39 protein-coding genes (2 of these 39 only partly in view) are annotated in these 57,671 nt (G+C 71.1%); 19 read left to right on the top strand and 20 right to left on the bottom strand.

Going from position 1 to position 57,671, the window contains the following annotated elements; all coding sequences use genetic code 11:
• The 5 genes from FB563_RS08660 to FB563_RS08680 form a co-directional block, all read right to left on the bottom strand.
• Nucleotides 1-52, bottom strand: partial view of an ABC transporter permease gene (locus FB563_RS08660; protein ID WP_055706758.1) — the 5' end (the start) only. Its footprint begins 929 nt before the window's first position; only the first 52 of its 981 coding nucleotides appear in the window; the start codon lies at nt 50-52; the stop codon falls past the left edge of the window.
• An 86-nt stretch (nt 53-138) separates the two neighbouring features.
• Nucleotides 139-1,947 carry an ABC transporter substrate-binding protein gene (locus FB563_RS08665; RefSeq protein ID WP_055706757.1) on the bottom strand — a complete coding sequence of 603 codons (1,809 nt, stop codon included), beginning with the start codon at nt 1,945-1,947 and terminating at the stop codon, nt 139-141.
• A 58-nt stretch (nt 1,948-2,005) separates the two neighbouring features.
• Nucleotides 2,006-3,040 (bottom strand): ABC transporter permease, encoded by a 1,035-nt coding sequence (locus tag FB563_RS08670; protein ID WP_055706756.1) that lies wholly within the window; start codon nt 3,038-3,040, stop codon nt 2,006-2,008.
• Nucleotides 3,041-3,589: 549 nt separating this feature from the next.
• Nucleotides 3,590-5,497: a translational GTPase TypA gene (typA, locus tag FB563_RS08675; protein WP_055706755.1), complete on the bottom strand. Its 1,908-nt coding sequence runs from the start codon at nt 5,495-5,497 to the stop codon at nt 3,590-3,592.
• A 153-nt stretch (nt 5,498-5,650) separates the two neighbouring features.
• Nucleotides 5,651-7,840, bottom strand: a complete 2,190-nt coding sequence (locus FB563_RS08680) for an ABC transporter family substrate-binding protein (RefSeq protein WP_055706754.1) — start codon at nt 7,838-7,840, stop codon at nt 5,651-5,653.
• 314 nt (nt 7,841-8,154) lie between these two features.
• On the opposite strand from FB563_RS08680, the gene FB563_RS08685 reads away from it, so the two are divergent.
• The 4 genes from FB563_RS08685 (at nt 8,155) to FB563_RS08700 (ending at nt 12,061) form a co-directional block, all read left to right on the top strand.
• A complete protein-coding gene (locus FB563_RS08685; protein WP_055706753.1) occupies nt 8,155-8,445 on the top strand; it encodes a hypothetical protein in 291 nt (96 codons plus the stop codon).
• Nucleotides 8,446-8,512: 67 nt separating this feature from the next.
• A complete protein-coding gene (locus FB563_RS08690; RefSeq protein ID WP_055706752.1) occupies nt 8,513-9,334 on the top strand; it encodes a hypothetical protein in 822 nt (273 codons plus the stop codon).
• 22 nt (nt 9,335-9,356) lie between these two features.
• Nucleotides 9,357-11,294 (top strand): fumarate reductase/succinate dehydrogenase flavoprotein subunit, encoded by a 1,938-nt coding sequence (locus FB563_RS08695; RefSeq protein WP_055706751.1) that lies wholly within the window; start codon nt 9,357-9,359, stop codon nt 11,292-11,294.
• Nucleotides 11,291-12,061: a succinate dehydrogenase/fumarate reductase iron-sulfur subunit gene (locus tag FB563_RS08700; RefSeq protein WP_055706750.1), complete on the top strand. Its 771-nt coding sequence runs from the start codon at nt 11,291-11,293 to the stop codon at nt 12,059-12,061. The genes FB563_RS08695 and FB563_RS08700 overlap by 4 nt, the downstream gene beginning before the upstream one ends.
• Here FB563_RS08700 and FB563_RS08705 read toward each other — a convergent pair.
• Together FB563_RS08705 and FB563_RS08710 are read right to left on the bottom strand one after the other, a co-directional pair.
• The gene (locus FB563_RS08705; protein ID WP_055706749.1) at nt 12,042-12,350 is read right to left on the bottom strand and encodes a hypothetical protein; all 309 of its coding nucleotides are present in this window, start codon (nt 12,348-12,350) and stop codon (nt 12,042-12,044) included. The genes FB563_RS08700 and FB563_RS08705 overlap by 20 nt on opposite strands.
• Nucleotides 12,351-12,435: 85 nt before the next feature.
• A complete protein-coding gene (locus FB563_RS08710; protein WP_107100647.1) occupies nt 12,436-13,608 on the bottom strand; it encodes a glycoside hydrolase family 18 protein in 1,173 nt (390 codons plus the stop codon).
• 81 nt (nt 13,609-13,689) lie between these two features.
• Here FB563_RS08710 and FB563_RS08715 point away from each other — a divergent pair, with 81 nt between their 5' ends.
• Nucleotides 13,690-15,264, top strand: coding sequence for a hypothetical protein (locus FB563_RS08715; protein WP_055706748.1), 1,575 nt, complete (start codon nt 13,690-13,692; stop codon nt 15,262-15,264).
• Nucleotides 15,265-15,314: 50 nt separating this feature from the next.
• On the opposite strand, the gene FB563_RS08720 is transcribed toward FB563_RS08715, so the two are convergent.
• The 5 genes from FB563_RS08720 to FB563_RS08740 form a co-directional block, all read right to left on the bottom strand.
• The gene (locus FB563_RS08720) at nt 15,315-17,900 is read right to left on the bottom strand and encodes a SpoIIE family protein phosphatase (protein WP_055706747.1); all 2,586 of its coding nucleotides are present in this window, start codon (nt 17,898-17,900) and stop codon (nt 15,315-15,317) included.
• A 270-nt stretch (nt 17,901-18,170) separates the two neighbouring features.
• Nucleotides 18,171-18,599, bottom strand: coding sequence for an ATP-binding protein (locus FB563_RS08725; protein ID WP_055709735.1), 429 nt, complete (start codon nt 18,597-18,599; stop codon nt 18,171-18,173).
• Nucleotides 18,600-18,698: 99 nt separating this feature from the next.
• Nucleotides 18,699-19,109: a (deoxy)nucleoside triphosphate pyrophosphohydrolase gene (locus tag FB563_RS08730; protein ID WP_107100774.1), complete on the bottom strand. Its 411-nt coding sequence runs from the start codon at nt 19,107-19,109 to the stop codon at nt 18,699-18,701.
• A gap of 57 nt (nt 19,110-19,166) precedes the next feature.
• The gene (locus FB563_RS08735) at nt 19,167-19,358 is read right to left on the bottom strand and encodes an SPOR domain-containing protein (protein ID WP_055709733.1); all 192 of its coding nucleotides are present in this window, start codon (nt 19,356-19,358) and stop codon (nt 19,167-19,169) included.
• 474 nt (nt 19,359-19,832) lie between these two features.
• Nucleotides 19,833-20,585 carry a GntR family transcriptional regulator gene (locus FB563_RS08740; protein WP_142218571.1) on the bottom strand — a complete coding sequence of 251 codons (753 nt, stop codon included), beginning with the start codon at nt 20,583-20,585 and terminating at the stop codon, nt 19,833-19,835.
• A 230-nt stretch (nt 20,586-20,815) separates the two neighbouring features.
• Between FB563_RS08740 and FB563_RS08745 the strand changes: the two genes are divergently transcribed.
• On the top strand, nt 20,816-22,069 hold the full coding sequence (locus tag FB563_RS08745; RefSeq protein ID WP_142218572.1) for a serpin family protein: 1,254 nt from the start codon (nt 20,816-20,818) through the stop codon (nt 22,067-22,069).
• The gene (locus FB563_RS08750; protein WP_055707984.1) at nt 22,066-23,286 is read left to right on the top strand and encodes a serpin family protein; all 1,221 of its coding nucleotides are present in this window, start codon (nt 22,066-22,068) and stop codon (nt 23,284-23,286) included. Before FB563_RS08745 ends, FB563_RS08750 begins: the two co-directional genes overlap by 4 nt.
• Here the strand turns inward: FB563_RS08750 and FB563_RS08755 are convergent.
• The gene (locus FB563_RS08755) at nt 23,252-23,689 is read right to left on the bottom strand and encodes a MarR family winged helix-turn-helix transcriptional regulator (protein ID WP_055707983.1); all 438 of its coding nucleotides are present in this window, start codon (nt 23,687-23,689) and stop codon (nt 23,252-23,254) included. The genes FB563_RS08750 and FB563_RS08755 overlap by 35 nt on opposite strands.
• A 136-nt stretch (nt 23,690-23,825) precedes the next feature.
• Here FB563_RS08755 and FB563_RS08760 point away from each other — a divergent pair, with 136 nt between their 5' ends.
• Both FB563_RS08760 and FB563_RS08770 read left to right on the top strand, forming a co-directional pair.
• A complete protein-coding gene (locus tag FB563_RS08760; RefSeq protein WP_142218573.1) occupies nt 23,826-24,803 on the top strand; it encodes an SMP-30/gluconolactonase/LRE family protein in 978 nt (325 codons plus the stop codon).
• A gap of 788 nt (nt 24,804-25,591) precedes the next feature.
• Nucleotides 25,592-26,299 (top strand): response regulator transcription factor, encoded by a 708-nt coding sequence (locus FB563_RS08770; protein WP_159045479.1) that lies wholly within the window; start codon nt 25,592-25,594, stop codon nt 26,297-26,299.
• Here FB563_RS08770 and FB563_RS08775 read toward each other — a convergent pair.
• Nucleotides 26,226-27,260, bottom strand: a complete 1,035-nt coding sequence (locus tag FB563_RS08775; RefSeq protein WP_055705520.1) for a threonine aldolase family protein — start codon at nt 27,258-27,260, stop codon at nt 26,226-26,228. The two genes, FB563_RS08770 and FB563_RS08775, sit on opposite strands and share 74 nt — an antisense overlap.
• A gap of 311 nt (nt 27,261-27,571) precedes the next feature.
• Here FB563_RS08775 and FB563_RS08780 point away from each other — a divergent pair, with 311 nt between their 5' ends.
• From FB563_RS08780 to FB563_RS08815, 8 genes are all read left to right on the top strand, one after another.
• Nucleotides 27,572-28,300 (top strand): AfsR/SARP family transcriptional regulator, encoded by a 729-nt coding sequence (locus tag FB563_RS08780; RefSeq protein WP_267888639.1) that lies wholly within the window; start codon nt 27,572-27,574, stop codon nt 28,298-28,300.
• A gap of 39 nt (nt 28,301-28,339) precedes the next feature.
• A complete protein-coding gene (locus FB563_RS08785; protein WP_055705522.1) occupies nt 28,340-30,100 on the top strand; it encodes a non-ribosomal peptide synthetase in 1,761 nt (586 codons plus the stop codon).
• On the top strand, nt 30,097-30,837 hold the full coding sequence (locus FB563_RS08790) for a thioesterase II family protein (protein ID WP_055705523.1): 741 nt from the start codon (nt 30,097-30,099) through the stop codon (nt 30,835-30,837). Before FB563_RS08785 ends, FB563_RS08790 begins: the two co-directional genes overlap by 4 nt.
• On the top strand, nt 30,834-32,030 hold the full coding sequence (locus FB563_RS08795) for a cytochrome P450 (RefSeq protein ID WP_199832778.1): 1,197 nt from the start codon (nt 30,834-30,836) through the stop codon (nt 32,028-32,030). Before FB563_RS08790 ends, FB563_RS08795 begins: the two co-directional genes overlap by 4 nt.
• Before the next feature lie 60 nt (nt 32,031-32,090).
• On the top strand, nt 32,091-33,704 hold the full coding sequence (locus FB563_RS08800) for a tryptophan halogenase family protein (protein ID WP_055705539.1): 1,614 nt from the start codon (nt 32,091-32,093) through the stop codon (nt 33,702-33,704).
• Nucleotides 33,701-34,255: a flavin reductase family protein gene (locus tag FB563_RS08805; protein WP_055705524.1), complete on the top strand. Its 555-nt coding sequence runs from the start codon at nt 33,701-33,703 to the stop codon at nt 34,253-34,255. The genes FB563_RS08800 and FB563_RS08805 overlap by 4 nt, the downstream gene beginning before the upstream one ends.
• Complete coding sequence (locus FB563_RS08810) at nt 34,255-38,745, top strand: non-ribosomal peptide synthetase (RefSeq protein WP_167528475.1); 4,491 nt, start codon at nt 34,255-34,257, stop codon at nt 38,743-38,745. The genes FB563_RS08805 and FB563_RS08810 overlap by 1 nt, the downstream gene beginning before the upstream one ends.
• 80 nt (nt 38,746-38,825) lie before the next feature.
• The gene (locus FB563_RS08815; RefSeq protein WP_055705526.1) at nt 38,826-39,461 is read left to right on the top strand and encodes a DUF2461 domain-containing protein; all 636 of its coding nucleotides are present in this window, start codon (nt 38,826-38,828) and stop codon (nt 39,459-39,461) included.
• Nucleotides 39,462-39,500: 39 nt separating this feature from the next.
• On the opposite strand, the gene FB563_RS08820 is transcribed toward FB563_RS08815, so the two are convergent.
• Together FB563_RS08820 and FB563_RS08825 are read right to left on the bottom strand one after the other, a co-directional pair.
• Nucleotides 39,501-40,772, bottom strand: a complete 1,272-nt coding sequence (locus tag FB563_RS08820; protein WP_055705527.1) for a cation:proton antiporter — start codon at nt 40,770-40,772, stop codon at nt 39,501-39,503.
• Nucleotides 40,773-40,801: 29 nt separating this feature from the next.
• Entirely contained in the window at nt 40,802-45,436 is a 4,635-nt protein-coding gene (locus tag FB563_RS08825) for a non-ribosomal peptide synthetase (RefSeq protein ID WP_055705528.1), read from the bottom strand.
• Between the two features lie 107 nt (nt 45,437-45,543).
• Here FB563_RS08825 and FB563_RS08830 point away from each other — a divergent pair, with 107 nt between their 5' ends.
• Entirely contained in the window at nt 45,544-47,046 is a 1,503-nt protein-coding gene (locus FB563_RS08830; protein ID WP_055705529.1) for an aldehyde dehydrogenase family protein, read from the top strand.
• 19 nt (nt 47,047-47,065) lie between these two features.
• Here the strand turns inward: FB563_RS08830 and FB563_RS08835 are convergent, their stop codons facing one another.
• Nucleotides 47,066-47,806, bottom strand: a complete 741-nt coding sequence (locus FB563_RS08835) for an alpha/beta fold hydrolase (protein ID WP_055705530.1) — start codon at nt 47,804-47,806, stop codon at nt 47,066-47,068.
• A 99-nt stretch (nt 47,807-47,905) separates the two neighbouring features.
• Here FB563_RS08835 and FB563_RS08840 point away from each other — a divergent pair, with 99 nt between their 5' ends.
• Complete coding sequence (locus FB563_RS08840; RefSeq protein WP_234357691.1) at nt 47,906-48,892, top strand: helix-turn-helix transcriptional regulator; 987 nt, start codon at nt 47,906-47,908, stop codon at nt 48,890-48,892.
• Here the strand turns inward: FB563_RS08840 and FB563_RS08845 are convergent.
• The 3 genes from FB563_RS08845 to FB563_RS08855 all read right to left on the bottom strand — a co-directional run.
• On the bottom strand, nt 48,882-53,291 hold the full coding sequence (locus FB563_RS08845) for a non-ribosomal peptide synthetase (RefSeq protein WP_055705532.1): 4,410 nt from the start codon (nt 53,289-53,291) through the stop codon (nt 48,882-48,884). The two genes, FB563_RS08840 and FB563_RS08845, sit on opposite strands and share 11 nt — an antisense overlap.
• A gap of 44 nt (nt 53,292-53,335) precedes the next feature.
• Nucleotides 53,336-54,799, bottom strand: coding sequence for an MFS transporter (locus FB563_RS08850; protein WP_055705533.1), 1,464 nt, complete (start codon nt 54,797-54,799; stop codon nt 53,336-53,338).
• An 85-nt stretch (nt 54,800-54,884) separates the two neighbouring features.
• Nucleotides 54,885-57,671, bottom strand: partial view of a non-ribosomal peptide synthetase gene (locus tag FB563_RS08855; RefSeq protein ID WP_055705534.1) — the 3' portion only. The gene runs 2,649 nt beyond the window's last position; only the last 2,787 of its 5,436 coding nucleotides appear in the window; the start codon falls outside the window, past its right edge — the gene reads right to left on this strand; its stop codon occupies nt 54,885-54,887.

Consider the following 57,671-nt stretch of genomic DNA (forward strand, 5'->3'; position numbering starts at 1 on the left):
GGAACAGAATGACGACGGCACCGATGATCCGGCGGACGAGGAAGCGCAGCATGACAGGGCAGCTCTCAGACGTCGGCGGCCTTGCGGCGCCCGGCGCGCCCCTGGTGCGGGGGCGCGCCGGGTACCGGGAGGGGACGGTTACTTGATGAAGAGGCGGCGCGGGTCGACTCCGCCGATCACGTCGTCGTAGACGAGGCCGCCGACCTTGGAACCGGCGATCTGGGTCTGCTTGTAGTACGCGGTCGGGACGACGGCGACGGCGTCCTTGACGATGTACTGGTCGAGCTTCTCCCACTCGGCCGCGGCCTTGACCGGGTCGGTGATCGTGCTGATCCGGTCGATCTCGCTGTTGACCTTCGGGTCGTTGATCTGCGGGTAGTTCTGCGCGCCGTCGGCGATTCCACGGCCGTCGAACAGCGGCGGGATCACGGTGGAGGCGGACGGCCAGTCGGCGCCCCACGCGGTGTGGAAGATGTCGTAGTTGTTGTTCAGCTTGGAGACCTGGTCGTAGTAGGTCTCGGACGGGATCTCCTGGCGCTGGACGTTGAAGCCGGCCTTCTTCAGGCCCGCCGCCATGGCGGTGGAGTACTGCTGGCCCTCGGGGGTGTTGGTGTAGCCGAAGGTCAGCTTCATGTTGAGCTTGCCGGCCTGCTTCAGCAGCGCCTTGGCCTTCTCCGGGTCACCGGCCGGGTTCTTCTTCTTGCCCCACGGGTCGAAGGAGGCGTCGTAGCCGCTGACGGTCGGGCTGATGACGCCGCCGGCGACCTCCATCGCGTCGGTGCCGCCGTAGGCACGCACGAACGGCGTGATCGGCAGGGCGTACGCGATGGCCTGGCGCACGCGGACGTCCTTCATCTCCGGCTTGCTCATGTTGATGTTCATCTGGCCGACGTACGGCTGGTAGCCGGAGATCGTGCGGGACTTGAGCTTGGGGTCCCGCAGCACCTGGGAGAGGTTGCCCGCGTCCACCTGGTTGCTGAAGCTGACGCCGGTCTGGTCGGGGCCGCTGTCCGCCAGCAGGGCCTTGGTGGAGGTCTCGAACTGCTGGTTGAACGTGAAGTTGAACTGGTCGACGTACTGGTGGCGGATCGGGTCCGTCTTGGGGTCCCAGTTGGGGTTCTTGACCAGCACCATCGACTTGCCGGACTTGAACGACTGGACCTCGTACGGGCCGGTCGCCAGCGGCGCCTTGTCGTACTTCTCCTTGGTGTCGCCCTTGGCGGACACGACGGCGTAGCCCGCCATGGCGAGCGTGTACGGCAGGTCCGGGTGCGGCTTGGCGAAGTGGAAGACGACCGTCTTCGCGTCGGGCGTCTCCAGGACGCTGTCCGGCAGGTGCTTGCCCTTGTAGGGGCCGTCCGGGAGCAGCTTGCGGTAGGTGGCGCCCGAGGAGTTGGCCAGCCACTGCTGCAGGTAGGTCGGGCCCTGGGTGATGAAGGGCGCGAAGAGCCGCTCGACGGACTGGCGGACGTCCTTGGACGTGATCGGGGTGCCGTCCTGGAACTTGATGCCGTCCTTGAGCGTGTACTTCCAGGTCTTTCCGCCGTCCGTGGTGGTGCCGGAGTCGGTGGCGAGGTCGCCGACGACCTCGTGCTGCTTGCCGTCGTTGCCGGTGGCCTTGTAGCCGGTGAGGCCTCTGTGCATCAGCTGGGCGAGCGCCATCTGGTCGGACACGTAGATCTGCCCCGGGTCGAGGTGCGCGAAGCTGTCCCGCTGCAGCACCTCCATGGTGCCGCCGGACTTGGCGCCGGGCACGGCGGCGGCCGGGCCGGTGGAGTCCGCCGTGCCGCCGAACTTGATCGACGCCTGCTGCCGCTTGGCGTCCTGCTGGTCCTTCTTGTCACTGGTGCCGCTGTCGCTGCCGCCCTTGCTGCAACCGGTGAGCACGAGAGCTCCGGCCGCGAGCACGGAGAGCGCGCCGTAGACGTGGCGTCCGCCCCTACTCATCACGAAATTTCCCACCCATCTGTGAAAATTGACGTTCCGTGTGATTGACGTGCTGCGGTCAGCGCGCGGTCTTGGGATCGAAGGCGTCTCTGACCGAGTCCCCGAGCAGGTTGAACGCGACGACGAAGATGATCATCGATACGCCGGGGAAGAACATGTAGGTGATGTCGTTCTGCATCACCAGTTCGGTGGACGCCTTGGAGAACATCTGCCCCCAGTCCGGCGTCGGTTCGACGATGCCGACGCCCAGGTACGACAGACCGGCCTCGGCGGTCACGAAGTTGGGCAGCAGATACGTCGACTGCACCAGCAGCGGGGTGACGAGGTTCGGCAGGATCTCCTTGCGGATGATCCGCCACGGCGAGGCCCCGCTGACCTTGGCCGCCTCGATGAACTCCCGTTCCCGCAGGGCGAGTGCGGTGCCGCGCAGGATGCGCCCGAGCCCCATCCAGCCCAGGAACCACTGGACGATGATCAGGGCCAGCACCCGGACGTAGGTGGGGGTCTCGTCGCGGGGACTGACGAACAGGGACACCACGACCGGCATGCTCGCGATGAAGAACAGCTGTGCCGGGAAGGCGAGGAGGAAGTCGATGACCCGGCCGATGAAGTAGTCGGTCCTGCCGCCGAGATAGCCGGCCGCGACACCGAGCAGGATGCCGGTGATGACGACGGCGATGGTGACGGCGACCGAGATCATCAACGAGGTGCGGATGCCGTAGATCAGCTTGGTGAAGACGTCGTAGCCGTTGCCGGGTTCGAGGCCGAACCAGAACTCGCTGCTGATACCGCCGTTGGGGTGCACCGGCACGCCGGCGCTGTCGAAGAGTTCGGGGCGCTCGTCCGCGTACACCGTGTACGGATTCTTGCCGTACACCTTGGCGATCAGCGGGGCGAGCAGGCCGATCAGGAAGAAGAAGCCCACGACGTAGGCCGAGATCACGCCCGTGCGGTCGCGCCTGAAGCGCAGCCACATCAGCTGGCCGGGGGACCGGCCTTCGAGCTTGACGGTGTCGCTCTTCGCCTCCGGCCCTGGTTCGCCGTCGACGACGACCGAAGTACCGCCGCCCTCAATGTCGATAGGACTTGTCACGGTTCGTCCGTTTCACAGGTATGAGTGTGGGAGGTGCCCGGGTACTCCGAGGACGCGCGGAACCGCCAGGCGGACGCGCGTAGTTCTACCGCCGAATCACACCGCTGGAATTGACGAACCGACCCACCTGGTGTTTGCGACACCGCGCATGGGTGCACCTCCTCATGACTCCACGTGTTCACCAACAGGAGAGGGTTTCCGTCTTCCCTCCGACACCCCTGACGGAGGGCCAGACACCCCCTGGTGCTCGTGAGTCGGCACACTGTCCCCACAGTGCGCTGGACCCATTGACCCGAGCGCTACGCGGCTAACTATCTGCCATGGGTCGAGCACCGACCACCGCCCGTAGATCTCAATTCAGTCACAGCTCACCGCTACACCTTCCAAAATCTGGACAAACTGTTCGACCGAAGAAGGCGCGAAACGGACTTGTTACATGGCTATCGGGCAGCGATCTCCGCATGTCGGACATGGGGCCACCAAAAAACGGGTTGCAAAAAGCCCGGGCGTCCCCATCCTTGGGGACGCCCGGGCTCAACTGCTGAGGAATCAGCCGTGCTTGGCGCGGCTCGCGGCGCGCGCCCGCTCCCGCTGGTCGAGCACGACCTTGCGGATGCGAACGGCCTCCGGGGTCACCTCGACACACTCGTCGTCACGGCAGAACTCCAGCGACTGCTCCAGCGACAGCTTGCGCGGCGGCACGATCGACTCGGCCACGTCGGCCGTCGAGGACCGCATGTTGGTGAGCTTCTTCTCCTTGGTGATGTTGACGTCCATGTCGTCGGAGCGGGAGTTCTCACCGACGATCATGCCCTCGTACACCTCGGTGCCCGGCTCCACGAAGAGCACGCCGCGCTCCTGGAGGTTCGTCATCGCGAACGCGGTGACGGAGCCGGAGCGGTCGGCGACCAGCGAGCCGTTGTTGCGGGTCTGCAGCGGACCGAACCAGGGCTCGTGGCCCTCGTGGATGGAGTGCCCGATACCGGTACCGCGGGTCTGGGTCAGGAACTCGGTCCGGAAGCCGATCAGACCGCGGGACGGCACGACGAACTCCATGCGGACCCAGCCGGAACCGTGGTTGGACATGTTGTCCATACGGCCCTTGCGGACGCCCATGAGCTGGGTGACCGCGCCCATGTGCTCCTCGGGCACGTCGATCGTCATGCGCTCGACCGGCTCGTAGACCTTGCCGTCCACCTCCTTGGTGACGACCTGCGGCTTGCCGACGGTGAGCTCGTAGCCCTCCCGGCGCATGGTCTCGACCAGGATGGCGAGCGCCAGCTCACCACGGCCCTGGACCTCCCAGGCGTCCGGACGCTCGGTGTCGAGCACCCGGAGGGAGACGTTACCGATCAGCTCACGGTCCAGGCGGTCCTTCACCTGGCGCGCGGTGACCTTGCGGTCCTTCACGGCCGCCTTCGCGTCGGCGCCCTTGCCGGTGCCGCCCCGGCCGACCAGCGGCGAGGTGTTCGTACCGATGACCATGGAGATCGCCGGCTCGTCCACCGTGATCAGCGGCAGCGGGATGGGGTTCTCGGGGTCGGCCAGGGTCTCGCCGATCATGATGTCGGGGATACCGGCGACCGCGCAGATGTCACCCGGGCCGGCCTTCTCGGCGGGCTTGCGGGTGAGCGCCTCGGTCATCATCAGCTCGCTGATGCGCACATTGCTGATCGAGCCGTCGCGCTTGATCCAGGCGACCGTCTGGCCCTTGCGCAGCTCGCCCTGCTCGACCCGGAGCAGCGCGATACGGCCGAGGAAGTTGTCCGCGTCGAGGTTGGTGACGTGGGCCTGGAGCGGCGCGTCCTCCTCGTACGTCGGAGCCGGGATGTGCTCCAGGATCGTGGAGAAGAACGGCTCCAGGCTGGTGGAGTCCGCCGGGACCGTGCCGTTCTCCGGCTTGGTCAGCGAGGCGATGCCGTCACGGCCGCAGGCGTAGACGATCGGGAACTCGATCTGCTCCTCGTCCGCGTCCAGGTCCAGGAAGAGGTCGTAGGTCTCGTTGACGACCTCGTCGATCCGGGCGTCCGGGCGGTCCGTCTTGTTGATGCACAGGATGACGGGCAGGCGGGCCTGCAGCGCCTTGCGCAGCACGAACCGGGTCTGCGGCAGCGGGCCCTCGGAGGCGTCCACCAGCAGCACGACACCGTCCACCATGGACAGACCGCGCTCGACCTCGCCGCCGAAGTCGGCGTGGCCGGGGGTGTCGATGATGTTGATGGTGATGGGCTCCCCGCCGTCCTTGGGGTGGTACTTCACCGCCGTGTTCTTGGCGAGGATCGTGATGCCCTTCTCACGCTCCAGGTCGTTCGAGTCCATGACCCGGTCGTCGACCTGGTCGAGCTGGTGGGCGGCGAACGCGCCGGCCTGCTTCAGCATGCCGTCGACGATGGTGGTCTTGCCGTGGTCGACGTGAGCGACGATGGCGACGTTGCGGATGTCGTGGCGCGTGGCCATAGTGCGACGAACTCCCGGGGTGTGAGGATTGCCCTGCGCGTACGTCTGTGTCGCGCGGGTCCTGCCGGGCTGGACACGCCACGGCCTCACCCCATGGTACGTGGCCCCGCGAGAGGCGGCCTCCGCAGGGCCGTGTGATGATCTCCGGGGAGGTCAGCCGGTGGGACCGGCGGAGGCGCTCGTGGGACTTGCGGGGAGCTTCGCCCCCTTCTTCAGAAAGCCCATGTCCTCGTAGACCGGCGTCTGGAATCCGAACGCCCCGGCGTTGACCAGGTTCTTCCGCACCGCCACGAGCTGAGGCCGCTGGTACAGCGGAATGGACCCGGCCGCGGCCCAGATCCTGGCGTCCGCCTTGCGGATCAGCGACACCTCCTCGTCCCCGTCCAGCGTGGTCGCGGCCTCGTCGAACAGCTGGTCCACCTGGTCGGTGCCGACCCGCGTGTAGTTCTGCTCGACGTTCAGCGAGCCGTCCGCCGCCGGCACCGGCTTGGCATACACCGGCCGGTCGTCCGTCGCCGGGAACGCGGTGGACGGCCAGGAGTACAGCGCGAGGTCGTAGTCCCCGGCGGCGATGTGGTCCTTGAAGTAGCTGGCGTCCGAGACCTTGCTGATCGTCGTCCGGATGCCGACCCGCTCCAGCATGGCGGAGATCCGGTCGGCGACCGAGGTCAGCGTCTGGGAGCCGGCGCCGGACGGGAGCACGAAGCGGAGCAGGAGCGGCTTGCCGTCCTTGGCGAGCGGCTTCGCCGCGGCCGCCGGCGCGGCGGTGCCCTGGGGGGCGTAGGCACCCTGCGCGCCCCCGTGCCTGCCCTCCTGGGCCAGGTGCCGGTCACCGCCGTCCCCGCGTCCGCCGTTCTTCTCGTCCTCGCCGACGATGTACTCGCCGTCCCTGCCGCCGTCGGACTTGTTCTCCCTGTCCGCCTTCTCGCCCTTGTCCTTCTTCTCGCCGTCCTTCCCGGTCCTCCCGTGCTCGGGCCCGGCCGCCTTCTCGCCCTTCTTCGGCTCCTGGACCGGTCCGCCCGGCACCCACCCGGCGTCGGCGAGCAGCGCCTGGGCCTCCTTGGGGTCCTGGCCGCCGATCGCGCTGCTGTTGTCGGCGTACGCGGCCTGCCCGGACAGGGCGAGATGGCTGCCGACCGGAACGGCGGGCAGGCCCAGCGGGGTGAGCACCAGCCTGGCCAGTTCCCGGCGGTCCAGGGCCCGGGCGACGGCCCGGCGGACGCGTTCGTCGGCGAGGGGGCCCCGGGAGCCGTTCAGGGCGAGCTGGGTGTAGGCGGGCTCCAGCGACCTGCGGACCTCGACACCGCTCAGCGCCTGCTGCTCGTCCAGGTACTCGGAGATGGCCTTGCCCAGCTCCTTCCGGCCGGCCTTGACGTCGTCCGGGTCCAGGTCGTGCGCGCGCGCCCACGCGCGCAGCTTCTTCACCGAGGTCTTCCCGGAGCCCTGCAGCGGGTTCGCGGCGCCGTGGGCGGCGAGCCCGATCCGCTGGGCGTCGGCGGGGTCGACGTCGGCGAGGTCCACGCTGCCGTCGGCGAGCGCTTCGGCCCGCTTGTCGCGGGGTACGGCGTGCAGCACGATCTCGTTCAGCTTGGCGGCCTTGCCCCACCAGCGCGGGCTGCGGGTGAGGACGACGTCCTTCTGGGCGGTGTCGACCTTGGCCACGGTGAACGGGCCGGCGGTGACCTTCAGAGCGCGGCGAGCACCGTCGTTGAAGGCGTCCGGGGTGCCCATGACGTCCTTCGGGTACAGCGGGGAGAACAGCGACCTCCAGTCGGCGTAGGGGCGGGAGAAGGTGACCCGGACCTCGAGGTCGTTCGCGCCGCGCTCGATCTTCTGGATGCGGTCGTAGCCGGCGTTGCGGGCGGTCCAGTACGCGCTGTTCCTGCCGGACAGGGCGCGCCACTGGGCGGCGAAGTCGGCCGCGCCGATCTCCCGGCCGTCGCTCCACACGGCCTGCTGGTTCAGCTTGTACAGCACCACCTGGCGCGGCTCGGTCTCGATGACCTTGGCCGACTCCAGATAGGCGGGGTTGGGCACCGGCCGGCCGGTGGCGTCCAGCCGGAACATCGACGGCAGGACGGCCTGGGCGACGCGGCTGGTGCCGGCGTCGGCATCGGCCTGGAAGGTGTTCAGGGTCGCGGGTAGGGCGTCGACGGCCCACTTCAGAGTCCCGCCGTCGGCGACCAGGCCACGGGCGACCGGGGCGATGTCCTGCGCGGCGAGGGGCTTGGGAACCTCCTCGTCGGAGCCGCACCCGGCGAGGAACGGCACCGCGAGCGCGCCTGCGGCCAGGTAGGCGACCGATCGCATGACGGCGCGCGGTCCGACTCCGTCGTGGGACATCTCTGCTACCTCCGGGAAGCCGCGGGTTTATGCTCACATGTGTCGGAATGTGGAGCTGATCACCTTTGGCGGTATATGGAGCTGATCAGATCTATGCGGCCCACTGAAGAGGAAAGGATCCGGCAACAGCGGGCGACACGTCGCCCACGGGCGGTAACCCCACTCGTGTGGCGCAACACCACCGGAGATGCACCAGTGCGCCTCCGCCAATCGCTGCACACGCCTTCACATCGGCGGGTGTGGCGCGCAACACTCCAAGGCGCGTGAACGTCGCCGCCCATGGCCCGCCGGAACCGCGGAAGTGAGGGCAAGTCATGTCCGTGCACGACGACATCACCTCGGTCCAGCGCTCTCTCGACGATCTGTACCGGTCGCTGGGACGCCTGGAACACCAGCTCGGCAGCGGCGGCCTGGACATGCGCCGGGTCCGGCTGGACGCCGACCATCTGCGGGAGAGCGTGGCGCTGCTGCGTGAGGCGGCCGCCTCGCCCGAGTCGCCCCGCCGACCCGACCTCGTCACCATCTCCGACGCGCCGTACGACACCAGCCTGTGGGTGGGCTCGGACGACGAGGGCCTGGGCGCCCGAGACCGCCACGCCCCCTGATCCACCGAGCCGTCCCCGAGCCACAGGTCCCCGAGCGCAGAACGAGCCATAGAAGCGGAGCCCCGCATTGGCCACTGGTACGGAACCCCAACAGAACAGCGGCGGCGTACGGACCACCGCGCGCGCCGAGATCGCCGCCCCGCATCTGCGGACCGACCGCTGGTGGCTGGCGCCCGCCGTCACCGCGGCCGGTCTGCTGGCCTTCGTCGTCTACTCGACCTGGCGGGCCTTCGCGAACGCGGACTACTACTCGGCGCCGTACGTCTCGCCGTTCTACTCGCCGTGTCTCGCGGAGAACTGCAAGAGCATGCCTGCGGGGCCGAACGCGGACCTCTTCGGCAGCTGGTGGGCGATCTCCCCGGCGATCATCATCCTGATCTTCCCGCTGGGCTTCCGCCTGACCTGCTACTACTACCGCAAGGCGTACTACCGCAGCTTCTGGGCGTCCCCGCCCGCCTGCGCGGTGGCCGAGCCGCACAGGAAGTACTCCGGTGAGACCCGCTTCCCGCTCGTCCTGCAGAACGTCCACCGGTACTTCTTCTACGCGGCGATCCTGGTCGCGGGCGTGCTGACGTACGACACGGTGCTGTCCTTCCGCGACACGCACGAGAACTGGGGCCACATGGGCCTCGGCACCGTGGTGTTCCTGGTCAACATCACGCTGATCTGGGCCTACACGATCTCCTGCCACTCCTGCCGGCACATCGTCGGCGGCAAGCTCAGGCACTTCTCCCGGCATCCCGTGCGCTACAAGGCGTGGCAGTTCGTCGGCAGGCTCAACGCCCGCCACATGCAGCTGGCCTGGGCGTCTCTGCTGAGCGTGGCGCTCGCCGACTTCTACGTCTATCTCGTCGCGTCCGGGGTCTTCGCCGACCCGCGCTTCTTCTAGAGACCAGTGAGGATCTGAGCGAATGTCCGTGGTCGACCGCCAGGAGTGGGACGTCGTCGTGGTCGGTGCCGGCGGCGCCGGGCTGCGGGCCGCGATCGAGGCGCGCGAGCGGGGTGCCCGTACGGCGGTGATCTGCAAGTCCCTGTTCGGCAAGGCGCACACGGTGATGGCCGAGGGCGGCATCGCGGCGGCGATGGCCAACGCCAACGAGCACGACAACTGGCAGGTCCACTTCCGCGACACCATGCGCGGCGGCAAGTTCCTCAACCAGTGGCGGATGGCCGAGCTGCACGCCCAGGAGGCCCCCGACCGGGTCTGGGAGCTGGAGACCTGGGGCGCGCTGTTCGACCGCACGAAGGACGGCCGGATCTCCCAGCGCAACTTCGGCGGCCACGAGTACCCGCGGCTCGCGCACGTGGGCGACCGTACGGGCCTGGAGCTGATCCGCACCCTCCAGCAGAAGATCGTCGCCCTGCAGCAGGAGGACTTCAAGGAGACCGGGGACTACGAGTCCCGGCTGAAGGTCTTCCAGGAGTGCACGGTCACGCGGGTCCTCAAGGACGGTGACCGGGTCTCCGGTGTCTTCGCGTACGAGCGGGAGAGCGGCCGTTTCTTCGTCCTCGGAGCCCCAGCCGTGGTGATCGCGACCGGCGGCATCGGCAAGTCCTTCAAGGTGACGTCGAACTCGTGGGAGTACACGGGCGACGGCCACGCGCTCGCACTGCTGGCGGGCGCGCCGCTGCTGAACATGGAGTTCGTGCAGTTCCATCCGACGGGCATGGTCTGGCCGCCGTCGGTGAAGGGCATCCTCGTCACCGAGTCGGTGCGCGGCGACGGCGGGGTCCTGCGGAACTCCGAGGGCAAGCGGTTCATGTTCGACTACATCCCGGACGTCTTCAAGGAGAAGTACGCCGAGTCGGAGGAGGAGGCCGACCGGTGGTACGAGGACCCGGACAACAACCGGCGCCCACCGGAACTCCTCCCCCGCGACGAGGTGGCCCGCGCCATCAACGCCGAGGTCAAGGCGGGCCGGGGCTCGCCGCACGGCGGGGTCTTCCTGGACGTGTCCACGCGTATGCCGGCGGAGGTGATCCGGCGCCGGCTGCCGTCCATGTACCACCAGTTCAAGGAGCTGGCGGACGTCGACATCACGGCGGAGGCGATGGAGGTCGGGCCGACCTGCCACTACGTGATGGGCGGCATCGCGGTCGACTCCGACACCGCGGCCGCACGCGGGGTGCCGGGCCTGTTCGCGGCCGGTGAGGTGGCCGGCGGTATGCACGGCTCCAACCGGCTCGGCGGCAACTCGCTCTCCGACCTGCTGGTCTTCGGACGCCGCGCGGGCTGGCACGCGGCGGAGTACGCGCAGGGGCTGGCCCACCAGCGCCCGCCGGTGGACGACGCCCAGGTCAACACGGCCGCGGCGGAGGCCCTGCGCCCGTTCTCCGCGGAGGCGGACCGGGAGGGCGAGGCGGGCCCGCCGGAGAACCCCTACACCCTGCACCAGGAACTGCAGCAGACCATGAACGACCTCGTCGGCATCATCCGCCGCGAGGGCGAGATGGAGCAGGCCCTGCACAAGCTCGCCGAGCTGCGGGTACGCGCCCGCCGCGCCGGGGTCGAGGGCCACCGCCAGTTCAACCCCGGCTGGCACCTGGCCCTCGACCTCAGGAACATGCTGCTGGTCAGCGAGTGCGTGGCCCGGGCCGCGCTGGAGCGCACCGAGTCGCGCGGCGGCCACACCCGCGAGGACCACCCCACGATGGACCGCAAGTGGCGCAACGTGAACCTGCTGTGCGCCCTCGCCGACCCCACCGGCGGCCTCGCGGCGACCGATCCCGGCCGCGGCCAGATCCGCCTCAGCCGTGAGACCACGGCCCCCATCCGCCCGGACCTGCTCGCCCTCTTCGAGAAGGAGGAGCTGGTCAAGTACCTCGCCGAAGAGGAGCTGTACGAGTGAGCAGCTACGAGGCCCGCTTCAAGGTGTGGCGGGGTGACGCCGAGGGCGGCGGCCTGGAGGACTTCGAGGTCGAGGTCAACGACGGCGAGGTGGTGCTGGACATCATCCACCGCCTCCAGGCCACCCAGGCCCCCGACCTGGCCGTGCGCTGGAACTGCAAGGCCGGCAAGTGCGGTTCGTGCTCGGCCGAGATCAACGGCCGCCCGCGGCTGATGTGCATGACCCGGATGTCGGTGTTCTCCCGCGAGGAGACGATCACCGTCACACCCCTGCGCGCCTTCCCCGTGATCCGGGACCTGGTGACGGACGTCGGCTTCAACTACCAGAAGGCGCGGGAGGTCCCGGCCTTCGTGCCGCCCGCCGGGCTCGGTCCCGGCGAGTACCGGATGATGCAGGAGGACGTGGACCGCTCGCAGGAGTTCCGCAAGTGCATCGAGTGCTTCCTGTGCCAGGACACCTGCCATGTCGTGCGCGACCACGAGGAGAACAAGACGGCGTTCGCGGGCCCGCGCTTCCTGATGCGGATCGCCGAACTCGACATGCATCCGCTGGACGCGGCCGCCGAGACCGGCCTGGACCGCAAGCGAACCGCGCAGGACGAACACGGCCTCGGCTACTGCAACATCACCAAGTGCTGCACCGAGGTCTGCCCCGAGGGCATCAAGATCACCGACAACGCCCTGATCCCCATGAAGGAGCGCGCGGTCGACCGCAAGTACGACCCGCTGGTGTGGCTCGGGTCGAAGATCAGGAGGCGGTCTTCGTAGGTGCGGGGCGACCGGGGCGCTGGGCGAGGAGCTGGACCACCATTCCGCCCATCCACAGGCACCAGCCGAGGGCCGGAAGGGGTGCCAGCCCCGCGTCGGAGAGGGGCCCGAGGAACATGAACAGGGCCAGCCCGACCGCGTTCACCAGCGCCCCGTACCCCCACAGCCGTGGCCGCAGCACCCGGCGGCGGGCCACCGGCGGTACCCACACCCCCACGACGGCCAGGACGCCGAGCGCCCCCATGAGCGTCACCGCGAGGACGGCCGCCACCACCAAGAACATGTGCATGCCGGTCATGCTCCCACCAGATACAGGGCCTCGGCCAACGGCCGGCAGCCGGCTCCGGTGACGGTTCTGTGCTGTCGTGTTCCGGTCACCGGACCCAGTCCTGCCGATACGCTTTCCAGTCCGCTTCGGTGGCCGCGAAGTCGACGTAGAGGGCGACCCCGAAGCGCGCCCGGTCCTTGTCGGTGCGGGACAGGCCGAGGCGGACACCGCGTACCGCGGCCGGGACGGTCTCGGCACGGGCCCAGTGGCCGAAGCGGTTCTCGTGGTAGAAGGGCAGGCCCATGAGCAGGTCGGTGGACTCGGGTGTGACCTCGAGGGCCAGCGAGGTCTGCTGGGCGACATAGCCGCCGTACAGGCTCTGCAACGGCTGCATGGTGTCGTACGACATCACCGCGATCTGGTCGACACGGCGCGCCACCTGCCCGAAGTACGCCTGCGACCACCACTTGGGATGGCCCGTGGCCGTGCCCCAGAAGGAGTGGAGGGCCGGCAGCGGATCGATCTGGTGGGCGGCGACTGAGAGCACCGCATGGTGGGCCCGGGTGACGCGGCGCAGGGCGTCCAGGAGGGCGAGGTAGTTCCGGTCGCCGGAGTGCAGGGGCTCCAGATCGAAGTGGGCACCCTGGAAGCCGGCGTCCAGGATCCGGCGGGTGGAGGCGACCACGTGGGAGCGGGTCGCGGGGCGCTCCAGGTGCATGGCGTACGGCTTCTCGGGGGCGACCTCGTCGCCGAGCCAGGCCTGGACGCGGAGGTGCGGCGCTTTGCCGTGCAAGGTCTCGACGAGCCAACGCGCCCGTGGGTAGGCCGACCCGGGAAGGGTTCCGTCGTGCTCCAGGGGGCCCGCGTGGACGTACAGGTCGCGGATGCCGGTGTCGCGCAGACGGCCGGCCAGGGCGGTGACGTCGGCGTCGGTCCTGCGGCCGTCGATCCAGGCGTGACCGAGCCAGATGGCATCGCGGTCGCGGGTGTACGTGCCGCGTTCGGGGGTGCCGGTGTAGTTGATGCGGAGCGCGGTCTCCGCGGCGAGGGTGGGGAGGAGCAGCAGGAGGACGAGGGCGAGCGCGGTGCGCCGCAGTGTGCGAGGCCAGGTGCGCTTCCGGCTCCCACCGGCCGGGCGGCTTTCGCAGTCGGGTACGGGTGGCTCCTGCGGTGCGTCCTCGGCGGGGGCGCTCCGAGCCGGCCGCCGCACGAGCTCGCCGGCTCCCCCCTGCGCTCCTGCCCCGTCCGTCACCGGCCGGTCGCTGCCTCTGGCGTCCATTCCTGACCCCCTGCCCATCCCGTCCCCCAGCCGTATCCGTCCCGCTCGCGAAGCCGCCTACCTGCCCATACGCTCCGAAATGTGACGTCCTCCCTGATCCGCGGCCGGCCCCGGCGCGCCAAGGCGCACATACGCGTGCGGGTGGCGCATGCCGTGCTGGGTGTCGTGGTCGGGGCCGGGTGGCTGGTGTTGCCGGTGATGACGGTCGGTGCGCAAGATCCGGTTCCCGTGACGCCCAGCGGGACCGTCGCGAGCGCCGCCGCGCCGCCGCAGGAGGAGACGTCGACCGCCGACCTCGTGCTGCCCCTGATCGCGGTGGTCGCCGCCGTGGGGCTGGCCGGATACGGCTACCTGCGCCGCACCCGCCGTGCCCGGACCCGTACGACCCCCGGGATCGTCTCGGCCGCCCCGCCCGCGCCCACTCCGGCCGACTCCGAGCGCCAGGCGCGCGCCGCGCTGGTCCTGGCCGACGACTGTGTGCGCACGAGCCGGGAGGAACTCTCCTTCGTCCGGGCGCATTTCGCGGAGGCGGACACCGATCCCTTCGACCATGCGCTGCGGGCCGCCGAGACCGAGCTGGCGGCCGCGTGCGCGATCTGGCGGCGGTACGAGCAGGGGGTGCCGGAGGACGACGTGGCCCGGCGGCAGGCCCTGGTCGGCGTGGTCGGCCGGTGCGCGGAGGCGGGACGCCGGCTGGACGCCGAGGCTGCCGCGCTGGACCGGCTGCGGGAGCTGGACGGGCCGGGGCTGGCCGGGGCGCTGGAGGTCGCCGAGTGGCGGTTCCGGGAGCTGACGGGGCGGACGCTGACCGCCGGGGACACCCTGACCTCCCTGCGCGACCGCTGCACGCCGGCGGCCGTCGCGCCCGTCACCGGATACCTCGAACAGGCCAAGGACCGGCTGGTGTTCGCCACCATGCGGCTCAACGAGGCCCGCCAGTCGGCCGACGCGGGCGCCGGTGCGCGGGCCGCCGGGCAGCTGCGGGCCGCCGAGGGCGCGGTGGCCCAGGCCGACGTGCTGGTCACCGGGGTGGAACGGCTCGCCGCCGAGCTGCGGGAGGCGGCGGCGCTGGTGCCGGCCGCGCTGACCGGCGCGGAGGCGGAGATCGCGGCGGCCCGGAAAGGGGGCGTGCCGGGTCCCCTGACCAGCGGTGAGCTGCACGCCCGGCTGGCCCACGCGGACGCCGTGCTGGCCGCCGTACGGCAGGAGCTGACGGCCGGCCCGTACGACCCGCTCGACGCCCTGCGCCGGATCGCGCGGGCGGTGGAGCGGCTGGAGACGGGCCTTGCCGGTGCGCCGTCCGCCGCGGCGCTGCTCGCGGCGAGGAGTTCGGTCGCCGGCGCGGACGACTTCGTCACGGTGCACCGGGGCGCGGTGGGCCCTGAGGCACGGGTCCGCCTGGCGGAGGCGGCACGCGAACTGGGTGCCGGCCACGCCGCCCAGGCCGATGAACTGGCCCGCGAGGCCCGGGACCTCGCCGAACGGAACGTACGGGCCCACGGCAACCCGCACACCGCCGCCGACGGCGATGTTCCGGGCCTGGCGGCCGCGGTCCTCGGCGGAATCCTCCTGTCCGAAACCCCGGACGCCGGTCCCCCGGCAAGCTACGGCGGCCCCCGGACAAGGTCCCGCCACGGCTTCTCAACGCCTGCGTAGCCGAGGAAGCCGTGCCCGGGGGTCTGGGGGCGGAGCCACCGGTGGGCGGCTCAGAAGAGGCTCAGCAGGGCCTCCGCCGGGTCGGTCAGGCCCGCCTCCGCCCCGGGCAACGGCAACTCGAACCACACCGTCTTGCCGCGAGGCGTACGCCGCGAGCCCCACGCCGCACTGAGCAACCCCACCAGCTGCAGCCCCCGGCCCCCCTCGTCCGTGTCCCGGGCGCGCCGCCGACGCGGCTGGACCAACCCGCTGTCCCACACCTCACAGACCAGCGTGCGGTCGAGCAGCAGCCGTAGCCGTATCTCCCCCTCGCCGTACCGCAGCGCGTTGGTGACCAGCTCGCTGACGAGCAGTTCCGTCGTGTCGACCAGCGGCTCCAGATCCCAGCTGAGCAACTGCCCCCGGGCATACTCCCGCGCCCGCCCCACACTCCGCGGCTCGCGCGGCAGCGTCCAGTCGCCGACGCACTCGGCCGGCAGCCCCTGGACCCGGGCCATCAGCAGCGCGATGTCGTCCTCGCCGTGGTGGGTGTCGAGGGTGTTGAGGACGTGGTCGCAGACGTCCTCCAGAGGGCGGGACGGGTCCGTGAGCGCACCGACGAAGGCCTGCAGGCCCTCGTCCAGGGGGTGGTCGCGGGACTCGACCAGGCCGTCCGTGTAGAGCGCCAGCAGCGCGCCCTCCGGCAGCTCGACCTCGACCTCCTCGAAGGGCTCGCCGCCCACCCCGAGCGGCATGCCGGGCGGCACGTCCAGCATCAGGGCCGGCTCACCGGGCTCGACCAGCACCGGCGGCAGATGGCCGGCGTTGGCGAACGTACAGCGTCTGGTGACGGAGTCGTAGACGGCGTACACACAGGTCGCCAGGTAGACCTCGGAGAGGTCGGCGTCCCTCGGCTGGCGGGCGGTACGGGTCGCCTGCTGCACGCCTCCCGGCGTCCCCAGCCCCCGCGCGATCTCGTCCAGCGCCGAGAGCACCTCGGCCGGTTCGAGATCCAGCAGCGCCAAGGTCCGTACGGCGGTGCGGAGTTCCCCCATCGCGACGGCCGCCCGCAGGCCGCGCCCCATCACGTCGCCCACCACCAACGCCGTACGGTGGCCCGGCAGTTCGATCACGTCGAACCAGTCGCCGCCCACCTCGGTCGCCGCGTTGCCCGGCAGATAGCGGCAGGCGATGTCCAGCCCGGAGGCCTCGGGGTCACCGGGCGGGAGGAGCGAGCGTTGCAGTATCAGCGCCCGTTCGTGCTCCCTGCGGTACAGGCGTGCGTTGTCGATGCAGACCGCGGCGCGCGCGGCCAGCTCCACCGCCAGGTCCCGGTCGCGGTCGCCGAACGGCTCGCTGCCCTTGGCGCGGGAGAACTGGGCGAGGCCGACGACCGTGTCGTGGGCCACCATCGGCACGGCCAGCGTGGACTGCACGAGGCCGCCCTCCTCGGGGGGAACGGCTCGCGGCCGGGCGGTGCGCAGGGCGTCCGCGCAGGGCGAGTTGAAGGGGAAGTGGTGGACCGCGCCGACCTCGACGGGCTCGCCGGAGCCGGCGAAGGGGGCGCCGGCGACGGCGCTCGCGAAGGCGACGCGGCGCAGTTCGGCGCTGCCGTCGGTGAGCCCGGGCGGGGTCTCGTCGCCGGTGAGCAGGCCCTGGTAGAGGTCGACGGTGGCGAGGTCGCAGAAGCCGGGGACGACGACGTCGAGGAGTTCCCGGGCCGTGGTCTCCAGGTCGAGGGAGTTCCCTATGCGCGCGCCGGCCTCGTTGAGCAGGGCGAGGTTGCGCCGGGCGGCGGCGGCCTCGCGGGCGGCGGCCCGGCGGGAGGTGATGTCGGTGCCGAGCCAGGCGATGCCGATGGGCCGGCCGCTGCCGCCGTGCACGCGGTAGAGGTTGACGGACCAGTGCCGGCGTTCCTCGGAGCCGGGGAGGTGACCGGTGACATGCATGTCGGTGATGGACTGGCCGGTCTCCAGCACCCGCCGCAGGGTGGCCGAAACCCGCTCGGCCTCACCCCGCGGCAGATAGTCGTGAACTCCCTTGCCCCGGTGGTCGTCCGGGGTTCCGCCGAAGGTGGAGGCGAACCGTTCGTTGGCCCGACGGACTCTCAGATCGGTGTCGATCAGCAGGAATCCGAACGGGGACTGACCGAAAATGGCCTGCGAGGCGGCCAGATCGGTCTCGATGCTGCGCAGGGTGCGGACGTCGACGACGATGCACACGGCGGCCTTGTCGCCCTCGGCGGTCCGGGTGGGCATGACGTAGACCTCGGCCAGGCCCTCCTCGCCCCGCGTGCCGTCCGCCTTGTCCGGCATCCGGAAGGGCACCACCCCGGTCCACTCGCGCCCGTCGAGGATTTCGGCCATCTTGCGCTGGCCGCGCTCGCGCAGGTCGGGGTCGATGAAGGCCTCTATCGGGTCCATGCCGACGGCGCGTGCGGCCGGGACGCCGAAGAGCTGCTCGGCGCGCAGGCTCCACTGGTCGACCAGCCCGCCGGGGCCGATGGAGAAGGACGCGACCTTGATGTAGTCGTAGATGGAACCGGGCGGACTGCTCTGCCACATGGCGTCGCCGGGTGCGGCGGCCTCCGCGGCCTGGTTCATCGCGCCGTCCGACGGGTCCTCGGACTCCGTGGCCTTCGCTGGTATCTCGCTCACGCGAACCGTCCCCTCCAGCTCACCGCGCCCGGCACCGGTCACCGACAGCGGCTGCCCGCAGTATCCAGCACTACGGCGCCGCATGACACGGTGTTCACGATCACAGCTCGGTCCAGATGTTTTTCGGACCGACCGTGAGAACACTTCCACTCTTCTAACCAGGGAAAGCGTCCTCGAATCACGCGCCCCGGAGCCGGCCGCGCGCCCGCGGCGCACGGTGGACGCACCCCCGCCGGCCGTACACCCCCCTGCCCCCCGAGTGCTTCCCGCTCACCCCGGCACCGCCAGTTCGAACCAGACGGTCTTCCCGCTCGCGCCGGGCCGGGTGCCCCAGCGGCGGGAGGAGCCGGCGACCAGCTGCAGACCGCGTCCGCTCTCGTCCTCGTCGTGGGCGACGCGTTCGCGCGGCGGGTCGGGCAGCGGGTCGGACACCTCCACCAGCAGCGCGTCGTCGAGCCCGAGGGGACGTACGAGCCGTACCCCGATGGGGCCGGTGGCGTGCCGCAGCGAGTTGGTGACCAGCTCGCTGACCAGCAACGCGGCCAGGTCGGCGACGCAGTCGAGGTGCCAGCCGTGCAACTGGCGGCGGACGGCGGCGCGTGCGGTGCGCACGGCGCCCGGCTCCGCGGGAAACGTCCACTCGGCGCAGTCGCCATCGGTGTCGATCACGCCGATCACTTCCCAGGCCAGCCAGCCCACCCATGTCCGGTTTCATGGGGTTAATGGGCACATACCCGATATCCCAGCGGGAGTACCGCACAGGAGGGCGCACAGTGGCACGAACGGCGTAGGGAGCGCTCAGCGCGGGCCGGTGGTGAGCCGGGGTGAGACCTCGCGGACGGCCGGCACGTCCTGGTCGAGCCAGTCGACCTCCCAGATGCGGTCCGGGGTCAGCCAGCGCAGCTCGTCATGGTCCTGGAGGGGCCTCGGTGCGGGCGAACCGGGGCGCAGGCGGGCGGTCCACACCTGCAGGACGTACGGCGCGCGCAGCGGCCACTGACCGGGCACCCGCTCGACCGCTTCGGCCTCGATGCCGAGCTCCTCGCGCAGTTCGCGCACCAGGGCGTCCTCGGGCCGCTCGCCCGGCTCGACCTTGCCGCCGGGCAGCTCCCAGCGTCCGGCCAGGTCGGCGGGTGCGCTGCGGCGGGCGGCGAGCAGCCGGCCGGCATCGAGCAGGGCGGCTCCCACCACCACGGTCCGGTCCGTCATCGGTGTGCCGGGGGTCATGGACGTCATGGGGCGGAGCCTACGGGAGGGCGCGTGTGGTCAGTTGCGGGCGCCGTCCCCGTTCTGGCCGATGCGCTCGACCCAGTAGAGCTGTTTGTGTCCCCGGTCGTCGAGGCTGTCGGCGATCTTCTGGGCCTCGGCTCGGGTCGCGTAGCGGCCCACGCGGTAGCGATTGCCGTTGTCGTCCTGCCGTATCACGATCCAGGGCAGGGAGACCGTCCCCTCACTCATGGCCCCCACCGCCCGCGCCGCTCCTTCTCGCACCGCCCCACCCGCTTCCGCTTCCTGTGGGCCCCCGCCGTGCCCCACCTAAGGAAACCGCAATACGCATATGCCCGAGCGTACGCCCAACCTTTACGCAGCGAACACGCCTTTTCACAAAGAGGTATGCAACCGGCCAGTACGCAGGGGGCGCACGGGAGCGAACGCGCCGCTGTGAGCGCCGCCGTCGCGAGTCGGAGGCATATCCGTGTGACCCCTGACCACCTGGGAAAACGGCCGAATTGTGGCCTTGGTTCAACCCGGCCGGAGGTCGCGCGACCAGAGGTCACGCCGGCCGAAGGCGCCAGGGGTGTGCGCTACCTCACTCGGGGGGCGCGCACGGGGACAGCGATACCGCGGCGGGGTTGGGGGACAAGGTGCCGGTGGGGCCCGAGGGCGGGCGCGTCAGCCCTGCGGGTGGCCGGCCACCCCCTCCAACCCACGTCATCTGACAGGCAAGTGATAGGCCACCTGATACCGGTCCGCCGGGATCACCACGTCGGCCGTCTCCACCGGGCGGCCCGAGGCGTAGTACGTGCGGTGGACGACCAGGACCACATGGCCGGGGACGCCGCCGAGGGCGTGGAGCTCCTCGGCGAGGCCGGGGCGGGCGCCGACCTCCTCGGTGACGTTGTCCACGATGACGTCGATGGCGCGCATGCGCTCGACCACGCCCATGCCGCCGAGCGGACCCTCCTCGGGCAGCATCACCGGGGTGCGGCCGGTGACGGCGAGGGGCTCCCAGGAGGTGGAGAGCATCATCGCCTCGCCGGCCTCGCGGAACAGGTACTTGGTGCGCATCACCCGGTCACCGGCCTGGATGCCCAGCCGCTCGGCGATGGCGGCGCCGGCCTCGGTCTGCTCGCTGCTGGACTCCCAGGTGCCGCGTACCGAGGCGTCCGCCTGCTCCTGCCGGAAGGGCGTGGCACCGGTGGCCGGGCGGTATCCGGAGCGGGCCACGCGGCGGGGCACCGGGCGCTCGCGGACATACGTCCCCGAACCGGAGCGGCCCTCGACCAGCCCCTCGGCCATCAGCACCTTGCGCGCCTCCAGCGCGACGGTGTCCGAGACGCCGTACTCCTCGCGGATGCGGGCCTGGGAGGGCAGGCGGGTGTGGGGCGGCAGCGAACCGTCGACGATCTTCTTGCGGAGATCACCCGCGACACGCAGGTACGCCGGCTGCTCACCGAAAGTCACTGGCCGCTCCCATCAGGTTGTACAGACAGCAACAGCCTGGCAACCGTGGGTTGTGCCGTGCAAGCGAAGGCCAGGGAATCACTCGATGTGATTACGCGAGGCGCGCAGGGCCTTTACCCAGGCACTTTCTCCCTATAGCCGCATAGATACGCTCGGACAGCTGTGCTCACACCGGGAGAGGCGGGGGCACGGACACCGATACGGTTGGGCGGGGAACGAACGGGGGCGGAATGAGGGTGGGGACTCCGACCGGGAGCCGGGTGGGCGGCGAGGTCGTCCGGGCGGTGAACGGGCTCACCGCCCGGTGGGCGGAGACGGCGCGGGACGGCACGGTCTTCTCGGCGGCCGGCGTCTGGCCGCTGCTGGCCTTCCTGGCGGACGGCGCGGCGGGCCCGGCACGGGCCGAGCTGAGCGAGGCAATTGGCCTGCCGGCGGATCAGGCGGCGGATGCAGCACGGGAGTTGCTCGGCGCGCTGGGCGCCCTTCCCGGTGTGGACTCCGCCGTCGGCCTGTGGACCAGGCGGACGGTGGAACTCGTCCCCGAGTGGCGGGCCGGGCTGCCCGCCGAGGCGCACGGCGTGCTCACCGGGGACGTGGACGCCGACCAGCGGGCGCTGGACGCCTGGGCGGCCGACCGTACCGGCGGGCTGATCGACGGAATGCCGGCCCCGCTGGACGAGGACACCGAGCTGGTGCTGGCCGGTGCGCTGACGATGCAGACCGGGTGGCTGAGCCCGTTCCACGAGGTGCCGCTGCAGACGTCGTACGAACCCTGGGCCGCCACCGAGCGGTTGGGGCTGCGGCGCAGGAGCACCCTGCTGGACCGGGTCGGCGTCGCCGACACCCGGCACGGCTGGGTCACCGAACTGAAGGTGCTCGGCACGGACGCGCTGGACGTGCATCTGCTGCTGGGCGAGGAGGGGATGACCCCTGGCCGGGTGCTCGGCGCGGGGGTGGATCTGCTGCACCACCCGCGCACGGTCGTACCGGGCTCCCGGCTGCCCTACGGGGAGGTGGGCCCGGGTCTGCGGGTCGCCAAGGAGCGCTGCGCGGCATCCGCGCCGCCGGTCCTCGACGTCCTGACGGCCGCGTACGAGGTGCGGGCGGACCACGATCTGCTGCAGCGGCCCGCGTTGTTCGGGCTGAGCACGGCACGGGACACCCGGCAGGGTCACTTCCCGGGCATCAGCGGCTTCCCGCTCGCCGTCGGATCGGCCGCGCAGAGCGCCCTGGCCCGGTTCGGGGCGCTCGGCTTCCGCGCGGCGGCGGTCACGATGTTCGATCTGGTCGCGGGCGGCGCGATGCCTCGGCTGCGGTACGTGACGCGCAGGGTGGACGCCGTCTTCGACCGCCCCTTCGGCTTCCTCGCGCTGCACCGGCACTCGCGGCTGGTACTGGCGGCGGGCTGGGTGACGGACCCGCTGCCCCTCCCGGAGTACCCGGACGAGCTGGACGCGAGCGACCCGTGGAAGGACGATCAGTGAGCAAGGTGACCGCCGACACGGTCCGCCGGGTGAACGGGCTGACCGCCCGCTGGGCGCAGGCCCTGCCCGAGGGCACGGTCTTCTCCGCGCCGGGCGTCTGGCCGCTGCTGGCCTTCCTGGCCGACGGCGCCGCGGGCCCGGCCCGGGCCGAGCTGGGCGAGGCCCTCGGGCTGCCGGCGGATCAGGCGGCCGGTGCCGCCCGGGAGTTGCTGGCGGCGCTGCAGTCGGTGTCGGGCCTGGACGCGGCGCTCGGCCTGTGGACGCACCAGGCGCTCCCCCTGCGGGAGGAGTGGCGGGCCGGGCTGCCGGCCGGGACGTACGGGGTGTTCGGGGACGACCTCGTCACCGCGCAGGAGCGGCTGGACGCCTGGGCGGCCGAGCGGACCGGCGGGCTGGTGGAGCGCATGCCGGTGACGCTGACCCGGGAGGCGCGGATGGTGCTGGCCAGTGCCCTGGCGCTGCGCACGACCTGGCGGCAGCCGTTCACCGAGCTGCCGCTGCGGCCCGGCTCCGGCCCCTGGCAGGGGCGCACGCTGCGCGGGCTGCACCGGCGCAGCGTACGGCCGGACCGGGTGGGCGTGACGGGCACCCCGGACGGTTTCGTCACCGCGCTGACGGTGCCCGGCGACAACGGCATCGACGTCCATCTGGTCCTCGGCGAGGAGCGCATGACCCCGGGCCAGGTGCTCGCGGCCGGAGTGGGGATCGTGGCGCGGGCCCTGCCGCTGACCGGGGGCGGCGCGCTGCCGCACGGGCATGTGGGGCCGGGCCTGTACGTGGAGCAGCAGCCGGCCGTCGAGCCGGCGCCGCTGACGCTGGATGTGCGGACGGTGGCGTACGAGGTGCGCGCCGATCACGATCTGCTCGCGTCGGCGGGGCTGTTCGGGCTGACGGCGGCCACGGATGCCCGCCACGGCCACTTCCCCGGCATCAGCGACTACCCGCCGGCCATCGGCGCGGCCCGCCAGTCGGCGCTGGCCCAGTTCGGTGCGCTGGGGTTCCGGGCGGCGGCCGTGACGGCGGTGATGGCGGCGCCGGGCAGCGCCCCGCCGCAGTACCGCTACGAGTCCACGGTCGTCCGCGCCGTCCTCGACCGCCCCTTCGGCTTCCTCGCCGTCGACCGCGAGTCCCGGCTGGTGCTGGTGGCGGGCTGGGTGACGGATCCGGCGCCGGAGCCCGTCATCAGCTTCCCGGGCGCTGTTCCTCCAGGACTCTGACACAGCGGGCGAGCAGCCCGGTCAGAGCCTCCCGCTCGGCGTCGGTGAACTCCGCGGCGAGGGCCCGTTCCACGCGTACGGCGGCCGTGTCGGCCTCGGTGAGGACGGCGCGGCCCTCGTCCGTGAGGCGGGTCTCCAGGACGTTCTTGTGCCACTCGTGCGGGCTGCGGGTGATGAGATCGCGGTCCTGGAGGTTCTTCAGGACCGTGTTCATGGTCGGCGGGGTGACCCCGCACAGCCGGGCCAGGGCCGCGGCGGAGATGCCGGGGTTGTCGGAGAGGTGAAGCAGCGCGGCGTACTGGGCGACGGTCAGGCCCGCGGGCTTGAGGACCGAGGTCTTCGTGGCGTTGAGGGCCTGCTCGGCCCGCTTGAGGTGGGAGCCGAGGCGCTCGGACGCGGGCATGGAGGTCACCCGGCCCAGATTAGTGCTTGGTGAAAGGTGAAGACCCTGGCGATGATAAATACACTGGCAATGATTAGAGCTCTAATATAACTTTGCAGTCATCCGAGAGTGAGTAGCCGAACCGAGAGGCACCGCCGTGTCCCGTTCGATCAACCGCCGCACCTTCCTGACCGGCGCCGCCGCCGGGGCCGTGGCCCTCGCCGCGCCCCGGGCGACCGCGGCCACCGGACCCCGTATCTCCACCGCCTTCACCCTCCCGGACGACCGGGCCTACCCCGAGGGCATCGCCCTCGACCCGCGCACGGGCGACGCGTACGTCGGCTCCTTCACCACCGGCGCGATCTACCGGGCCGCCGCCGGCAGCAGTGCCGCGGGCGTCTTCCTGCCGGCCGGCGCGGACGGCCGTACGACGGCCAACGGGCTGAAGGCCGACCGGGCGGGCCGCCTGTGGGTCATCGACCACACCACCGGAATCGACGTCTACGACCTGCGCGACCGCTCCCTGCTGGCCCGCTTCGAGGTGCCGGAGGGCGATCAGCGCTTCGTCAACGACCTCGTCGTCACCGCGGACGGCACGGCGTACGCCACCGACAGCGTGCGTCCGGTGCTGTACCGGATCACGCCCGCCGAGGTGGCCCGGGGCGGCAGCGCGCCGCTTGTCGCACACTTCGACCTGAGCGGGGCCGTACCCCCGCACTCGCCGGACGCCTACACCCTCAACGGCATCGTCGCCGACCCCACCGGACGCCTGCTGTTCGTGGTCGACATGACCGGCGGCGGCCTGTACCGGGTCGACGTCACCGACGGATCGGTCCGCCGAGTCACCCTGCACGGCGGTGACCTGGTGAACGGCGACGGACTGGAGCTGTCCCACCGCACCCTGTGGGCGGCTCACAACAGGACCGACACCCTGACCCGCTGGCACCTCTCCCCCGCCGGCACCGAGGCCCGGCTGACCCGCACCCTGACCACCCCCGCCCTCCAGATCCCCACCACCCTGGCCCACACCGACCACGGCCTGCTCGTCGTCCGCTCCCAGTTCGACAAGGGCGGCCCGATGGGACAGGGGACACCGGCCACGCCGTTCACGGTGGCGCGGGTGACGGGGATGTGAGTCCAACGGTCAGGTGACACCAGAGGACCTGCCCGAGCGGCGCCCGCACCACCGGGTCCGCAGGCCGCCCGACGTCCTCCTCGGGGGCCAGGGTTTCGCTGATGCGCAGGCCGGCGGCGGTCTGGAGGTAAACGGTGAGCCGGTACTGGGGGAGATCGTCGGCTATTTGTCCATGGTGGAAAACGGCAGTGCTCGTTGGTGCCCTTCTTGCGCCTGCGCTGGATGTGAAAGCCGGGAAAGTCCATCGATATGGCAGACACGGGTCTGCGTCTGTTCGTCGCCGACAGCCAGGGCCTCGGCGAGTTCCGTCCGGGCGATCAACCGCCGTTCCAACCACGCCTCCATGTCGGCGAGTTGATCCTGATCCGCCCCATCTCCACGTCACCGAGAACGAACTGATCGCCCGAACCCTCCCGAGGCGACGCCGAAACCATGCCTGAACAGCGGAAACTTAATGCAACACCCGGAAGACAACGGCTTCTGACATCAAACGACATGGAGTGTCCGACCAGAGATCTTGCCGTGCTCGATCCGGGACACACGGTGTGGGTCGCCGGCGAGTGCGTCGGCGAGGGTCGCGCCATGAAGTTTGTCATGTTAACTTCGCGAGCAGGGCTGGATGACATTTGGTAAAGCCCTGCGCCACGGGGGAGGCACTGGTGGGGATTTGTCGCGCCACGGGGGAAGGCACCAGTGCCCTGAGGTTTGCTGCCGACGCCGGGGGGACAGGCAGCGTGATAACCAGGTTAGTTCGCGCCCCGATGTCCGATGCCTGCACCCGGCTTGTCGTGGTGGACGATCACAACCTGTTTCGCACCGGTCTCGTATCCCTCCTCACTTCGGTTCCGACGTTCGTGGTCGAGGAGGGATCGACCGGCGCCGAGGCGGTCGCCCTGTGCCGGCTGCTCCGTCCGGACGTCCTGATCATGGACATCGAGATGCCCGGTTCCGATCCGCACGAACTATTGGTCGACATCCTCACGTACAGCCCGAACACCAAAGTGATCATCCTGAGCATGCACGACGACGGCGCGCGGATCCGCGAACTGATAGCCGACGGAGTGTCCGGCTTCCTGCACAAGTCGGTCGACTACCCGGCGCTCAGAACGGCGATCGACTGCGTGCTGATGAACTCGGATCAGCTCGTCCTCCACCTCCCTCAGAAGTCCTTGCTTGCCAATGACTGGACCGAGGCCAAGCCGTCCGGTCCGATGTCGACCCGCGAGCTCGAAGTGCTCTCCATGCTCGCCGAAGGCATGAGCAACGCCGAGCTCGCCAAGCGGCTGTTCATCAGCGTGAGCACGGTCAAGCGCCACCTCACCAACATCTACCGCAAGCTCGGCGCGGTCTCCCGGGTCGACGCACTGCGGCGGGCCCAGGCAGCGGGCATGTTGCCCGCACGCCCCCCGGACGAGCGATCGTCTACTTCAGGCTCGCCCCCACCTCCGCGACAAGGTCGCTCACGTCCGCCTGACCGGTGGCGTGAGACGTCATAAGACGGGTCACTCCGGCCGGCTGGAGGTGAAAGGTCCAGCGCTCGCGCAAGGAGTTCGTCGCGGCGGGTGGTAGCTCGACGAAGACCGCGTTGGACTGCACAGGCTGGGTCAGCCGCAGTCCGGGCAGTCTGTCCAGGTCGGCCGCGAGGCGGGTGGCCATGCCGTTCGCGTGCCGCGCGTTGTCCAGCCAGAGCTCATCGTCGAGCAGCGCACTGATCTGAGCCGCGAGGAACCGCATCTTGGACGCCAACTGCCCCTGCTGCCTGCGCAGATAGGGCGCCCGCTCGGCGATGTCGGACGACATGAGGAGCAGCGCGTCGGCACCGAGCGCCCCGTTCTTCGTGAACCCGAAGCTCAACGCGTCGGCGAAGCGAGCGATGTCCTCCACTTTGCAGCCCAGATGGGCCACGGCGTTGGCGAGCCGTGCCCCGTCGATGTAGAGGCGGAGCCCCTTCCGGTCGCAGACCTCGCGCATCGCCTCGAGCTCCCGCAGTGCGTAACAGGTTCCCAGTTCGGTGGCCTGTGTGATCGCCACCGTCGAAGGGCGCGGCGTCCGTACGTCCGTGCACCGCTCCAGCACGGCCTCGATCGCCGCCGGGGTGAGCTTGCCGTGCGGTGCGGGCGCGAGCAGGAGCTTCCTGCCCAACACCGCCTCCACCGCCCCGCATTCGTCCACCGCGAAGTGAGCGTTCTCGGCGCAGATGATCGCATCACCCGGACCGAGCAGGACGGAGAGCCCGAGAACATTCGCGGCCGTGCCGTTGAAGAGCAGCAGGGGAACCGCCGTCGGCCCGGCCAGGTCGCGGAGGCTCGCCTCGGCCGCCGCCGTCCAGCGGTCGCCTCCATAGGCCGACGCCGGCCCGCGGGAGACGGCCGTGATCGCGGCCAGGACGGCGGGATGCGCCGACGCGTGATTGTCGCTCGCGAAATCCTCGCGGAGGACACCGGCCGGTCTGTTCATGGCGACCAGTCTTCCGGCACTCCGAAACCACCGACATCCCCTGCGTGGCTCAAACCGCTACGCCTTCCAGCTCATCCTCGATACGACCCGGCGTACCACCTGGCCAGGAAGGTGGGATCTCCACCGCACCGTCTCCTCACTGCCAGAAAGCGAACTTACGCTCGGACCCGGCCAGGGCGATCCGCCGGGCGGCAACGCGAGAGGTTGTGAGAGAGATGAGCGTGACGACCATGCTTGCGAACGTACCGGGCACACCGTCCGCGTACCTGTCGGTGCGTTTCTTTGGCCGGTTCGTGACGTCGGTGGGCGGGATGCCGGTCGAGCGTTGGAGGGCCGGGAAGTCACGCAGCCTCTTTCAGTACCTCATGCTGCACAAGAACCAGGTGATGACGCGTAACCAACTGCGGGACGCGCTCTGGCCGGAGGCCGAGTGGCGCGCCTCCTCCAGTTCACTGAAAGTGGCGTGCTGCGGAGCTCGCAGCACGCTCGGCGCCAGCAAGCAGCCGGACGCCGGGGCGCCCATCCGGCTGCTGCACCGGGACGGCGGCTATCTGCTCGACGCAGACGATGCCTGGTGCGACATCGAGGAATTCCGGGAACTGATCCACGACGGTATGCAGCACCGCTCCCACGGCCGCCCGGATCAAGCCGAGGAGAGCCTGACAAGGGCGATCACCCTGTACCACGGGGACTTCCTGGCAGGTCAGGACGAGGACTGGATCGCCGAGTCGCGGGAGTACTACCGGTCCTTGGCACTGGGCGCGTTCGACGTCCTGCGCTCCACTGCGGTGGAGCGCGGCGACGCGGACGCGGTCTTCGCGCTCGGTCAGCGCACGCTGGAGCTCGACGCGCTGCACGAGCCCACCTACCAGGACCTGATCAGGGTCGCGGGCCTGCGCGGCCAGCCGGAGCAGGCGATGCGCTGGTACCAGCTGTGCGAACGACGGCTGCAACGCCTCATCGGCGTCGAGCCCTCCACCGACACCCGACAGGCCCTGCACCTGGTCCTGAGCGGACGCGGCCGACAGGTCGCCCTCTAGTCCGTGCGGTCCTCACACCGGTTCAGGAAGGACTCGGGCATGACCACGACCCCTTTGACCAACACGCCCCCAGCCGTCATCTCCCGCCTGCTCGGTCATGTGACCGGCCACGCCACCGAGCGTCCCGACGAGCCCGCGGTCATCACGGCCGACGGCAGCCTCACCTGGGCCGGGCTCGCCGGGTCCGTGGGCACGGCGACCCGTGCCCTGCGTGCCCACGGGATCGCACGCGGCACCGTGGTGGCACTCGCCACCGGCCGTGACCGGTACGCGGTCACCGCTCTGCTCTCCGTCTGGGCTCTCGGTGCGACGGCGGTGCTCCTCGACGAGCGGCATCCGGCGGCACACCTCAGCGGTGTCATCGCCAACTCCGATGCCGAGTGGATCATCGCGGCCGAGCTGACGCCGGAGGTGCTCGGCAACGGCGTTCCGGTGCTGACGACCTCGGACCTGCTCGAGGAGCCCGCCGGCGTCGACGGCGTCGTCGAGCCGAGGCCGGACTCCCCCGACGACGTCGCCTACGTGATCCACACGTCCGGCAGCAGCGGCCGGCCGAAGGGGGTCGACGTCTCGTTCGGGAACCTGGAGGCGTTCGTCGACGCGATCGAGACCCTCGGGATGCCACGCGGCGGCCACGGCATCAACGCGGTGTCGCCCGCGTTCGACGGCTGGCTGTGGTGCACCCTCCTGTACCTGGTGTTCGGAAACGCGCTCGGCATCGTGGACCTCGCGCGATCGACGGCCGACGGACCCGCCGCCGCGATTGCCGCCCTCACCCCCCGAGTGGTGTGTCTGACGCCGTCGCTGCTGGCCGCCTGCGAAGGAGGCGTGGACAGCGCGGAGGCGATCGTGGTGGCCGGCGAACCGTGCCCGCCGGATCTCGCGAAGCGGCACGGGACCGGTCGCCGACTGCTCAACGTCTACGGGCCGACCGAGGCCACCATCGCGGCCACCTGGGCGGACAGCGCCCGCGGCGACGACCTGACCACGATCGGCACCTCGATACCCGGCTACGCCGTCCACGTGCTCGACCCCGAGGGCCGCCCGACACCCGACGGTGAGCAGGGTGAGCTGTACATCGGCGGCCCCGGGGTCGCCCTCGGCTACCGGCACGAACCGGAGCTGACGGCACGGCATTTCGTGACCGACCCCCTGCGCGGCCGCATCTACGGCACCGGGGACCTTGTCCGGCGCCGGACCGATGGCCAGCTGGAGTTCTGCGGCCGCGTCGACACCCAGGTCAAGGTGCGCGGGTTCCGCGTGGAGCTCACCGAGATCGAGCGCCGGGCCGTCGGCCCCGGTGTGGCACAGGCCGTCGCCTACCTGCTTCCGGGAGGCCGGACCATCGGCCTCGCCGTGGTGCCCGCCGAGGGCTACCCGGGAGACGGGGAACTGCGGGACCTCCTCGCCGCGAGGCTCCCCGCGCACCAGGTGCCGAGCGGGATCCGGCGTCTGGAATCGCTGCCGCTGACCCCGAACGGCAAGACCGATCGGGCCGCGCTCGCCACGGCGCACGCGGCCGCCGACGGCACCGGGCATCACCCGCCGGAGGCCACGGACACGTTGCTCAGCGCCGTCATGAAGGTCTGGAACACGGCTCTGGAGCAACCGGTGACCGATGTGGACGCCGACTTCTTCGCCTCGGGCGGGCACTCCCTGCTGGCTGCCGAGATGATCACCGCTCTGCGTCAGGCGACCGGGGTGTCCCTGTCGATGCGCGAACTGCTGAGCAACCCCACCATCCGAGCCTGCGCGGATCTCGTCCGCGCCCGGCTGAACGAACCCAGGGCGGCGTCATGACCTATCTACGCAGTTGGCCGAACGGCGCGTCGGCGGCCGTCCCCGTCCTGCTCTGCCTGCCGCAGGCCGGCGCCAGCGCCCTCCAGTTCCGGGACTGGCAGGTCCGGCTCGGCTCGAGCGCCGCGGTGTACGCCGTGCAGCTCCCCGGCCGGGAGGACCGGTGGGACGAGCCGGCACCGTCCAGCATCGCCGAGGTGGTCGGTGCCGTGGTGGCGGAACTGGCGGACGCGGGGCTCCTCGACCGGCCGCTGGTCGTCTTCGGAGACAGCTTCGGCGGACTGATCGCGTACGAGTTGGCCCGTGCGGTCGGCCCGTCCGCACTCGTGGTCTGCGTCAGCCGGGCGCCGGCCCACTGGGCACGGCAGGGCGGACTCCACGACAACGACGTCGAACGGCTGGCCTCCGCGAGTGTCGAAGGTTCGACTCTGCCGTCGGCTCTCGTCGCCGAACTGCGCGACATCGCCGCCGAAGTGCTGCGCCGCGACGCGGAGTTGTCGAAGACCTTCCGAGACGCGCCGGGCACGGAGCCGCTGCGCTGCCCTGTGTACGCCTGGGGCGCCGTTGACGACGAGACCGTCACCCCCGCACAACTGGACGACTGGCGCGAGGTCACCACCGGGCCGCTGCACCGCCACGACTTCGTCGGCGGGCACCGGATCAGCCGCGACGATCCGGTCACGGTGCTCGGACGGCTCTCCCACGTTCTGGCCGGCATCGCCGAGGAGGAACCGTCATGATCCCGCAGGCGCCGCCGGTGATCGACCTGATCGATCCCGGCCCCTTCGAACGCAACGACTTCTGGGACGTCCTGGCCTGGCTGCGCGCCCACGCGCCGGTGTACCGGCATCCCGGCGATCCCGCGCCGTTCTGGGTGCTCACCAGGCACCGTGACATCTCCGCCGTGTACGCGGACTCCACCCATTTCGGTTCCCGTTTCGGGATGCGGATCGGCAGCGACGCGGCCGCCGTGGCGGCGGTCGCCCAGCGGATGCTGATCGTCTCCGATCCGCCGCAGCACACCGCGGTCAAGCGGACGCTGATGGAGTGGTTCGGGCCCTCCCGCATGCCCCGGGTCGACCGGCTGGTGCGGCAGGTGGTGGACGAACTGGTCACCGACGACATCCTCGACCGGCCGCTGGATTTCATCGAGGTGGCCAAGCGGCTGCCGAACCACGTGGTGTGCGCCTTGATGGATCTCCCCCGGGCGGACTGGGACTGGATCGGCGCGGTCACCACCGAGGCGTTCGACGACGCGTCGGGGAAACACGCCAACGGCGAGATCTTCCTGTACTTCGCCGATCTGCTCGCGGCGCGACGTGCGCGGCCGGGTGACGACTTCGTCAGCTGGGTCGCGACCCAGGGCAGGGTGGACGCCGACGGCGAGCGCCCGCTGACCGACGAGGAGATCATCTTCAACTGCAACGGGGTGCTCTCCGGCGCCAACGAAACCACCCGCTATGTCGCGGCCGGAGGACTGCTCGCCTTCGCGCAGTTCCCCGAGCAGTGGCAGCGGCTGCGCGCCCTCGGCGCCGCCGGGGTGCCCGCCGCGGTCGAGGAGGCGCTGCGCTGGACCTCACCGGGCGTGCACGCGATGCGCACCGTCCTGCGCCCGACGGAGATAGCCGGGCAGCGGCTGCGGCCCGGCGAGCGGGTCACGCTCTGGAACGCGTCCGCGAACCGGGACGAGGAAGTCTTCGACGAGCCGGACCGGTTCCTCGTCGACCGGAACCCCAACCGGCACCTGGCGTTCGGTCACGGCAGACACCTCTGCCTGGGCGCGCGCATGGCGCGCTGCGAGCTCAACGCCTTGTTCGGCCGGCTGGCCGAGCGCGTCGGCGGTGTGGAGCTCACCGGTACGCCGTCGTTCACACCGTCCAACTTCACCTGGGGGGTCAGCGCCCTGCCGCTCCGGCTCCACGGGCGTGCGTAACCGGCACTTAATCGCCGCCGCCGACGATGCGGCGAAGACAACCATCTGATGGAGGTCACCATGGGGGAGCCCATTCGCAACATCGTCATCATCGGTGGCGGCACCGCCGGTTGGATGGCCGCGTCCTACCTCGGAAAGGCGCTGTCCGGCCAGGCCGGCATCACCGTCGTCGAGGCACCGGCGATTCCGCGAATCGGCGTCGGTGAGGCGACCGTGCCCAACCTCCAGCGGGTCTTCTTCGACTACCTCGGCCTGCCGGAAGAGGAGTGGATGACCAAGTGCAACGCCAGTTTCAAGATGGCCGTCAAGTTCATCAACTGGCGTACGCCGGGGCAGGGTGAGCCGACCAGCCGGCACGACGGCACCTGGTCGGACCACTTCTACCATCCGTTCGGCCTGCTGCCCTCCCCCGACGGTGTGCCGCTGTCGCACTACTGGACGCGCAAGCATCTGGCCGGCACGGCCGGCGAGCCGTTCGACTACGCGAGCTTCGTCGAACCGCCGGTGATGGACGCGAAGCTGTCACCGCGGTTCCTCGACGGCACCCGCTCCACGAACTACGCCTGGCACTTCGACGCCGCCCTCGTGGCTGGATTCCTCCGCGACTTCGCCACGTCCAAGCAGGGCGTGCGGCACATCGAGGGCACCGTCTCGAACGTCCGGGTCGACCCGCGCGGCCACATCGAGTCCGTCACGCTGGAGTCGGGCCAGGCCGTCGAGGGCGATCTCTTCGTCGACTGCAGCGGCCTGCGCGGTCTGTTGATCAACAAGGCGCTCGGTGAGCCCTTCATCGACATGAACGACCACTTGCTGAACAACAGCGCGGTCGCCACCCAGGTCCCGCACGACGACGAGGCGAACGGGATCGAGCCCTACACCTCGTCGATCGCGATGCCCGCCGGGTGGACGTGGAAGATCCCGATGCTCGGCCGGTTCGGCACGGGCTACGTGTACTGCGACACGTTCGCGAGCAAGGACCAGGCCACCCTCGATTTCTGCCGGCTCTGGGGGCTGGACCCCGAGAAGGTCCCGCTCAACCACATCAAGTTCCGGGTCGGCCGCAACCGCCGTGCCTGGGTGGGCAACTGCGTCAGCATCGGGCTGTCCTCGTGCTTCGTCGAGCCACTGGAGTCGACCGGCATCTACTTCATCACCGCCTCGCTGTACCAGCTGGTCAAGCACTTCCCGGAACGCGATGTCGACCCCGTGCTGCGCGACCGGTTCAACCGCGAGATCGTCGACATGTTCGACGACACCCGGGACTTCCTCCAGGCCCACTACTCGCTGTCCCCGCGTACCGACACGCCGTTCTGGCAGGCCACCAAGGAGCTCACGCTGGCCGACCAGATCAAGGAGAAGATCGAGATGTTCCGCTCCGGCGTCCCGATCAACCCTCCGGCGACCGACGAACGCACCTACTACGGCAACTTCGAGGCGGAGTTCCGCAACTTCTGGACGAACGGGAGCTACTACTCGGTCTTCGCGGGGCTCGGCGTCCGGCCGCGCAACGCGCTGCCGATCCTCTCCTACCGACCCGACTCCGTGGCCTCGGCCGAGCAGACCTTCGCCGACGTGAAGGCGCGCCAGCGCCGGCTGGTGTCCGAACTGCCCTCGACGTACGCGTACCTGCGACAGCTGCACCGCGAGGAATCGTCGCAGGACACCGCCGCATGAGCCCCGCGGCGGACCACATGACCAACACCTCGGCCACTTACGTCACGGCGGAGGAGGCGTTCCGCCTGGTGATGGGTTCGCTCGCGACCGGTGTCACCGTGGTCACCGCGCCGGCGGGCGACGGCCCCCGGGGCATGACCTGTTCCTCGCTGACCAGCGTGTGTCTCGAACCGGCGACGCTGGCGGTGTGTCTGCGCACCGCCAGTTCGACGCGTGACGCCGCCCTCGGGCACGCGAGGTTCGCGGTGAACCTGCTGCACGGCGGGGCCGAACGCACGGCCCGGGTGTTCTCGACCGCCGTCCCCGACCGGTTCGCCCTGGTCGACTGGCGCATGTCCGAGACGGGGCTGCCGCAGCTCACCGAGGACGCCTGCGCGTACGCGGAGTGCGATGTCGTCCACACCGTCGAAATCGGCGACCACACGATGATCTTCGGCGCGGTCACCGACTCATGCGTGCTGCCCGGGACCCCACTCGTCTACGCGCGCCGGTCGTACCGCTCCTGGGACGCCCTCCCCTCCACCCAAGACCGCCCGGAAGGCGAGCAATGATGCCCACCCCTGCCGTAGAACCGCTCCCGGCTCTGCTCGCGGACCGACCGGCCTCCCCCGACGATGTCCGTGAGCCGCACCGCCCCTGGCACGTCGCACCGGCCGGCAGCAGCCTCGGCCGCGACCACCGGTGGTGGTCCGGTGTGTGGGTCGCCCTCCTCGCCCGCTACAGCGGACACGACCGGGTGTGGCTGGCCGGCACGAACGGCTGGTACGAGGTGCCGGTGGCTCAGGAGGTGCCGGCCGGCGACCTGATCTCCGCCACGGTGAAGGTGCTCGACGGGCCGTCGTTCCAGCCGTCCCGTCGGCCGTCCGCCCCGGTGGCGGTGACCGCGGGCGCGCCTGAGGAGCATCGCGGCGCCGGCGACCTCGCGGTCGAGGTGGCGGACGGCGTCGTCAGCGTGGCCGGTGACGCGCGGCTGTGGGAGCCGGCGACGCTGCAACGGCTGGCCAGGCAGCTGCGGCTGCTCGGCGAACAGGCCGCGAACGAACCCAGCACGCCGTTGGCGACGGTCAGCCTGCTGACTGCCGAGGACCGGCGGCTCGTCACCGAGGAATGGAACCGCACCGCCGCCGACTGGCCGTCGACCGGATACCTCGACCTGATCGCGGCGCAGGTGCGCGCCCGCCCGAACGCTCCGGCGGTGGAGCACGGCGACCGCGTCATCTCCTTCGCCGAACTGGACCGGCGCGGCAACCAGATCGCCGCCGAACTGCGACGGGCCGGGGTCGCGGCCGGGGACCGCGTCGGGCTCTTCTGCCCGCGCGGCGCCGACTACGTGCTCGCCGTCCTCGGCATCCTGAAGGCCGGCGCGGCGATCGTCCCGCTCGACCCGGTCAACCCTGACGCGCGGATCGCGTTCATGCTCCGCGACAGCACGGCCACGGCGGTCCTGACCAGCGGTGATCTGGCCGACCGGCTCCCGGACGGCCCGCCGGTCCTCGACATCGCGGCCACCACGGCCGCACCCGCCGATCCGCCGGACGCCCTCGCGGATCCGGACCCCATCAGTCACCTCATCTACACCTCGGGATCGACAGGGGAACCGAAGGCGGTCCTCGAACGCCTGCACGCGATAGAGAACCTGGTGCACTGGACCGGCCGCGCCTACGGGGTACGGCCCGGTGACCGGGCCTCCTGGCTGTCCGCGCCCGGGTTCGGTGTCCAGATCATGGAGTGGATGCCGTACCTCGCGCTCGGCGCCACGGTATGCGTCCCCGCGGCACGGCACGCGCTGTCCCCGGCGCAGCTGCGGGACTGGCTGGTCGCGGAGAAGCTCACCCACACCATGCTGGTGGCCGCCCTCGCGGAACCGGCCTGGGCTCTCGACTGGCCCGCCGACGCCGCGCTGCGCGTCATGGTCACCACCGCGGAGCGGGTGCACAGCTGGCCGCCCGTGGACACCCCGTTCCGTGTCGTCATGACGTACGGCACCACCGAGAGCACCAACGCGCTGACCTGCCTGGACCTGGGTGCCGGCATCGACCTGACCAGTCAGGCGACCCCGTCGCACGTCAAGGCGGCGCATCCGGTGCCCGCAGGACGGCCGATCGCCAACGTCCGCGCCTACGTGCTCGACGAGTTCGACCGTCCGGTGCCACCGGGGCTGACCGGCCGGCTGCTGATCGGCGGGGCCGGGCTGTCCTCCGGATACCACAACCGGCCCGACCTGACGGCGAAGCTGTTCCGCCCGGACCCGGTGACCGGGACGGGGCTCGTCTACGAGACCGGCGATCTCGCCCGGTACCGGGCGGACGGCGCGATCGAGATCCTCGGCAGGGGCGACGCCCAGGTGAAGATCCGGGGCTTCCGGGTCGAGCTCGGCGAGGTGGAGTCCGCGCTGATCGGCTGCCCCGAGGTGGCCGAGGCGGTGGTCACCACCGTCGAGACGGGTGGGGGCGGCCGACAGCTGGCCGCCTACGTCACCGCAGCCGACGGCGCCGAGCTGGAGGGCGCCGCGCTGAAGGCCAGACTCAGTGAACAACTGCCCTACTACATGCTGCCGTCGACGGTGACACCGCTGCCGGAGATCCCCCGGCTGCCGAACGGCAAGACGGACCTGCGTTCGCTGCCCGCGCCTGACCCGGCGGGGCGGAGCGACGACGACTTCGTCCCCGCCCGGACAGAGACCGAGGCCGCCATGGCCCGGCTCTGGACCGAGATCTTCGACGGCCGGACGATCTCGATGACCGACAACTTCTTCCATCTCGGCGGCCACTCACTGCTGGCCTTCCGGCTGATCGACGAACTGCGCGGCCGGTTCGACGTCGAGCTGTCGCTGACGGAGCTGTACGCGAACCCGACCGCGGCCGGGCTGTCCACGGCCGTCGACGCGGGCCGGGCGGGCTCGGCCGCCTTCGCGGATCTGCCGCCGGTCGAGCCGGACCCGGCCACGCGCTTCGATCCGTTCCCGCTGAACGCCGGCCAGCAGGCGATGTGGATCGGCCGCGGCAGCATGGTCGAGCTCGGAAACGTCGGCTGTCACGGGTACTTCGAGTGGGACTCGGACGGCCTCGACGTCGACGCGTTCGAGCAGGCCTGGCGGGCGCTGGTCGAGCGCCACGACGCGTTGCGCACCGTCGTGCTGGCCGACGGCACCCAGCGGGTGCTCGCGGAGGTTCCCGACTTCGTGATCGGGCACCACGACCTGCGGGACGCGGCGGACCCCGAGCGGGAACTGCTGGCCCTGCGCGACCAGTTGTCGCACACCATCCTCGACGCGGCCACGTGGCCGCTGTTCGATCTGAGGCTCAGCCTGCTGCCCGGTGGCAGGACCCGGATCCACCTGGTGCTCGACTTCCTGATCGCCGACGCCTGGAGCTACTTCCAGGTGATCGTTCCCGAGCTGAGCGAGCTGTACGCGGGCCGGGGCTCGACGCTCGAACCCCTGCGGCTGACGTTCCGCGACTACGTGCTCGGCCTCGCGGCGCACCTGGAGGAGAGCGACGTCTACCGGCGCTCCCAGTGGTACTGGCAGGACCGGCTCGAATCGCTGCCCGGCGCGCCGCAGCTGCCCGAACGGCCGGCGACCCAGCCCGTACTGCCGGCCAGGATCGAGCGGCACAGCGGCGTCCTCGGCGCCGAGGACTGGGCGGCGATAGGCGCCCTGGCCAGCGAATACGGCGTGACCGGATCCGGTGTTCTCGCCGCCGCCTACGCCGAGGTGCTGCGGTCCTGGTCCGCCGAACCGTCGTTCTGCCTGAACTTCCCGCTGTTCAGCCGACTGCCCCTGCATCCCCAGATCACCGACGTGATCGGTCACACGACCACGACGCTGCTCCTGGAGGCCGCCGCGTCCGGACGGACGTTCGCGGACCGTGCTCAGACGCTGCAGCAGCGGCTCTGGTCCGATCTCGAGCACCGTCATTTCACCGGCATCCAGGTCCTGCGTGCCTTGACCCGCCTGCGCGGAACGCTGGTGCCCGCGATGCCGGTGGTGATGACCAGCCTGGTCGGCTACCCACCGGACCAGCGGGAGACCTCGTTCGGCTCGGCGGTGTACGGGATCTCCCAGACCCCCCAGGTGAGCCTGGACTTCCAGGTCTTCGAGACCGAGGACGAGGGCCTGCGGTTCAACTGGGACTACATCCAGGCCGTCTACCCCGACGGGTTGATCGGCGAGATGTTCGCCGCCTTCCTCGACCTGCTGGGCCGGCTCACCACGCGCGATGGCTGGCGGACCGACGACTTCGGGTACGGCGTCGCCCGGCACGCGGCCGACGCCGTCGACACCGAGGTGGACGCGGGCGCGAAGCGCACCGGGACGGCCTGGGAGCAGTACTGGGCGTCGGTGAACACCACCGGCCGCGGTGGAGACGTGCTGTGGGACGCCGACGATGCCGAAGAGATGGGCTGGCTCCTCGACGCCGCGGCACGGCACCTGGAGCCGGCCCTGCCGGTCGTCGACCTGGGCTGCGGCAACGGCCGGTACGCCAGGGCGCTCGCCACCCGGTTCCGCACCGTGGCCGGCGTCGACGTGTCACCCACGGCGATCGCCCGAGCCCGTGAAGAGGGCGCCGGGCTCGACAACCTGTCCTTCGACGTCCTCGACCCGGGCGACATGGACGCCGTCAAGGCGCTGGCGACACGGATCGGTCCGGCCAACATCTTCGTCCGCGCGGTCCTGCACGTCCTCGGCGACAAGGAACGTGCCGCGATGGCCGCCGCCATGACGGTGCTCACCGGTGGCCGCGGGGGTGTGCTCATCATCGAACCCGACTACGCGGCGAGCTCGTTCGGCTATCTCGGCCATGTGGGCGGTGCCCGCGGCCGGGCCGCGGACCTCGTCCGGCCGCTCGAAGCGGCGGGAGTACGGCACTCGACCCGCTTCGGCCCGGCGGACCTGGACCGCTACTTCCCCCGTGACCACTGGCGACGGCTGTCCACCGGCCCCGCGGAGATGCACGCCGTCGACCCCGAGTCCGACGCGGCCACGATCCGCGTCCCCGGCTACCTCGCCGCCGTCCGCCCCGTCACCCCCGATCGATGACGGGGCGAGTGGACACGAGCGACCCCGGCCGGTTTGGATTGACGGCAATGACTGCCGGTACGAAAGCAGGATCAACTCCCATGGCCTTCACCGGAATTCCGGACGAGGCGTTCCGCTTCTTCCGAGAGCTCGCCCTGGACAACTCGACCTCGTTCTGGCGACAGCACCGCGACCGTTACGAGCGTGCCGTCCGCGAACCGATGGCGGACCTGGTCGCGGAATTGTCCCCGGAGTTCGGCGAGCTCCGGATGCTGCGGCCCCAGCGAGACACCCGGGCGTCCAACGACAAGTCGCCGTACAAGACCTACCAGGGCGCGCTGGTGGATCTCGAACCAGGCCTCGGCTTCTGGCTCCACCTCGATGCCGAGGGTCTGCACGCCACCGGACGGTACTACTCGCGCGCCCCTCAGGCGACGACCGCGTACCGCTCGGTGGTGGCCGAAGAGCGGGGCGGGGAACTGCAGTTGCTCGTGGACGGCCTGGAGAAGTCCGGATTCACCATGGGCGGGGTCATGCTGCAGACCAGGCCCCGCGGGATCCCGGCCGACCACCCGCGCGTGGGGCTGCTGCGTCACCGAACGCTGGACATCGGCCGCAGCTGCGACCGAGCCGCTGCCGGCCGGCCGTCGGCGGCCCAGTGGGTGGCCCAGACCTGGCGCGAACTCCGCCCGACGCTGGACTGGATCTCCACCCACGTCTGCCCACACGCCCGGTGACGACGAACGTCGCCTGAGCCCCGGCCCTCGGGCCGGGACTCAGGTCTCCTTGCGGCCGGCGGACGGGACTGCTTCGTCGGGGGCGGACACCGGACGGCGAGGCACGGCGAGGAGAGTCAGCAGCGGGCTGGTCGTGGCCGTCGTGATCAGGGCCATCAGGACCAGGACGGCGAAGAGCCGTTCATGGATGATCCCGGCGCTCAGGCCGACGTTGAGCGCGATGAGCTCGGTGAGCCCGCGGGTGTTGAGCAGCGCCGCGACGGTGGCCGACTCGCGCTTGTCCAGGCCGTTCAGCCGGCTCGTCAGATAGCCGGGCACCAGTTTGCCCGCGACCGCGATCATCAGAATCAGGCCGAGCAGGAGCACGCCGGCTCGGTTGATCGCGCCGATGTTCAGGGAGAGCCCGGTCACCACGAAGAACAGCGGCAGCAGCAGCGCGGAAGCTCCCTCCATCGCCCGCAGGACGTCGGCGTCGGGCACGTCGTCGCGGCGCGGCATGAGCAGCCCGGCCAGGATTCCGCCGAAGACCGCGTGCAGGCCCAGTTCGGAGGTGGCCCAGGCGCAGCCCATCGTCAGGACGATCGCCATGGGCAGTTGATGGGTGAACATGCTGCCGGGCCGGTGGATCCACCAGCGCAGCAGCGGACGGACGAGCAAGGCGCCGCCCAGCACGAGACCGGCGGCCAGGAAGGCGGTCAGCCACGCCGACAGGCCGTGCGACCCGCCCGGCATCGCCGCGGCGAGTGCGGTCCAGGCGGCCACGTCCATGACACCGGCGGCGGACAGCGCGATCAGGCTGGCGCGCGTGCCGGCGAACCCGGCCTCCCGGACGATGGCCGCCAGCACGGGCAGCGCGGTGATCGACACCGCGACGGCCATGAACAGCACGAAGGAGCGCGAGCCGATGTCGTGTTCGCCCACCGAGGCGAAGGCGGACGGCATGAGGAGGACCGCGACCGCGCCCAGGCCCATCGGGACGAGCAGGGCCGCGGCCGCCACCGACAGCGTCGTCCTGCTGCTCTTGCGCAGGGCCCGGAGGTTGAGCTCGTAGCCGACCACGAACATGAAGGTGACGATGGCGACCTGGGCGAGCACGCTCAGGTACGGCAGGACCTGGGGCGGGAACAGCCTGCCGGTCAGGTGCCCCGGGAGCCGGCCCAGCAGGGTCGGGCCGAGCACCACCCCGGTCAGGATCTGCCCGATGACCGCGGGCTGGCCGAAACGTCTGGCCAGCCCGCCGAGCAGCGAGGAGATCAGCAGGATGACGGCGATGTCGCCCATCACGTAGGCGGTGACGGCCTCAACGCTCACCTGCGGCCTCCCGGCGTACGTTCACGGTGTCATCGATCGCGGTCATCGGGGTATCCGGGGATGGGGTGCTCGGCGCAGATCCGGCGGACCTCGGCCCGGATCTTGGCGGCCACCGCCGGGTGTACGGCACCGGCGGTGCGCAGTTCCTCGACCACGTCCGCGATCAGGTCCGCGCACAGAGCGGCCGTCTCGGGCGGGACGGCCCGCGCCGCCAGCGTGTTGGTGCCGAGCCTGATCCCTCCGGTCACCCGCGGCGGTGTGTCGTCGCCAGGCACCCGGTTTCGGTTGACCAGAATCCCGCAGGCTTCCAGGGCCTCCTCGACGTCGGCGCCGGTGACCCCGTGGGGTCGCAGGTCGGCGAGGACCATGTGCGTGTCGGTGCCGTCCGTCACTACCCGCAGGCCGCGGCGCTTGAGCTGATCGGCGATGGCGGTGGCGTTGTCGAGCACCAGCTCCATCACGGTACGGAAGGCGGGTTGGGCGGCCGCGTGCAGCGCTCGCGCCTTGGCCGCCACGTTGCCGAGATCGGGCGTGCCCTGCACGAGCGGGAACACCGCGCCGTCGACGAGCTTCCGCAGCGGCACCCGGCCGTCCGGTCCGGGCGCGTCCGCGTCCCGACCGAGCAGGATCAGGCCGCCTCGGGGCCCGTAGAGCTGCTTGTAGGTGCTGGTGGTGGTCAGATGGGCGTGGTCGATCGGGCTCGGGTGCAGCCCGGTGGCCACCAGACCGGAGATGTGTGAGATGTCGGCGATCAGGTACGCGCCCACCGTGTCGGCGATCTCCCGGAACCGGGCGAAGTCGATCTCCCTGGGGTAGGCGCTGGCGCCGGCGATGACGACCTTCGGCCGGTGCTCGCCGGCCAGCGCGGCGATCTGCTCGTAATCCAGCCGTTCGTCATCGCCCGTGCGATAGCAGACGGAGTGGAAGTAGCGTCCGGTGACCGAGGCGGCCGAGCCGTGCGACAGATGCCCGCCGCAGTCCAGGTCGAGTCCGAGAATGGTGTCGCCCGGCTCCAGCAGCCCCATGAGTACCGCGAGGTTGGCCGAGGATCCCGAGTGCGGCTGGACGTTCGCGGCCCGGGCCTGGAAGAGCGCGCAGGCCCGGCTGATGGCGAGGCGCTCGACCTCGTCGGCGATCTCGGCGCCCGCGTGGTAGCGGCGGCCCGGATACCCCTCCGTGGTCAGGTTGGCCAGCGACGAGCCCGCACAGGCCAGTACCGAGGGCGGCGCCACGCTGGAGGAGGCGACCAGCACCAGGGTGTCCTGCTGCCGGATGTCCTCGCGTGCGAGCAGGTCCGCCAGATCCGGGTCGTCCTCGGCCAGCGCGCTCGGGGGCCGCTCCGCCACGGCGGCGGGCTCCTCGTCGGGCTCCTCCAGGGTGTGCAGCAAGTGGGCGACCCGCAGCGCCTGCGGCCCGGCGTCCGGATCGGCGGCGATCAACGACGCGAGGTCGGAGATCACCGGATTGCCGAACACCGTGCGGACCGGTACGGGGGCGCCGAGCAACTCCTGCAGCCGGGCGGCCAGCCGGGTGCCGCTCAGCGAGTCGCCGCCCAGCCGGAAGAAGTTGCCGGTGGTGGGGACATCGTCAAGTCCGAGGATCTCCCCCACGCAGGCGGCGACGAGCTCCGCCAGCAGCCCGGCGTCCGCCGGCGGCTCGGGTTCGGCCGGCTGTTCCGGTTCCGGGGCGGCCGCGAGAGTCGCGAGCGCCAGGCGGTCGACCTTTCCGTTGGCGGTGAGCGGAAGTTCGGGAAGCAGCCTGATCGCGGCGGGCACCATGACGGCGGGCAGTTCCTCGGACAGGTACGCCCGCAGCGCGTCGGCGCTCAGGTTCGCGCTCGTCTCCGGCACCACGAAGGCCTGCAGTCGGACCACGTCGGCGCTGCTGCGCGGCGCCGTCACGACCGCGGTCCGCACCCCGTCGACACGGTTCAGGACCGCCTCGATCTCGCCGAGCTCGATCCGCTGTCCGGCGACCTTGACCTGGAAGTCCTCCCGGCCGAGGATCTCGATGTCACCGCCCGGCAGCAGGCGGCCGAAGTCCCCGGTCAGATAGGCGCGTTCGCCGGTCGTCGGAAGCGTGACGAACTTGGCCTCGGTGCGCTCCGGGTCGCCGAGGTAGCCGATGGCCAGGCCCACCGGGCTCGCCACGGCCATCTCCCCGCGGACCCAGGTCGGGCGCGGCCGCAGGTCCCGGTCCACGATGTAGTACCGCTGATTGGCGATCGGTTTTCCGTAGGGGATGCTCGTCCATTCCGGATCCACCGCGCCGATCGGGTAGAAGAGCGACCAGCAGATGGTCTCGGTGGGACCGCCTGAGCCGACGACCTGCAGCCCGGATGCCTGGGCGCGCGCCCGATCGGGCAGGTTCAGCGGAATCCAGTCACCGGACAGCACCGCCAGCCGGAGTGTGCCGAGCACCCGGTCGCTTCGGGTCTCCGCCTCGCCGACCAGCAGTTCCATCAACACCGGTACGGAGTTCCAGATCGTCACCCGCTCGTCGCGCACCAGATCGACCCAGACGTCCGGTTCGGCGCGCTGGAACGGCGGCGGAAGGACGACCGCGGCTCCGCAGCCCAGCGGGCCGAAGACATCGTAGATCGACGCGTCGAAGTGCAGCCCGGAGATCGCCAGGAGGCGGTCCGCCGAGGTGACGGCGAACCGCCGCTGCACGTCCCGCACCAGGTTCGCCACACCGCGATGGCCGACCACGACGCCCTTCGGATCCCCGGTGGATCCCGACGTGTAGATGACGTAGGCCGGGTCGTCCGGTCCCTGGACAGCGGTGAGCGGCTCGGTGGACGCGGTCTCGAAGTCGGTGTCGGCGCGCAGCACGGTCATCCCGGCCGGCAGGTCGAGCGAGTCTGCCAGGCGGGACTGAGTGAGGACGATGCTCACCTCGGCCGACTCCAGCAGCCGGGCGATCCGCGCCCGTGGTGCCGCCGCGTCGAGCGGCAGGTAGGCGCCGCCGGCGGCCAGGATGCCGTAGACGGCCGCGTACTGCTCCCAGCCCTTCTCCATCACCACGCCGACCAGGTCCCCGGGCCGGACGTCCTGCTCGCGCAGCCCGTTTCCGATGCGGTACGCCTGGTCGGCCAGCTCCGCGTAAGTCAGCCGCCGGTCGGGCGCCACGACGGCCTCCGCGTCGGGCGTCCGCCGTGCCTGGGCGAAGAACCGCTCCTGGAGAAGCACGGCGGGTACGGGCTCGGCGGTGTCGTTGACCTCGTTCCAGACCGCCCGGTCACGCCTGTTGCGCAGGTCGAGGTGCGGGGCGTTCCAGACGCCGTGGCCCGGCTCGTCCGCGAGCATCCGCCCGATCAGGTTCCGGAACGCCTCGAACGCGTCCTCGACGAGGCCGGGCGCGAAAGCCCCGGACCGGTAGTCCCACACCAGCCGGAGCTCCCCGTCCTCCTCACGGATCTGGAAGTCCAGCGAAACCTGCGGGGTCTGCGTGATCGAGTGCACCTCGGCGCCGAACTCGCTGATCGACCGGGCGAGCGGCAGCCCGAGCAGGCTGGTCACCACGACCGGCATGGACGCGGCGGTGAGACCCCGGCGCCGGGCCAGCTCACGCAGCACGTCCACGCCGTTCACGCTCGCGTGCCGGATGTCGTCGCGCAGCTGAGCGGCCAGGCCGACGATCCGCTCGGCCACGGTCTGCCCCGTCGGGCGGACCTCGAGCAGGATCGCGTTGGTGTAGTCCCCGATCACGTCCTCGATGCCGGGCACGTCGAACCGCTGGAAGACCGGCACGTTGAGGGTGAACGCGGGTTCGGAGCTCCATCCCCGGATCACCTCGGCGAAGACGCCGACGAGCAATTCGGTCTCGGTGAGGTGATGATCGCGGGCCCGCTTGCGCAACACCGCGTACTCCTCCGCGGGATAGCGGACCGTGCACCGCTCGAACTGGCCCGGTCCCTCCGCGGTGTACCGCGCCGCCGGCAGGTCGGGCGCGGGCGGCAGCTCGTCGATGCGCTCCTGCCAGTAGCGCCAGTCGGCCTGCCACCGCGCTCCCCCGCGCACCTCCTCGTCCAGCCACAGGGCGAAGTCCCGGAACGCGAGCCGCTGCGGTGCCAGCTCCGCGTCCGGGTCCTCGTACAGCGCGATCAGGTCGGGAAAGAGAGTGAGGAAGAGGCTGCTCGCGTCCATCAACTGGAGATCGATGCCGAGCTGCACGCGGACCCGGTCGGACAGCCGCACCACCCGGAGGTCGAACATCGGCCAGGTTCCGGGGTCGAGTCTCCGATGGCCTCCTTCGGCGCGGCTCTCCTCCAGCCGCCGGGCCGCTTCCGGATCATCGCGCAGATCGTCGACCGTGATCGGCACCGGCCCCGGCTGCTCGAGCACGACCTGGCTGCCGTCCGGTCGTACCACGGTGCGCAGCCCGGGGTGGTGCTCGACCAGCCGCTCCCAGGCACGGCGGTACCGGGACAGGTCCAGTTCGTCGCGCTCCCACTCGAAGTACCCGTAGCAGCCGACATTGCCCAGTTCGACGGCGTCCGCCCGGCCGACCCACAGCGCCTGCTGGGTAGGAGTCAGCGGGAACGGCTCACCGGCGGCGCCCGGATCCGGCACCAGAGGCGGCAGCCCGACCGTCTCGCCGGCGGCCGCGGCGCTGCCGTCGGGCGTGCGGATCGTGCTGTCCCCCGGGACAGTGGTCGTCATCGCGACTCCTCGAACGTGACGGCGGACAACAAGGTCCGACTGTAGGAATCGCAGTTACCCCGGGGTTACGTCACCGGCTGATAACCAGCGCGGTCGATCCTGCGCCCATGGAGAATACGAGCGCCGCGATTCCCGCCGCGGCCCGTCGTTCACGCTCGGTCCAGTGGATCGACGGCGACTGGCGCGCCACGAAGTCCGACCACGCCCTCGCTGTCGTCGATCCTGCGACCGGTCTCACCCTCGCGGAGGTGCCCGCCGGCGGGCAGGCCGATGTGGACGCGGCCGTCACCTCCGCCGCCCGGGCCTTCCCCGCCTGGTCGAGAACACCACTCACGGAACGCCTCCGGTACCTCGACCGGCTCGCCGAACTGCTCGACGAGCACGCCGACACCGTGGCCGGCGTGCTGACCGCGGAGACCGGGATGCCGGTGACCCTGGCCCGGCACGCCCAGGTCTCCTTCGGCCTCGGGGCCCTCCGCTCCTGTGTCGAAGCCGCCCGCGAGCATGCCTGGGAGCAGCGGATCGGCAACTCCCTGGTCCGCTCCGAGGCCGCCGGGGCCACCGGCTGCATCACACCGTGGAACGCGCCGGTGGCGTTGAACCTGCAGAAGATCCCGGCCGCGCTGGCGGCCGGCTGCACCGTGGTGCTGAAACCCAGCGAACTGGCGCCGCTGAGCAGTTACCTGCTGGCCGAGCTGCTCGCGCGGACCGACCTGCCGCCCGGTGTGTTCAACCTGGTGTGCGGGACCGGTCCGGAGGCCGGCGAGGCGCTGGCCGCCCACCCGGAGATCGACGTCGTCTCCCTGACCGGCTCGATCCGCGCCGGACGCCGGGTGTCCGAGCTGGCCGCGTCCCGAGCCGCGCGGGTCAACCTGGAACTGGGCGGCAAGAGCGCCTCGATCGTGCTGCCCGACGCCGACCTTCGCGCCGCGGTGACCGCGACCGTGCAACAGGCGAACTTCAACACCGGCCAGGTGTGCTTCGCCTGGAGCCGTCTCCTGGTGCCGGCCCACCGGTACGACGAGGCCGTGGCGATCGCGGCCGAGACGGCCGGGGCCCTGCGCGTCGGTGACCCCTGGGACCCGGCCACCCAGGTCGGACCGCTGATCCACCACGACGCCGTCGAGCGCGTGCGCGGCATCCTGGACGACGCGATCGCCGGCGGCGCGACCCTGGTCACCGGCGGCGAGGTCCCTCCCGGGGCGGCCGGCGGCAGCTACCTGACCCCCGCGGTGCTCGCCGGCCTGCCGCCACGGGCACGGGCGGTCGTCGAGGAGGTCTTCGGCCCGGTCGTCGTGGTGCTGCCCTACCGGGACGAGGACGAGGCGGTCCGGATCGCCAACGACACCGACTACGGCCTGTCCGGCGCGGTGTGGTCGCAGGACGTCGAGCACGCCACCTCGATCGCCGCGCAGCTGCGCACCGGCCGGGTGGACATCAACGGCGCCCCGTTCAACATGCGCGCACCCTTCGGCGGATACAAGAGCTCGGGCAACGGCCGCGAACTCGGCGCCTGGGGTCTGGCCTCCTTCTGCGAGACCAAGGCGATCCAGCTTCCCCTCACCGAGGAGGGCGAGGCCGGCCTCAAGCTCAGCTCCACAGCGCGCTGAGCGTGCGGCCGGGCGGCCGTCAGAGCCCGGCCAGGAGCTCCGCCAGCTCCTTGGGCCGCGACAGCATCGGCCAGTGCCCGGTCGGCAGCCCGATCATGGTCCAGTCCTGACCGGCCAGCATCGAGAAGGCCGGGACGCCCGCCGCCACCATGGCCTGCACCTGCTCGACCGAGAAGGTGCAGGCGACCAGGGTGCGGGGGGTGTCCGGGATCTCGGCGGGCCTGCGCGCGGGCCGCAGCACCATCGCGGCGGGCTGCGCCGAGGCGTGCTCGCGCATCAGCGCCAGATCCCGCGCCGAGAGTTCGGCCAGGGCGACCGGGTCCCGCAGTTGGTCGTCCTCGTCGAACGGCCGGGCCGGCAGCAGCCACCCCTGCCCCTCCGTCTCGATCTGCCGCCGCTGCTCCTCCTGTACCTCGGGCGGAAGGAACTCGATCTGCGCCATTCCGTCCGGGAACGGGGCCGTGTCGACGTAGACGATCCGGCGCAGCCGCTCCGGTACCCGGTCGGCGGCCGCCGTACCCGCGGTCGTCGCACCGCTGTGCAGGACCAGCACCACGTCGCTCAGGTCGCCGATCGCGTCGACGATGTCGGCGACATGGGTGGTGACGCTCACCTCGGGAGTCGCCTCACCGGCCCGCTCGCCCTGCCCGGTCAGCGACACCACCCTGACCTGGTGCCCGGCGTCCTCCAGCAGCCTGCCCACGTCCTCCCAGACCCAGGGGCCGAAGAAGAACCCGGGAACCAGCACGTATGTCGACATCTACGTTCTCCTTGCTCTGCCACGCTTTCTGACGCACCGAAGGTAGCCTTGTATCCGGGCGGAATCGGTCCGGATAAGCCGGCGAGGGAAGAGAAGGCTGTGCCGAAGGAGCGACCCACGACGCGCGTCCTGGCGATGCTGGAGCTTCTGCAGGACCGGCCGGGCATCAGTGGCCGCGACCTGGCGCAGCGGCTCGGCGTGGACGAGCGGACCGTACGCCGCTACGCCGCTCACCTCGCCGATCTCGGCATTCCGGTCACGGCCGATCGCGGACGCTACGGCGGTTACTGGCTGCCGCCGGCCTTCCGGCTGCCCCCGCTCACGCTCACCGACGGTGAGGCCGGCGCGGTCATCCTGGGGCTGCTGGTCGGCTGTCCCGGTCCGCCCGGAAGCTCGACGGAGAGCGCCCTCGCCAAGATCAACCGGGTGCTGCCCGCCGCTGTCGCGGACCGGGTCGCCGCCCTGCGCGACACACTCGCCTTCAGTCCCCACCCTGAGCCCGTCACCGCGCCCGACTCCCGGATCGCCCTGGATCTCGCCGCCGCGGCACGCGATCGTCGCCGGGTCAGCATCACGTATCGCTCGTGGCGGGGCGAGACCTCCGAACGCGACCTGGACCCCTACGGCCTGGTCTTCCACTCGGGTCGCTGGTACGTGACGGGTCTGGACTCGCGCCGCGCGGCGATCCGGGTGTTCCGCATCGACCGCATCGATTCCCTCCGGCCCGCCGCGGACCCGCAGGCCGCCGCGCCCCCGCCCGGTTTCGACCCGGCCGCGCAGGTCACCGAGTCCCTCGGCGAGGTCGCCGGCAGGCACCAGGTCCGGGTGCTCCTGCACACCACCCTCGAACAGGCCGCCCGTCGCATCCCACCGACCGCGGCGACCCTCATCCAGACCTCCGAGGGAATTCTGCTGGACACGCGCGCGGAGCGGTTGGACACCATGGCCGGCTATCTGGCCGGCCTCGGCTGTCCTTTCACCATCCACCAGCCGGCCGAGCTCCGCGACGCCCTCGCGCGGCTGTCCGACCGGCTCGCCTCCTACGCCGCCCGCACGGGGACGGCAGACACGCCGTTCAGCCCTTGACGGCCGTGATCATGGCATGCTCCATGGGCAGTCCCCCGACGGCGCTGACCTGGTCGAAACCGGCCTTGCGCAGCATCCGCTCGTAGTCGGCGACCGGGTACGCCATGCCCTCACCCGTGGCGATCACGTTCAGGAACAGCGACAGTGAGGTGGCGATGATCCCGCCCGCCTCGTCCGCCGCCGTGTTGCACGAGTAGATCAACACGCGGCCGCCGGGGCCGAGCGCCTCGTAGGCCTTGGCGAGCAGCGTCTCCACCCGCTGTGCGTCGAAGACGTCGAGCACGCTGCTGAACAGGATGGCGTCCATGCCGGACGGGAACGGGTCGATGAACATGTCGCCCGGCTCGAAGCGCACCCGGCCGTCCAGGCCGGCCGGCAGTTTGCGCGCGGCGAGTTCCGTCACCGACGGCAGGTCGAACACCGTGACCGTGATGCCCGGACAGTGCCCGGCGATGGCGGCCGCCTTGGCGCCGCTGCCCCCGCCGACGTCGAGCAGGTGCCCGGTGCCCTCGAGGCCGGCCGTGCGCAGCAGGCCCTGCATCTCCTGGTGGGCGAAAGCGGCGATCGACTGGTGCAGGATCGCCTCGGTCTCCGGGTCCGCGCCGAGCCGTTCGTAGACCGACCCGCCCTCCCCCTCGTGCACCTTCAGCCCCTCATTGGTGCCCGAGCGCAGCGCTTGGGTGGTGTGGGCCATTCCGGCGTAGTCGGTGCGGTGCCGGGAGAGGAAGATGTTGCGCCAGCTCTCCGGGCCTCGCGGTGCGAGCAGCCGCTCCGCGACCGGCGCGTTGCTGTACCGCCCGTCGGTTCTGACCAGGAGGTCGATCGCGCACAGCGAGGCGAGCAGGATGCGCATCTTGTGCGGTGCGATGTCGGCTTGGTCCGCGAGTTCGTCGAGAGTGGCCCGCGGGTGCGCGGACAGGTGCCCGAACACGTCCAGCTCCAGGCCCGCGACGACGGCGTTGAACAACGTGTGGCCGTGCGCGACGAGCAGGAACCGCTGGTAGGCCTCGTCTTCGGAAGAGATCGCCATAGTGGTGTGGCTCTCCTGCTTCTGGGTCGGTTCGGACTGTTCGAGTTCTTCAAGCAGCGCCGCCACCTCGTCGTCGCTCATGGCGTCGACCTGGCGCTCGAGTTCGTCGGTGGCGTTCTCGCCGTCGATGAGCGTCGCCAGCGCTGCGATGGTCGGAGTGGTGAGGAAGGCGCCGAGGCCGACCGAGGCGCCGCGAGCGGTCACGACCCGGTGCAGCATCGTGACCGCGAGAAGGGAGTGTCCACCGGCACCGAAGAAGTCCTCGTGGATACCGACCCGCTCACGCTCCAGCAGTTCGGCCCAGAGCGCGGCCAGCCATTCCTGGGTCGGGGTGACCGGCACGTCGTCGGCGCCCTGGGCAAGCACGGTGTCCGCCAGGTCCCGCTCCGCCAGTGCGCGCCGGTCCACCTTGCCGCTGGAGTTGTGCGGGAACTCCGGCACGGCGACGATCCGGGCCGGAACCATGTACGAGGGCAGCCAGGCGCGTACGGCGTCCTTCAGCTCGGACTCACTGGTCGTCACGCCGTCCGCGAGCCGGACGAACGCCACGAGCCGCCGGTCGCCGTCGCCGAACTCCCTGCCGAGGACCACGGCCTCACGCACCCGGTCGTCGCGCTCCAGCGCCACCGCTGTCTCGTCGGGCTCGACCCGGTGTCCGCGGATCTTCAGCTGGTGGTCCTTGCGCCCGTGGCAGGTGAGCGAGCCGTCGGCGTGCCGCCGGAAGAGATCGCCGGTGCGGTACAGCCGCTCGCCGGTCACCGGATGCCTCACGAAACGCTCGGCGGTCAGCTCCGGCGCGTTGACGTAACCGCGGGCGAGGCCGGCACCGCCGATGCACAGCTCCCCCAGCACACCGGGCGGCACCGGACGGAGCTCGTCGTCGAGGACGTGCACGGTCGTCCCGGCGATCGGCGGGCCGATCAGCGGTACGGCGCTGCCGTCCCACCGCTGCGCCAGCGAGTAGACCGTCGTCTCCGCGGGACCGTACAGGTTCCACACGTGACCGACGGCGGCGCGGAGTTCGTCCGCGAGTTCGGGAGGCAGCGCCTCTCCCCCGGAGAGCGCGGAGCGCAGCCCGGACAGGTCGGCGCCGGCGTCGAGCAGCATCCGCCACGTGGACGGTGTGCCGTGCTGCACGGTCACGCCCTGGAGCAGGGCCGCCAGCCGGCGCGCGTCCCGGGCGTCCGCACGCTGGCACACGGTCACCGTCGCACCGACGGCCGGCGGCAGGAACAGCTCGATCACCGAGCCGTCGAACGGGAGGCTGGCCAGGGCGAGGGTCACGTCGTTCACGCTCATGACCTCGAGCTCGGCCATCGCGGCGAGGAAGTTCCCCAGACTGCGGTGCGTGACCGCGACACCCTTCGGACGCCCCGTCGAACCCGAGGTGTACATGATGTACGCGAGACGGTCCGGATCCTCGGGTACCGAGGACCGGGAGGGCGTACGGCGTGGCAGCTCGCGGACGTCGAGCGACGGGGGCTCCTGACCGTCGAAGTCCGGCAGTTCGGCCCCCGCGGTCAGCATCAGTTGCGCGCCGCTGTCGGTCAGCAGGTAGGCGAGCCGCTCCGGCGGATACTCCAACTCCAGCGGCAGGTACACGCCGCCGGCCTTCCAGATCCCGAGCACGGCCGGCAGCAACTCGATCGACCGGCCTGTGCCCACGGCCACCACAGGCTCGGTGCCGGAGATCCGCTCCCGGACCGCCGCGGCAATGGCGTCCGACGCCGCGTCGAGCTCCGCGAAGCTGAGCACCGCGCCGTCGCAGCGCACCGCGGGCGCGTGTGGCCGCAGTGCGACCTGCTGGGCGAACAGCTCACCGAACGTGGACGCGAACGCCGGCCGCGTCGGCACGGCGGCCGTCCGCAACGCCACAAGGCGCGCGGCCTCGGGCTCCAGCGGGTACCGCCCGATCGGCAGGTCGGGCTCCGTCGCGATGCCGGCCAGCAGGGTGGCGTACTGCTCGAGCAGCCGCTCGGCCGTCGGACCCTCGTAGAGATCGGTGTTGTAGTCGAGCCGTCCGCCGAGGCCGTCGCCCGACTGTTCCACGGTGAGCTCGAGATCCAGCCGTGCGGTGTTGTTGGAGAAGGCCACCGGACGCAGGCTCAGCTTGGGGGTGACCGGTACCTCCGCGTCTCCGAGCGGCAGGCTCCCCATGCTGAACAGCACCTGGTAGAGCGGGTTCCGGCTGGTGTCACGAGCGCCGCCGAGCCTCTGGACGAGCGACCCGAACGGCAGGTCCTGGTCCGCCATTCCGGCCAGGATGGCGTCCTGGACCCGATCGACCAGCTCGCCGAACCGCGGTTCGCCGGTGGCGTCGATCCGCATCGGCAGCGTGTTGGCGAACGGGCCGATCAGCGCCTCGGTACCCGGCCGTACGCGCCCGGACACCACGGCCCCGATGACCGCGTCGTCCAGCCCGCTGTACCGGGTGACGAGCACGTGCAGGGCCGCCAGCATGACGGGGAACAGCGTGCCACCGCGCTGCCTGGCCAGGGCACGCAGGTCCGCGGCGACCGCCGGGGGCAGATGGAACGGAATGCTCCGGCCGTTGAAGGTCTGCACCGCGGGGCGCTCACGATCGGCGGGGACGAACGCCGGCGCGGCTCCCGCCAACCGGGCCCGGCAGGCCTCGATCCGGTCGTCGGCCTCGTCGAGACGACGCCACTGCCAGGCGGCGAAGTCCGCGAACTGCTCGGTCAGCGGCGGCAGCACAGGAGCGGTACCGGCCGACCGAGCCCGATAGGCCGCGCTCAGTTCCTCCATGAGCACCCCGACCGACCAGCCGTCGGCGGCGATGTGATGCACGATCCACAACAGCAGGTGGTCCTGCGACGCGAGCGAGATCAGCTCGCTGCGGACCACCGGACCGTTCTCCAGGTCGAACCGGAGGCGGGCCCGCTCCTCGGCGTACGCGAACGCCGCCCGCTGCCGCTCGGCCTCCGTCGCGCCCGGCACCGTCACGACGGACAGCTCGGGCGGCGGCCCGGGGACGGCCATGGCGGTGCCGTCCTCGAACCGAAAGCGGCAGGCAAGCACCTTGTGCCGCTCGGTGACGTCCTGAAGGGCCCGCCGCAGCACGGGCACCGACAGCGGCCCGGTCAGCCGGAGTGCGAAGGGCACCACATACGGAGCGCCGTCTCCCGACCAGAGCCGGTCGAGGAACAGCTGATGGGCCTGGCCCGGCCCGGCGGGCCAGGCGGCGGGCTCGGGACCCACGGCTGCGGCGGCCGGCTCGTGGCCCACGGCTGCGGCGGCCGGCTCGTGGCCCACGGCTGCGGCGGCCGGACCGACCGCCTGCGCGCGGCCGAGGAACGCGGCACGCTCCTCGGCCGTCATCCCGGCGAGCTGGTGGAGCGCCTTTCGCATGGTTGACTCCTCTCGTCGGGGTACTACGCACAGCGGGCGAGGAGCTAAGCGGCGCTCGGCACCGCCGCGGTCTTGTCCTCTTCTGCCGCGGGCTTGATCGTGTGCTGGGTGATCAGGTAACAGACGACCGCGCCCACCGCCAGCACCGCGCCGGCGATCACGAAGGAGAGCGAACGGCCCTGCTCGGCCGCCTTCGCGGCCGCCGTGCCCGAAGCGAGGAGCGAACGCTCGTGGCTCAGCCCGATCGTGATGATCACTGACAGGCCGAACGACTGGCTGAGCTGCTGCAGTGACGTCAGCACACCCGAGCCGAGGCCCGCGTTCTCCGGAGAGACACCGTCGAGCGCGGACAGCTGGAGCGCGGGGGCCGCGAGGCCGGATCCAAACGCGGCGAGCCCCATCCCCGGCAGCAGTCCGGTGACGAAACCGCCGTCACTGCCGAGCAGGCTGAAGAGGAAGATTCCGACCCCGATGACGAGCAGCCCCGCCGACAGCAGGATGCGCGAACCGGCCACCGGCATCAGCTTGGTGGAGATCACCAGCCCAGGGATGAACAGCACGGTGTACGGCAGCCAGGCCAGGCCGCTCTCCAGCGGCGAGTAGTGCACGGTCTGCTGCATGAAGAGCACCACGAGGAAGAACATCGCCGAGGTGGAGACCGCCATGAACGCCTGCCCCGCGTACCCGGTCAGTCGGGTGCGGCTGGTGAAGAACTGCAGCGGAATGAGCGGCGTCGCGCTGCGCAACTGCAGGACGGCGAACACGGCGACGGCGACGACGCCGCCCACCAGGGGACCGAGCACCTTGAGCCCGCTCCAGGGGTGGACGATGCCGGTGAGCAGGCCCTGCACGATGGCGATCATGCCGCCGGTCAGCAGCACGCCGCTGAGCCAGCTCGGTCGGCCCCCACCGGTCTCCTTGCTCTCCGGCGCCAGCTTGAGGGTCATCACCAGCGAGATCACGCACGGCGGGACCCCGATGTAGAACACCCAGTGCCAGCTGGCCAGGTCGGTGAGGACTCCGGACAGCAGAACGCCCGACGCGGCGCCCAGGCCGGCCAGCCCGCCCCAGATGCCCAGCGCCTTGGTCCGCTCCCGCTCGTCGGTGAACAACAGCGCCACCATGGACAGGGCGGCAGGAGCCGCGAGCGCCTCACCGACGCCCTGCGCGAACCGGCTCCCGATGAGCATGGCCGATGAGGTGGACAGGGCAGCGGTGAGCGACGACACGGCCAGCAGCGCCGCGCCCGCGGTGAACACGCGGCGGCGCCCGAAGAGGTCGCCGAGCCGGCCGCCGAGCAGCAGCAGACCACCCGCGGCGATCAGGTACGCGTTGACCACCCAGGTCAGCTGGGACTGGGTCAGGTCCAGGTCGCGCTGGATCGAGGGCAGCGCGACGTTCACATTCGTCGCGTCGAGGAAGATGATGAACTGGACCAGAGCCAGCCCGATCAGAGCCTTCCAGCGAAGCGGATTCGGCGCCGGTGCGGCCTCGGTGTGGCCAGCCATCTGCACTCCTGGTTCGTCGCGCGCGGTCATGGTCGTGGGACGCTCGGTACGGTAGGAACGACTGGTTATCGGCCGGTTACGCTGATCAACCTCGCAGGCTGCCGGCCAGGCCGCGCAGCGTCGCCAGCCGGTAGACGTCACCGACGGTCGGCCGCGCCAGGCCCCGAGCGTGCAGTTCTGCGACGAACCTGCTGATGATCAGCGAATTGCCGCCCGCGTCGAAGACGTTGTCGTCGCCACGTACGCGCAGCCCGGTGAGCTGCTCCCAGATCTCGATCAGCAGGCCCTCGGACGCCGCCGGAACGTCGGATGCCGGAACGAGGCCGGGCCGCGGCAGCCCCGCCCGGTCCAGCTTGCCGTTCACCGTCAACGGCAACGCGTCGAGCGCGGTGATCGTGGCCGGGACCATGTACTCGGGCAGCAGCGCCCGCAGCTGACGCCGTGTCGTCAGCGGGTCCACCCCGGCAGGCACCACATAGGCATCGAGACGGGCGGCGTCCGGCGTGCCGCCGACCACCACCGCCGCGGCGGTGACGCCGTCCGCGGCGAGCAGCGCGGCCCGCACCTCGCCGAGCTCGATCCGGTAGCCGCGGAGCTTGACCTGATCGTCCAGCCGGCCGAGATGCTCGACCGTCCCGTCGGGGAGCATCCGGCCGTAGTCCCCGCTCCGGTACACCCGCGTGCCGTCCGGATCCACACCGAACCGTTCGGCGGTCAGGTCGCTCAGGCCGAGATAGCCGAGCGCCACCCCCACGCCGCCTACGTGGATCTCTCCCGGCACGCCGAGCGGAAGGAGCCGGCCGACCCGGTCCCGGATGGTCAGCGACTCCCCCGGCAGCGGGACGCCCACCGAGCGGGACGCCGTCTCGGCGATCTCCGGCGTCACCGTGATCCAGGTGCTGTGCACCGTCGTCTCGGTGATGCCGTAGAGGTTGACCAGCCGGCACACGCCCGGCGGGTGACGCCGGAACCAGGGCAGGAGCGCCCGGGTGTCGAGCGGCTCCCCGCCGAACGTGACCAGGCGGACCGCCAGTCCGGGCGAGGCGTCCCGATCGGCGTCGATCAGCATGCCGAAGGCGGTGGGCGTCTGATTCAGCACCGTCACCTGCTCCTGGGCGAGCAGCCGGTGCAGCTCGTCCGGGGTGCGGGTCACCCGCCGCGGCACCACGACCAGCCGGCCTCCCGTGGTCAGCGCGCCCCAGATCTCCCACACGGACATGTCGAACGCGACCGAGTGGAAGAACGCCCAGACGTCGGAGGCGGCGAACCCGAACTCGGTCCCGGTGCCGCCGATCAGCGCGGTGACGCTGCGGTGCGCGACCGCGACCGGCTTCGGCGTGCCGGTCGAGCCCGAGGTGCAGATGACATAGGCCACGTCGCTCGCCTCACCTGCGCGCGCCGGCGGTGTCGGCGGCTGCCGTTCGGCGGTGGTGGCGAGCAACGCGGGCGACACGGTCCGATACGGCCCGGCCGGGAAGTCCGCCGACGCCGCCACGACGAGCCGGGGGGTGGCAGCGCCGACCATCCGCGCCAGCCGCTCCGGCGGATTGTCCGGCTCCATGGGCAGGTACGCCGCTCCGGCACGCAACACCCCGAGCAGTACCACCACCAGCTCCCAGCCCCGGGCCATGCAGACGCCGACACGGTCGCCGTGCTCGACGCCGAGCTCCTGCAGCGCTCGGGCGACCCGGTTCGCGGCCTTGTCCAGGCCGGCGTAACTGAGCCGGGTGTGGCGGTCGGTGATCGCGGTGGCGTCGGGCCTCTCGGCGGCGCGGGCGGCGACGAGCTCGTCGATCGTCCGGTGCTCAGCGGGTGCTTCGCACGCGGTACCCAGTCGCCGGACGCGTGATCGGCCGGCCGCGTCCAGCAGCTCGAGCCGGGCCAGTTCGCCGTCCCCGGCGAACAGTTGCGTGGCGACGTGAGCGACGGCACGCCCGAACTGCTCTGCGGCTCGCGGACTGATCAAGTCACCGCGGACGGCGGTGGTGAGGCCGGTGCCGACGGTCAGGGTGAGCGGGAACCCGGCGTCCGCCGCCTGGTGGAACCGGACCTCGACGATCGGAACGCCGTCGCCCAACGTCCCCGCGAGGAGGGGACCGAAGCGAGGCCACGTCCCCTCGAGCGCGTCCTCCGCGACAGCGAGCAGGTCGGCGACCGGGGTCGCCGGGTCGGTCGGGAAGGCGACCAGAGCCGGGCGCTCCGCCGTAGCGCTCTCGCGCACCGCCAGTACGGTGACCGACAGGCCGTGGTACCTGCCGAGGACGACCGCGGCCGCCGCGAGCACACAGTGCCGTGGGACCGAACCCAGATCGTGCGAGCTCGGACCGGCCGGTTCATCGGAATCCAAGAGCCCCCAGTCGGGCCGCGGATACGTCGCGGCGAGCAGCGCGCCGATCCGGTCCTCGACGCCGTCGGCCAGCCACTCGATCAGCTCCAGGACCGGGCCGGCATCGTCCGCCAGGTACATGTGGCCACCGGCGACCTCGATGTAACGCAGCGGCAGAGTGGTCGCCTCCTGCCAGCGTGCCGAGTCGGCAGCGCTCACCAGACCGTCGGCCGCTCCGCGCAGCACGGTGATCGGCACGTCGAGAGGGGTGACCGAGGTCCGCCGGTAGTTCTCGTACATCTCCTGGTCGGCCCGGAGCACCGGCAGCAGCAGGGCGGCCATCTCCGCGTCGGCCAGCGCCGGGTGGGCGTAACCGGCCAGTTCCTCGAGCCGTGCCAGGAATTCCCGGTCCGGCAGCCCGGTGGTCCGCCGGTGCCGGGGCACCGTGGGGCCGGGCGTACCGCTGATGATCAGATGCCGGAGTCGCACGCCGTGTCCGAGGAGCAGTTCGGCCAGCTCGAAGGCGACGGTGCCGCCCAGGCAGTG

The sequence above is a fragment of the Streptomyces puniciscabiei genome (genome assembly GCF_006715785.1).
GTDB classification, from domain to species: domain Bacteria; phylum Actinomycetota; class Actinomycetes; order Streptomycetales; family Streptomycetaceae; genus Streptomyces; species Streptomyces puniciscabiei.

What these genes read in the sequence shown, in the direction of transcription:
- FB563_RS08665 (WP_055706757.1), bottom strand. Translation starts at nt 1,947, where the DNA reads ATGAGTAGGGGCGGACGCCACGTCTACGGCGCGCTCTCCGTGCTCGCG.
- typA (WP_055706755.1), bottom strand. Translation starts at nt 5,497, where the DNA reads ATGGCCACGCGCCACGACATCCGCAACGTCGCCATCGTCGCTCACGTC.
- FB563_RS08680 (WP_055706754.1), bottom strand. Translation starts at nt 7,840, where the DNA reads ATGTCCCACGACGGAGTCGGACCGCGCGCCGTCATGCGATCGGTCGCC.
- FB563_RS08685 (WP_055706753.1), top strand. Translation starts at nt 8,155, where the DNA reads ATGTCCGTGCACGACGACATCACCTCGGTCCAGCGCTCTCTCGACGAT.
- FB563_RS08695 (WP_055706751.1), top strand. Translation starts at nt 9,357, where the DNA reads ATGTCCGTGGTCGACCGCCAGGAGTGGGACGTCGTCGTGGTCGGTGCC.
- FB563_RS08705 (WP_055706749.1), bottom strand. Translation starts at nt 12,350, where the DNA reads ATGCACATGTTCTTGGTGGTGGCGGCCGTCCTCGCGGTGACGCTCATG.
- FB563_RS08710 (WP_107100647.1), bottom strand. Translation starts at nt 13,608, where the DNA reads ATGGACGCCAGAGGCAGCGACCGGCCGGTGACGGACGGGGCAGGAGCG.
- FB563_RS08730 (WP_107100774.1), bottom strand. Translation starts at nt 19,109, where the DNA reads ATGACGGACCGGACCGTGGTGGTGGGAGCCGCCCTGCTCGATGCCGGC.
- FB563_RS08735 (WP_055709733.1), bottom strand. Translation starts at nt 19,358, where the DNA reads ATGAGTGAGGGGACGGTCTCCCTGCCCTGGATCGTGATACGGCAGGAC.
- FB563_RS08745 (WP_142218572.1), top strand. Translation starts at nt 20,816, where the DNA reads ATGAGGGTGGGGACTCCGACCGGGAGCCGGGTGGGCGGCGAGGTCGTC.
- FB563_RS08755 (WP_055707983.1), bottom strand. Translation starts at nt 23,689, where the DNA reads ATGCCCGCGTCCGAGCGCCTCGGCTCCCACCTCAAGCGGGCCGAGCAG.
- FB563_RS08775 (WP_055705520.1), bottom strand. Translation starts at nt 27,260, where the DNA reads ATGAACAGACCGGCCGGTGTCCTCCGCGAGGATTTCGCGAGCGACAAT.
- FB563_RS08780 (WP_267888639.1), top strand. Translation starts at nt 27,572, where the DNA reads ATGCCGGTCGAGCGTTGGAGGGCCGGGAAGTCACGCAGCCTCTTTCAG.
- FB563_RS08785 (WP_055705522.1), top strand. Translation starts at nt 28,340, where the DNA reads ATGACCACGACCCCTTTGACCAACACGCCCCCAGCCGTCATCTCCCGC.
- FB563_RS08790 (WP_055705523.1), top strand. Translation starts at nt 30,097, where the DNA reads ATGACCTATCTACGCAGTTGGCCGAACGGCGCGTCGGCGGCCGTCCCC.
- FB563_RS08795 (WP_199832778.1), top strand. Translation starts at nt 30,834, where the DNA reads ATGATCCCGCAGGCGCCGCCGGTGATCGACCTGATCGATCCCGGCCCC.
- FB563_RS08800 (WP_055705539.1), top strand. Translation starts at nt 32,091, where the DNA reads ATGGGGGAGCCCATTCGCAACATCGTCATCATCGGTGGCGGCACCGCC.
- FB563_RS08805 (WP_055705524.1), top strand. Translation starts at nt 33,701, where the DNA reads ATGAGCCCCGCGGCGGACCACATGACCAACACCTCGGCCACTTACGTC.
- FB563_RS08810 (WP_167528475.1), top strand. Translation starts at nt 34,255, where the DNA reads ATGCCCACCCCTGCCGTAGAACCGCTCCCGGCTCTGCTCGCGGACCGA.
- FB563_RS08815 (WP_055705526.1), top strand. Translation starts at nt 38,826, where the DNA reads ATGGCCTTCACCGGAATTCCGGACGAGGCGTTCCGCTTCTTCCGAGAG.
- FB563_RS08825 (WP_055705528.1), bottom strand. Translation starts at nt 45,436, where the DNA reads ATGACGACCACTGTCCCGGGGGACAGCACGATCCGCACGCCCGACGGC.
- FB563_RS08830 (WP_055705529.1), top strand. Translation starts at nt 45,544, where the DNA reads ATGGAGAATACGAGCGCCGCGATTCCCGCCGCGGCCCGTCGTTCACGC.
- FB563_RS08835 (WP_055705530.1), bottom strand. Translation starts at nt 47,806, where the DNA reads ATGTCGACATACGTGCTGGTTCCCGGGTTCTTCTTCGGCCCCTGGGTC.
- FB563_RS08845 (WP_055705532.1), bottom strand. Translation starts at nt 53,291, where the DNA reads ATGCGAAAGGCGCTCCACCAGCTCGCCGGGATGACGGCCGAGGAGCGT.
- FB563_RS08850 (WP_055705533.1), bottom strand. Translation starts at nt 54,799, where the DNA reads ATGGCTGGCCACACCGAGGCCGCACCGGCGCCGAATCCGCTTCGCTGG.